The organism is Streptomyces sp. Alt3, assembly GCF_030719215.1.
GTDB classification, from domain to species: Bacteria; Actinomycetota; Actinomycetes; order Streptomycetales; family Streptomycetaceae; genus Streptomyces; species Streptomyces glycanivorans.
Genome location: NZ_CP120983.1, coordinates 7835593 through 7893263, shown reverse-complemented (window position 1 = coordinate 7893263; position 57671 = coordinate 7835593). Strand labels below are relative to the sequence as shown.

General features: G+C 72.1%; 48 protein-coding genes and 1 pseudogene (1 of these 49 running past the window's edge). 27 read left to right on the top strand and 22 right to left on the bottom strand.

The features are described 5' to 3' along the window. The 8 genes from P8A20_RS34900 to P8A20_RS34865 all read right to left on the bottom strand — a co-directional run. A protein-coding gene (locus tag P8A20_RS34900; protein ID WP_147960626.1) for a phosphoketolase family protein crosses the window boundary here: on the bottom strand, window positions 1-1717 show its 5' portion. 671 nt of this gene lie to the left of the window's left edge; only the first 1717 of its 2388 coding nucleotides appear in the window; it begins with the start codon at window positions 1715-1717; its stop codon lies beyond the left edge, outside the window. 36 nt (window positions 1718-1753) lie between these two features. Continuing rightward, a complete protein-coding gene (locus tag P8A20_RS34895; protein WP_306104939.1) occupies window positions 1754-3160 on the bottom strand; it encodes an NADP-dependent succinic semialdehyde dehydrogenase in 1407 nt (468 codons plus the stop codon). Window positions 3161-3309: 149 nt separating this feature from the next. Further along, on the bottom strand, window positions 3310-3825 hold the full coding sequence (locus tag P8A20_RS34890) for an ATP-binding protein (protein ID WP_147960628.1): 516 nt from the start codon (window positions 3823-3825) through the stop codon (window positions 3310-3312). A 153-nt stretch (window positions 3826-3978) separates the two neighbouring features. Beyond that, entirely contained in the window at window positions 3979-6075 is a 2097-nt protein-coding gene (locus P8A20_RS34885; RefSeq protein WP_147960629.1) for a xanthine dehydrogenase family protein molybdopterin-binding subunit, read from the bottom strand. Window positions 6076-6117: 42 nt separating this feature from the next. Further along, on the bottom strand, window positions 6118-7113 hold the full coding sequence (locus tag P8A20_RS34880) for an FAD binding domain-containing protein (protein ID WP_147960630.1): 996 nt from the start codon (window positions 7111-7113) through the stop codon (window positions 6118-6120). Next, complete coding sequence (locus tag P8A20_RS34875; protein WP_147960631.1) at window positions 7110-7682, bottom strand: 2Fe-2S iron-sulfur cluster-binding protein; 573 nt, start codon at window positions 7680-7682, stop codon at window positions 7110-7112. The genes P8A20_RS34880 and P8A20_RS34875 overlap by 4 nt, the downstream gene beginning before the upstream one ends. Before the next feature lie 34 nt (window positions 7683-7716). Then, a complete protein-coding gene (locus P8A20_RS34870; RefSeq protein ID WP_147960632.1) occupies window positions 7717-8112 on the bottom strand; it encodes a hypothetical protein in 396 nt (131 codons plus the stop codon). A gap of 304 nt (window positions 8113-8416) precedes the next feature. Next, window positions 8417-9382 (bottom strand): LLM class F420-dependent oxidoreductase, encoded by a 966-nt coding sequence (locus P8A20_RS34865; protein WP_147960633.1) that lies wholly within the window; start codon window positions 9380-9382, stop codon window positions 8417-8419. Between the two features lie 88 nt (window positions 9383-9470). Between P8A20_RS34865 and P8A20_RS34860 the strand changes: the two genes are divergently transcribed. From P8A20_RS34860 to P8A20_RS34850, 3 genes are all read left to right on the top strand, one after another. Beyond that, entirely contained in the window at window positions 9471-9809 is a 339-nt protein-coding gene (locus P8A20_RS34860) for a DUF6479 family protein (protein ID WP_147960634.1), read from the top strand. Between the two features lie 122 nt (window positions 9810-9931). Further along, window positions 9932-10846 (top strand): cation diffusion facilitator family transporter, encoded by a 915-nt coding sequence (locus tag P8A20_RS34855; protein WP_147960635.1) that lies wholly within the window; start codon window positions 9932-9934, stop codon window positions 10844-10846. Between the two features lie 104 nt (window positions 10847-10950). Further along, window positions 10951-11778: a VOC family protein gene (locus P8A20_RS34850; RefSeq protein WP_306104938.1), complete on the top strand. Its 828-nt coding sequence runs from the start codon at window positions 10951-10953 to the stop codon at window positions 11776-11778. Between the two features lie 7 nt (window positions 11779-11785). Here the strand turns inward: P8A20_RS34850 and P8A20_RS34845 are convergent, their stop codons facing one another. Next, a complete protein-coding gene (locus P8A20_RS34845) occupies window positions 11786-12325 on the bottom strand; it encodes a DUF6328 family protein (RefSeq protein WP_371606695.1) in 540 nt (179 codons plus the stop codon). Between the two features lie 357 nt (window positions 12326-12682). Here P8A20_RS34845 and P8A20_RS34840 point away from each other — a divergent pair, with 357 nt between their 5' ends. After that, on the top strand, window positions 12683-13069 hold the full coding sequence (locus tag P8A20_RS34840; protein ID WP_147960638.1) for a VOC family protein: 387 nt from the start codon (window positions 12683-12685) through the stop codon (window positions 13067-13069). Window positions 13070-13130: 61 nt separating this feature from the next. Here P8A20_RS34840 and P8A20_RS34835 read toward each other — a convergent pair whose 3' ends face one another. After that, window positions 13131-13613 carry a GNAT family N-acetyltransferase gene (locus P8A20_RS34835; RefSeq protein WP_147960639.1) on the bottom strand — a complete coding sequence of 161 codons (483 nt, stop codon included), beginning with the start codon at window positions 13611-13613 and terminating at the stop codon, window positions 13131-13133. Between the two features lie 432 nt (window positions 13614-14045). Here P8A20_RS34835 and P8A20_RS34830 point away from each other — a divergent pair, with 432 nt between their 5' ends. Both P8A20_RS34830 and P8A20_RS34825 read left to right on the top strand, forming a co-directional pair. Then, window positions 14046-14645 carry a hypothetical protein gene (locus tag P8A20_RS34830; protein ID WP_306104937.1) on the top strand — a complete coding sequence of 200 codons (600 nt, stop codon included), beginning with the start codon at window positions 14046-14048 and terminating at the stop codon, window positions 14643-14645. Then, complete coding sequence (locus P8A20_RS34825) at window positions 14642-15181, top strand: hypothetical protein (RefSeq protein ID WP_147960641.1); 540 nt, start codon at window positions 14642-14644, stop codon at window positions 15179-15181. Before P8A20_RS34830 ends, P8A20_RS34825 begins: the two co-directional genes overlap by 4 nt. A gap of 78 nt (window positions 15182-15259) precedes the next feature. On the opposite strand, the gene P8A20_RS34820 is transcribed toward P8A20_RS34825, so the two are convergent. Continuing rightward, window positions 15260-16057 carry a tyrosine-protein phosphatase gene (locus P8A20_RS34820; protein WP_306104936.1) on the bottom strand — a complete coding sequence of 266 codons (798 nt, stop codon included), beginning with the start codon at window positions 16055-16057 and terminating at the stop codon, window positions 15260-15262. A gap of 110 nt (window positions 16058-16167) precedes the next feature. Then, window positions 16168-16662: an SHOCT domain-containing protein gene (locus P8A20_RS34815; RefSeq protein ID WP_147960643.1), complete on the bottom strand. Its 495-nt coding sequence runs from the start codon at window positions 16660-16662 to the stop codon at window positions 16168-16170. Window positions 16663-17106: 444 nt separating this feature from the next. Between P8A20_RS34815 and P8A20_RS34810 the strand changes: the two genes are divergently transcribed. From P8A20_RS34810 to rho, 5 genes are all read left to right on the top strand, one after another. Further along, window positions 17107-19491, top strand: a complete 2385-nt coding sequence (locus P8A20_RS34810) for an ATP-binding cassette domain-containing protein (RefSeq protein WP_147960677.1) — start codon at window positions 17107-17109, stop codon at window positions 19489-19491. Between the two features lie 166 nt (window positions 19492-19657). Continuing rightward, on the top strand, window positions 19658-21514 hold the full coding sequence (gene mutA, locus P8A20_RS34805; protein WP_306104935.1) for a methylmalonyl-CoA mutase small subunit: 1857 nt from the start codon (window positions 19658-19660) through the stop codon (window positions 21512-21514). After that, a complete protein-coding gene (scpA, locus tag P8A20_RS34800; RefSeq protein ID WP_147960645.1) occupies window positions 21514-23748 on the top strand; it encodes a methylmalonyl-CoA mutase in 2235 nt (744 codons plus the stop codon). Before mutA ends, scpA begins: the two co-directional genes overlap by 1 nt. Window positions 23749-23759: 11 nt before the next feature. After that, window positions 23760-24749: a methylmalonyl Co-A mutase-associated GTPase MeaB gene (meaB, locus tag P8A20_RS34795; RefSeq protein ID WP_147960646.1), complete on the top strand. Its 990-nt coding sequence runs from the start codon at window positions 23760-23762 to the stop codon at window positions 24747-24749. A gap of 319 nt (window positions 24750-25068) precedes the next feature. Continuing rightward, window positions 25069-26208, top strand: a complete 1140-nt coding sequence (gene rho, locus P8A20_RS34790; protein WP_147960647.1) for a transcription termination factor Rho — start codon at window positions 25069-25071, stop codon at window positions 26206-26208. 72 nt (window positions 26209-26280) lie between these two features. On the opposite strand, the gene pgm is transcribed toward rho, so the two are convergent. Further along, window positions 26281-27927, bottom strand: a complete 1647-nt coding sequence (pgm, locus tag P8A20_RS34785) for a phosphoglucomutase (alpha-D-glucose-1,6-bisphosphate-dependent) (RefSeq protein ID WP_306104934.1) — start codon at window positions 27925-27927, stop codon at window positions 26281-26283. A 588-nt stretch (window positions 27928-28515) separates the two neighbouring features. Between pgm and P8A20_RS34780 the strand changes: the two genes are divergently transcribed. The 9 genes and pseudogenes from P8A20_RS34780 to P8A20_RS34740 all read left to right on the top strand — a co-directional run bounded on the left by P8A20_RS34780 (window position 28516) and on the right by P8A20_RS34740 (window position 38298). After that, window positions 28516-29691 (top strand): glycosyltransferase family 4 protein, encoded by a 1176-nt coding sequence (locus P8A20_RS34780; protein WP_147961899.1) that lies wholly within the window; start codon window positions 28516-28518, stop codon window positions 29689-29691. Beyond that, window positions 29688-31166, top strand: coding sequence for a sugar transferase (locus P8A20_RS34775; RefSeq protein WP_147961898.1), 1479 nt, complete (start codon window positions 29688-29690; stop codon window positions 31164-31166). Before P8A20_RS34780 ends, P8A20_RS34775 begins: the two co-directional genes overlap by 4 nt. 3 nt (window positions 31167-31169) lie before the next feature. Continuing rightward, window positions 31170-32531, top strand: coding sequence for an O-antigen ligase family protein (locus P8A20_RS34770; protein WP_147961897.1), 1362 nt, complete (start codon window positions 31170-31172; stop codon window positions 32529-32531). Further along, a complete protein-coding gene (locus tag P8A20_RS34765; protein ID WP_147961896.1) occupies window positions 32528-34144 on the top strand; it encodes a lipid II flippase MurJ in 1617 nt (538 codons plus the stop codon). The genes P8A20_RS34770 and P8A20_RS34765 overlap by 4 nt, the downstream gene beginning before the upstream one ends. Continuing rightward, entirely contained in the window at window positions 34134-34904 is a 771-nt protein-coding gene (locus P8A20_RS34760) for a polysaccharide deacetylase family protein (protein ID WP_147961895.1), read from the top strand. The genes P8A20_RS34765 and P8A20_RS34760 overlap by 11 nt, the downstream gene beginning before the upstream one ends. Continuing rightward, window positions 34901-36053, top strand: a pseudogene (locus tag P8A20_RS34755) (glycosyltransferase). The gene P8A20_RS34760 and the pseudogene P8A20_RS34755 overlap by 4 nt, the downstream one beginning before the upstream one ends. Continuing rightward, window positions 36050-36718 (top strand): YveK family protein, encoded by a 669-nt coding sequence (locus P8A20_RS34750; RefSeq protein ID WP_147961893.1) that lies wholly within the window; start codon window positions 36050-36052, stop codon window positions 36716-36718. Before P8A20_RS34755 ends, P8A20_RS34750 begins: the two are co-directional and overlap by 4 nt. A 17-nt stretch (window positions 36719-36735) precedes the next feature. Next, window positions 36736-37902, top strand: coding sequence for a GNAT family N-acetyltransferase (locus tag P8A20_RS34745; protein WP_306105235.1), 1167 nt, complete (start codon window positions 36736-36738; stop codon window positions 37900-37902). 111 nt (window positions 37903-38013) lie between these two features. Then, complete coding sequence (locus tag P8A20_RS34740) at window positions 38014-38298, top strand: chaplin (RefSeq protein ID WP_109881445.1); 285 nt, start codon at window positions 38014-38016, stop codon at window positions 38296-38298. Window positions 38299-38386: 88 nt separating this feature from the next. Here P8A20_RS34740 and P8A20_RS34735 read toward each other — a convergent pair whose 3' ends face one another. Then, window positions 38387-39247 (bottom strand): tyrosinase family protein, encoded by an 861-nt coding sequence (locus P8A20_RS34735; RefSeq protein WP_147961892.1) that lies wholly within the window; start codon window positions 39245-39247, stop codon window positions 38387-38389. Between the two features lie 19 nt (window positions 39248-39266). Then, window positions 39267-39731, bottom strand: coding sequence for a tyrosinase family oxidase copper chaperone (locus P8A20_RS34730; RefSeq protein WP_306104933.1), 465 nt, complete (start codon window positions 39729-39731; stop codon window positions 39267-39269). A 194-nt stretch (window positions 39732-39925) separates the two neighbouring features. Here P8A20_RS34730 and P8A20_RS34725 point away from each other — a divergent pair, with 194 nt between their 5' ends. Together P8A20_RS34725 and P8A20_RS34720 are read left to right on the top strand one after the other, a co-directional pair. Beyond that, window positions 39926-41215 (top strand): cytochrome P450, encoded by a 1290-nt coding sequence (locus P8A20_RS34725; RefSeq protein WP_306104932.1) that lies wholly within the window; start codon window positions 39926-39928, stop codon window positions 41213-41215. 111 nt (window positions 41216-41326) lie between these two features. Next, window positions 41327-42523, top strand: a complete 1197-nt coding sequence (locus P8A20_RS34720) for a glycoside hydrolase family 26 protein (RefSeq protein ID WP_147961889.1) — start codon at window positions 41327-41329, stop codon at window positions 42521-42523. A 170-nt stretch (window positions 42524-42693) separates the two neighbouring features. Here the strand turns inward: P8A20_RS34720 and P8A20_RS34715 are convergent, their stop codons facing one another. Next, entirely contained in the window at window positions 42694-44097 is a 1404-nt protein-coding gene (locus tag P8A20_RS34715) for a hypothetical protein (RefSeq protein WP_371934428.1), read from the bottom strand. A gap of 158 nt (window positions 44098-44255) precedes the next feature. Here P8A20_RS34715 and P8A20_RS34710 point away from each other — a divergent pair, with 158 nt between their 5' ends. Beyond that, a complete protein-coding gene (locus tag P8A20_RS34710; RefSeq protein ID WP_147961888.1) occupies window positions 44256-45527 on the top strand; it encodes a molybdopterin-dependent oxidoreductase in 1272 nt (423 codons plus the stop codon). Window positions 45528-45834: 307 nt separating this feature from the next. On the opposite strand, the gene P8A20_RS34705 is transcribed toward P8A20_RS34710, so the two are convergent. The 4 genes from P8A20_RS34705 to P8A20_RS34690 form a co-directional block, all read right to left on the bottom strand. After that, the gene (locus P8A20_RS34705; RefSeq protein ID WP_147961886.1) at window positions 45835-46620 is read right to left on the bottom strand and encodes a class I SAM-dependent methyltransferase; all 786 of its coding nucleotides are present in this window, start codon (window positions 46618-46620) and stop codon (window positions 45835-45837) included. Next, entirely contained in the window at window positions 46617-47285 is a 669-nt protein-coding gene (locus P8A20_RS34700; protein WP_147961885.1) for a TIGR04282 family arsenosugar biosynthesis glycosyltransferase, read from the bottom strand. The genes P8A20_RS34705 and P8A20_RS34700 overlap by 4 nt, the downstream gene beginning before the upstream one ends. Beyond that, entirely contained in the window at window positions 47282-48013 is a 732-nt protein-coding gene (locus tag P8A20_RS34695) for a glycosyltransferase family 2 protein (RefSeq protein ID WP_147961884.1), read from the bottom strand. The genes P8A20_RS34700 and P8A20_RS34695 overlap by 4 nt, the downstream gene beginning before the upstream one ends. 151 nt (window positions 48014-48164) lie before the next feature. Beyond that, window positions 48165-49223 (bottom strand): NAD-dependent epimerase/dehydratase family protein, encoded by a 1059-nt coding sequence (locus tag P8A20_RS34690; RefSeq protein WP_306104931.1) that lies wholly within the window; start codon window positions 49221-49223, stop codon window positions 48165-48167. A gap of 239 nt (window positions 49224-49462) precedes the next feature. Here P8A20_RS34690 and dhaK point away from each other — a divergent pair, with 239 nt between their 5' ends. From dhaK to P8A20_RS34675, 3 genes are read left to right on the top strand one after another with little or no spacing between them, the layout of a single operon-like run. Then, window positions 49463-50455 (top strand): dihydroxyacetone kinase subunit DhaK, encoded by a 993-nt coding sequence (dhaK, locus tag P8A20_RS34685; RefSeq protein WP_306104930.1) that lies wholly within the window; start codon window positions 49463-49465, stop codon window positions 50453-50455. Window positions 50456-50490: 35 nt separating this feature from the next. Next, the gene (dhaL, locus tag P8A20_RS34680) at window positions 50491-51108 is read left to right on the top strand and encodes a dihydroxyacetone kinase subunit DhaL (protein ID WP_147961882.1); all 618 of its coding nucleotides are present in this window, start codon (window positions 50491-50493) and stop codon (window positions 51106-51108) included. After that, on the top strand, window positions 51105-51515 hold the full coding sequence (locus tag P8A20_RS34675) for a PTS-dependent dihydroxyacetone kinase phosphotransferase subunit DhaM (protein WP_147961881.1): 411 nt from the start codon (window positions 51105-51107) through the stop codon (window positions 51513-51515). The genes dhaL and P8A20_RS34675 overlap by 4 nt, the downstream gene beginning before the upstream one ends. Window positions 51516-51591: 76 nt before the next feature. Here P8A20_RS34675 and P8A20_RS34670 read toward each other — a convergent pair whose 3' ends face one another. Next, window positions 51592-55083, bottom strand: coding sequence for a phosphodiester glycosidase family protein (locus P8A20_RS34670; protein ID WP_306104929.1), 3492 nt, complete (start codon window positions 55081-55083; stop codon window positions 51592-51594). A gap of 182 nt (window positions 55084-55265) precedes the next feature. Between P8A20_RS34670 and P8A20_RS34665 the strand changes: the two genes are divergently transcribed. Beyond that, on the top strand, window positions 55266-55775 hold the full coding sequence (locus P8A20_RS34665; RefSeq protein ID WP_147961386.1) for an NUDIX hydrolase: 510 nt from the start codon (window positions 55266-55268) through the stop codon (window positions 55773-55775). Here P8A20_RS34665 and abc-f read toward each other — a convergent pair. Further along, complete coding sequence (abc-f, locus tag P8A20_RS34660; RefSeq protein ID WP_306104928.1) at window positions 55739-57430, bottom strand: ribosomal protection-like ABC-F family protein; 1692 nt, start codon at window positions 57428-57430, stop codon at window positions 55739-55741. The genes P8A20_RS34665 and abc-f overlap by 37 nt on opposite strands. Between the last annotated feature and the right edge of the window lie 241 nt (window positions 57431-57671).

Sequence of the window (57671 nt, the reverse complement as noted above, 5' to 3'; positions counted from 1 at the left end):
TGGACAGCAGCGTGTTGGCGTCCGGCGGCAGATAGACCCGGACGACCTCGGGACTCTTGTTGAGGATGTGGTCGACGAAGCCGGGGTCCTGGTGCGAGAAGCCGTTGTGGTCCTGACGCCAGACGTGCGAGGTGAGCAGGTAGTTCAGCGAGGCGACGGGCGCCCGCCAGTGCAGCCGCCGCGAGGTGCGGAGCCACTTGATGTGCTGGTTGACCATCGAGTCGACGATGTGGGCGAAGGCTTCGTACGAGGAGAACAGACCGTGCCGTCCGGTGAGGAGGTAGCCCTCCAGCCAGCCCTGGCACAGGTGTTCCGACAGGACTTCCATCACCCGGCCGTCGCGGGCCAGATGCTCGTCGGTCGGAAGGACCTCCGCCTGCCAGGCCTTTCCGGTGGCCCCGTAGAGCGCGCCCAGGCGGTTGGACTCGGTCTCGTCGGGTCCCACCACCCGGAAGTTCCTGCGGTCGGCGGTCGCCGCCATGACGTCCTCGAGCAGCCCGCCCAGGATCCGGGTGGGCTCGTGCAGGACGGTCCCCGGCCTGTCGACCCGCACCGCGTGCTTCTCCAGCGGCGGCAGCGGAAGGTCACGCAGGAGCAGCCCGCCGTTGGCGTACGGCGTCGAGCCGAGCCGGGCGGCTCCCTCGGGAACGCACTCCAGGACCTGGGCCGTGGGCCTGCCCTCGGAGTCGAAGAGTTCCTCGGGCCGGTAGGAGCGCATCCACTCCTCGAGCTGACGCAGGTGGTCCGGGTTGTCCCGGACCCCGGGCAGCGGGACCTGGTGGGCCCGCCAGGTGTTCTCGACGGGGAGCCCGTCCACCTCCTCGGGGCCGGTCCAGCCCTTGGGGGTGCGCAGCACGATCATGGGCCAGCGGGGACGGACGGACACGCCCTCGTCACGGGCCGCGCGCTGGTAGGCGTCGATGCGGTCCACGGCGAGGTCCATGGCGGCGGCCAGCGCGCGGTGGACCACGGCCGGCTCGTCCCCCTCGACGTACACGGGGTCGTGGCCGTACCCGCGCAGGAGCGCGTCGAGCTCTTCCTCGGGCAGCCGGGCCAGCACCGTCGGGTTCGCGATCTTGTACCCGTTGAGATGCAGGACGGGCAGGACCGCGCCGTCGTGCACGGGGTCCAGGAACTTGTTGGAGTGCCAGGACGCGGCCAACGGCCCGGTCTCCGCCTCTCCGTCCCCGACCACGCAGGCCACCAGCAGCTCGGGGTGGTCGAAGGCGGCGCCGTAGGCGTGGGTCAGCGCGTACCCCAGTTCGCCGCCCTCGTGGATGGACCCCGGGGTCTCGGGGGCGACGTGGCTGGGAACGCCACCGGGGAAGGAGAACTGCTTGAACAGCGCTCCCATCCCGGGCCGGTCGCGGCTGACATCGGGGTACGTCTCGGAGTAGCTGCCCTCCAGCCAGGAGTTGGCGAGGACGGCGGGGCCGCCGTGGCCGGGCCCCCAGACGCACATCGCCCGGCGGTCACGTGTCCGGACGATCCGGTTGAGATGGGTGTGGACCAGGTTCAGTCCGGGTGAGGTGCCCCAGTGGCCGAGCAGCCGCGGCTTGATGTGCTCCGGGGCCAGCGGCTCCTCCAGGAGGGGGTTGGCCATCAGATAGATCTGGCCGACCGCCAGGTAGTTGGCGGCACGCCAGTGCGCGTCGAGTGCCGCGATCTCGGTGTCGGACGGGGCGGACGCCCCGGACGGCGTTCGGGCGTCGGTCATGAAGCGTCTCCCTGGGGCAGTCGCGTGGGGGCGGATCTAGCGGGCGTCCGAACCGGGCCCGTACCAGACGGTGGTGGCGTTGCAGAACTCGCGGATGCCGTGACCGGCCAGCTCCCGGCCGTACCCGGAGCGCTTCACCCCGCCGAACGGCAGCGCCGGGTGGGAGGCGGTCATGCCGTTGAAGAAGACCCCGCCGGCCTCCACGTCGCGCACACAGCGCTCCATCTCCCCCTCGTCCCGCGTCCAGACGTTGGAACTGAGCCCGAACGGGGTGTCGTTGGAGAGTTCCACGGCCTCGTCGAGGTCCGCGACCCGGTAGAGCGTCGCCACCGGTCCGAAGGTCTCCTCGCGGTGGATGCGCATGGCCGGGGTGATCCCGGTGAGGACCGTGGGCTCGTAGAACCAGCCACGGTCGAGGCCGTCGGGGCGCCGGCCCCCGCACAGTGCGGTCGCACCCTTGCCGAGGGCGTCGTGGACGAGTTCCTCCAGATCCGTACGGCCCTGCTCGCTGGAGAGCGGCCCCACGTCGGTGGACTCCTCCAGCGGGTCCCCGACGGTCAGGGCGCGCATCCCCGCGGTGAAGCGCTCGGCGAAGGCGTCGTAGACGTCCGCGTGGACGATGAATCGTTTGGCGGCGATGCAGGACTGCCCGTTGTTCTGAACGCGGGCGGTCACCGCCGTGTCGGCGGCCTTCTCGACGTCCGCGGACGGCAGGACGACGAAGGGGTCGCTGCCGCCCAGTTCCAGTACGGTCTTCTTCACCTCGTCGCCGGCGACGGAGGCGACGGCCCGGCCGGCCGGTTCGCTGCCGGTGAGGGTGGCGGCGGCGACCCTCGGGTCGCGCAGGACCGCCTCGACGGCGCCCGAGCCGATGAGCAGTGTCTGGAAGCAGCCTTCGGGGAAGCCCGCCCTGGTGAACAGGTCCTCGATGTAGAGGGCGGTCTGCGGCACGTTCGACGCGTGCTTGAGCAGGCCGGTGTTTCCGGCCATGAGCGCGGGAGCGGCGAAGCGCATGACCTGCCAGAGCGGGAAGTTCCAGGGCATGACGGCGAGCACCACGCCCAGCGGCCGGTAGCGCACCCGCGCACGGACGGCACCGGAGTCCTTGACATCGGTGTCGTCGGGGTGTTCGTCGGCCAGCAGTCGTTCGGCGTTGGCCGCGTACCAGCGCATGGCCTTGGCGCACTTGGCGGCTTCCGCACGGGCGGCCTTGACCGGCTTGCCCATCTCGGTCGTCATGGTGCGGGCGATGTCCTGCTGGTCCTCGTCGAGGAGATCGGCGGCCCGGTTCAGCAGCCGGGCGCGCTCGGCGAAGTCCGTGGTGCGGTAGCGGCGGAAGGCGCTGTGGGCCGCGGCGAGCCGGCGCTCGGTCCCCTGCTCGTCCAGAGCGTCGAATGTCCTGAGCGTCTTGCCGTTCGCGGGATTGACCGTCGCGATGGGCATGGCTGTGCCTCCTTGCGTTGTTCTTCGACCGTCACGCGCCACCCCGCGGCGCGCAACGCGACCCCTCACGCACACGTACCCGGCCGGTGCGGATCATGCGTGCCGCAGGCACACCGTCCGCACCGGCCGGGCCGGCACCGGGCTGTCCGTCACACGAGTTCGGCCACCGGATCGCCACCGGCGACAGGACCGCTCCCGGCGACGGGGCCGCTCTCGGCGACCGGGCCGTCGAGGAACGAACGGCCGCCGGGCAGGGGCGTCGGCGGGAGCAGCCCGGTGGTGCACGGGCTCTCCGCGTAGCGCGTGAACCACACGACCTTGCCGTCGGTGGTCCGGCAGGTGCCCCAGCTGTCGCTCAGGGCCATGACGCGGCTCAGGCCGCCGCCACCACCGTCCAGCAGCCGGGGCATCCGGGAATCCTCGTCGGCCACGGACACCGTCAGATGCCGGCCGGTCCAGCGGAGCTCGAGGACGCAGCGGCTGCCGTCGCCGACGTGTCGCTGGACGTTCGTCAGGAGTTCCTCCGCCGCCCGGCACACCGGCCGGACGTGCAGTTCGAGGTTCCAGTGACGAAGGTGTGCGGCGACTATGCGCCGCAACTGGGAAATGCGCTCTGCCGACACCTGCAGTTCGACCGGGTAGTGCCGGTCGAGTGGAACGGTCATCGTTGAGGCTCCTCACCACGAGGCTCACGTGCTTCACCCCGTTCGACCCGACGACCCCCGAACACGAAGCGTGAGCATTAATCACTTCTCGGTCACTCATCAGGGTGACCCCGGGGGGCGGGTCGCGCAACCGAGGAGGCCTGGCGGCGGGTGTCACGGAAGGTAGGGCAGCAGTTTGTCCGGGGTGAGCGGGAGTTCGCGCAGCCGGGCGCCGGTGGCGTGCCGCACGGCGTTCCCGATCGCGGCCGCGGTGCCGACGATGCCGATCTCACCGATGCCTTTGCTGCCCATGGGGTTGAGGTGCGGGTCGTCCTCGTCGATCCAGTGCGCCTGGATGTCGGGGACGTCCGCGCAGGACGGCACGTGGTAGGAGGCCAGGTCGCTCTCGGTGAAGTCGCCGAAGGCCGGGTCCATGGTGCTGCCCTCGGTGAGGGCCATGCCGAGGCCCATGACCATGCCGCCGATGAACTGGGAGCGCGCCGTACGGGAGTTGAGGATCCGTCCGGCGGCGTACACACCGAGGAGGCGGCGCACCCGCACCTCACCGGTGAGGGAGTCGACCGCCACCTCGGCGAAGTGGGCGCCGAAGGCGTGCCGTGCGTACGGGGACTCCTGGGCCGTCTCCTCGCCGGTGTCGGCGGTGACGGCGACGCCGTCCGGCGGCAGCGGGCCGGTGTGCTCGGCGAGCCGTCGTACCAGGGCGGTGGCGGCCTTGTGCACCGCGGAGCCCCAGGAGGCGGTGCCCGAGGAGCCGCCCGCGACGGACGCGGTGGGCAGATCACTGCTGCCGATGTCGACCTGGACGTTCTCCGGGTCCGTGCCCAGGACCGAGGCGGCGATCTGCGCCAGGACGGTGCGGGCGCCGGTGCCGATGTCGGTGGCGTTGACCCGGACACGGTACGAACCGTCCGGGGCCGCCTGTGCGGACGCCGCCGCCTTCGAGACGAGGACGGGGTACGTCGCCGAGGCGACCCCGGTGCCGAGCAGCCAGGGCCCGTCCTCGCGTACGGCGGGCCGCGGGTCCCGGTCGTTCCAGCCGAAGCGTCCGGCTCCCTCCGTCAGACAGGCCGCGAGGTTGCGGCTGCTGAAGGGGCGTCCGCTGTCGGGTTCGGCCGGCGGTTCGTTGCGCAGCCTCAGTTCGACCGGATCGATCCCGAGGGCGCAGGCGAGTTCGTCCATGGCCGATTCCAGCGCGTACATGCCCGAGGCCTCCCCCGGTGCGCGCATCCAGGACGGACTGGGCACGTCGAGTGCCGCCACCCGGTGTTCCGTACGGCTGTGGGGTGAGGCGTACATGACGCGGGCGGGAACGGCGGCCTGTTCGACGAACTCCTTGATCCGCGAGGTCTGCGTGGCGATCTCGTGGGAGACGCTGGACAGGACACCGTCACGGTCCGCTCCCAGGCGCACCCGCTGCAGGGTCGGTGCGCGGTGACCGACGATCGCCGCCATGTACCGCCGGGGCAGTGCGAGCTGGACCGTGCGGCCGGTGTGCCGTGCGGCCATCGCGGCGAGGACGGACTGCGGGCGCGGGGTGCCCTTGGAGCCGAAGCCGCCGCCGACGTGTTCGGAGACCACGGTGATCCGGTCCCGGTCGAGTCCCAGGGCCGTGGCGAGGCTGTTGCGCACGGCGGTCGATCCCTGGCTGGAGTCGTGGACGGTCAGGTGTCCGTCGGCCCACCGGGCGGTGGAGGCGTGCGGTTCCATGGGGTGGTTGTGCAGCCCGTGCAGTGTGTAGGTCGCGTCGATCCGCACGGGCGCGGCCTCGAACGCGCGCATGGCGTCGCCGCGTTCACGCAGGCCCGGGTGGCCGCCGTTCGCCTCCTCGGGGGTGTACAGGCCGGGGTGGTCCCCGGTGAGGATGACGTCGTGTCCGGTGGTCGTGTACTCGACGTACACGGCCGACGCGCCGGCCCGGGCGGATTCCAGGCTCTCCGCCAGCACGAGGGCGACCGGCCAGCCCCGGTGCGGTACCCGGTCGCCCTGGAGCACGGCGAGGATCGGGTCGTCGGTCTCCTCGAGCCTCGGCGCGTTGTCGTGGGTCAGGACGGTGTGCACCCCGGGCACGGCGAGCGCGTCGGCGGTACGGATCGCGGTCACACGGCCGGTGGGGACGGTGGCGGGCACGATCCAGCCGTACAGACAGTCCGGCGAAGTGTGCTCGGCGGCGTAGCGGGCGGTGCCGGTGACCTTGTCCCGGCCCTCGCGGCGGACTACGGGCGCGCCCAGCACCTGGGTGGAGTCGCTCATGGCGGAAGTCCTCGGTTCGTCGGGGGTGTGCGGTCCGGCGGATCAGGCGGGTACGGCCCGGGAGGTGAGTTCGACGAGGGCGCCGACGGCCATCCGGCGCGCGAGGCCGACCTTGAAGGCGTTGTCGCGCAGGGGCCTGGCAGCGTCGAGCTCCGCGTCCACCGCACGGGCGAAGGCGTCCCCGGTCGTCGGGACACCGCGCAGCAGGTCCTCGGCGACCCGGGCACGCCACGGCCGGTGCGCGAGCCCTCCGAAGGCGAGCGAGACACGGTCCACACGGCCGTCGCGCACGCTCAGGACGGCTGCGACGGAGGCCAGGGCGAAGGCGTACGAGGCACGGTCCCGGGCTTTGCGGTAGAGGGAGACGGAGCCGTCGGGGGGCGGAGGCAGCACCACTTCGGTGATCAGTTCGCCCGGCCGGATCACCGTGTCCTGGTCGGGGTTGTCGCCGGGCAGCCGGTGGAAGTCGGTCACGGGCACCGTCCGCTCACCCTCGGGTCCGTGCAGCTGGACGGTGGCGTCCAGGGCCGCGAGGGCGACCGCCATGTCCGAGGGGTTCGTGGCGACACAGTCCTGCGAGTGGCCCAGCACCGCGAGATCGCGGTGCGCCCCCTCGCGGGCGGGGCAGCCGGATCCGGGGACGCGCTTGTTGCAGGGCTTGGAGACGTCCTGGAAGTACGGACAGCGGGTGCGCTGGAGCAGGTTGCCGCCGGTGGTGGCGGTGTTCCGGAGCTGCCCGGACGCACCGGCCAGCAGGGCCTGCGAGAGGGCGGGGTAACCACTGCGTACATCGGGGTGGGCGGCGAGGTCGCTGTTGCGTACGGTCGCGCCGATCCGGAGACCGCCGTCGTCGGTCCTGGTCATCCGGTCCAGCGGCAGCCGGCTCACGTCGACGAGCAGGCCGGGCGACTCCACACCGAGTTTCATCAGGTCGACGAGGTTGGTACCGCCGCCGAGGAAGCGCGCGCCTGGATGTCCGGCGCCGGCACGGACGGCCTCGGCCACGGAGGTGGGGCGCAGGTAGCCGAAGGGTTTCACGGGGCCACGTCCTCGATCGCGTCGACGATGTGCGGGTAGGCGCCGCACCGGCAGAGGTTGCCGCTCATCCGCTCGCGGATCTCGTCCGCGTCGAGCGGGACCGGGCCTCCGGCGGCGAGCGCCGCCGGGGACGTCGCATGGGAGGGGAAGCCGTCCTGGACCTCACCGAGCATGCCCGCCGCGGAGCAGATCTGGCCGGGGGTGCAGTAGCCGCACTGGAGCGCGTCCCTCTCCAGGAAGGCCGACTGCAGCGGGTGCAGCCGGTCCCCCTCGGCGAGTCCCTCGACGGTGGTGATGTGGGCGCCCTCCTGGGCGACGGCCAGCAGCAGGCAGCTGTTCGCGCGCCGGCCGTCGACGAGTACGGTGCAGGCACCGCACTGGCCGTGGTCGCAGCCCTTCTTGGCTCCGGTGAGACCCAGGTGCTCCCTCAGCGCGTCCAGCACGGTGGTGCGGTGGTCGAGCGTCAGGTTCCGGGCCGTTCCGTTGACGTACAGGGTGAAGGTGGAGCGGTCGTCGAGAGGCGGCGTCTGCGCCGCCCCCGCGTCGACGGTCCCCTGGGTGACATCCATGTGCGCGTGCCTTCCGGGTTCGGTGGTGGGGTCGTCAGGCCGGACGGTGGCTCTCCAGCCGCAGGCGGATCTCCTGCTCCTGGTCGCCCGCCGCCGTTCCGACGAGCCGGACGGTGAAGGCGTCGGACAGGTGTTTCCGGAGGCGGTCGACGGCCCAGTAGCCCCCCTGTGCCTCGACCATCACCGGCACGGAGAGCTGGGCGGGCGCGGCACCGGCCTTCGCCTCGGAGACGTCGACGGTCGCCGTCCACACGGTGGGGCGTGTGTCCGACTCGTCCTCGGGGGTGTCGCTCGCCGGGCGGTCGGAGACGAACGAGCGGCGCAGGACGTCGAACACGGTGCGTGCGTCCTCCTTGGGACAGCCGGTGACCGCCACCACGACGTCACCGCTCTCCTGGTGTTCCTGTGCTGCTTCCTGCGTGCTGTTCACCCTGCATTCCTTTCACTGGGAGCGCTGTGCGCGCTGTTCGGCGGCCTCTCGCCGCCTCCGGTGAGACCACGGCGCGACCTCTACCCAAAGGATCACCACTGGTCAGCTGCCGGCACACGGGCCTGCGGCCGGGCGGACTGCCTGCTCCCATCGCGTTCCCTCCACCGGGTCCGGGGACTCACTCCAGGCTCACCCCACCGCCGCGTGTCGGCGACACGAGCCGCCGTCGGGGCGGCAGGGCCGTGGACGATCGCGTACCCGGCGAGCGACGGGGAAACGTGGGACCGGCCGCCCGCCCGGCGCTCTACAGCTCGCGCAGTGCGGGCAGGAGGGTGCTCCGGGCCCAGTCGATGAAGGGCCGTTGGTGGGCGCCTCCGATCTGGACGAGGGCGACCTCGGTGAATCCCGCGTCGCGGTAGGGACGTACCGCTTCGACGAAGGCGTCGACGTCCGAGCCGCACGGGATCGATCCGGCGATGTCGTCCTTGCGGACGAACGCGGTCGCCTGGTCGAACGCGGAGGGCCCCGGCAGCTCCGAATTGACCTTCCAGCCGCCGAGCGACCAGCGGAACTGGTCGTGGGCGCGGGCGATCGCGGCGTCGCGGTCGGTGTCGTAGCAGACAGGCACCTGCCCCACGCGGGGCTTCCCCGTCCCACCGTGCCGGTCGAACGCGTTCAGCAGGTCTCCCTTCGGTTCGGTCGCGATGACCAGATCGCCCAGGGTGCCCGCGAGTTCGCAGGACCGTTCACCGGAGACCGCGATGCCGATGGGAACCCGCTGCTCGGGCAGGTCCCAGAGCTTCGCGTTCTCCACGTCGAAATGGGTGCCGTGGTGGGTGACGTAACCGCCGTCGAAGAGCGCGCGGATGATGTGCACGGCCTCCTCGAGCATCTCCAGGCGGACGTTCGGCGCGGGCCACCCCGCACCGACGACGTGTTCGTTGAGGCTCTCCCCCGAGCCGAGGCCGAGCCGGAACCTGCCCTCCGCGAGCAGTTGGAGCGTGGCCGCCTTCTGCGCGACCACGGCCGGGTGGTAGCGGGTGGTCGGGCAGGTCACGTACGTCATGAGCGGAATCCTGGAGGTGGCCTGCGCGGCGGCACCCAGGACGGACCAGGCGTAGGGCGCGTGTCCCTGGGAAGCCAACCAGGGGGAGTAGTGGTCCGAGGTGACCGAGAAGTCGAAACCGGCTTCCTCCGCCGCGACCACGTCCCCGACGAGCTCTCGGGGTCCTGCTTGCTCGGTCATCATCGTGTAGCCGATTTGCACCATACGAAACACATTTACCGTGACATCGCCATAAAACATGAATTCATGTCAATGGCTGTCTGTGATCGATTCCCCGGGGTATGCGCCATGCATGGACGTTACGAACCGAGCATGGGAACCGCTCGCCGGCACGGTGGCCGCCGGCGGGCCGGGCGCAGTGGGCGTGGTCATCGGCATCATCGGCCTGTTCGTGGTGGTCGTGCTGATCGGGGGCTTCTGGTTCGGGATGAGGCGCCGCGACAAGGAGTCGCGTCCACCCCGCCCCGACGAGCAGCCGCCGCGTCCGGACCACCGGACGGAGATCCGGGAGAGCGGACAGCACAGCTCGGACAGGTTTCCCGAGAACGGCCGCGCTCTCTCGCCGTACGAGCTCAGCGACCGCGGTAACGAGGTGATCCCGCCGCCGGAGGACGAGCACCGGCGTGACTGAACCACGCGCGCGCCGGCAGACAGACGGACCGGAGTCCGGGCCCCTCACCGAGCGGGCCCGGACTTGTCCGTGGCAGCGCCACCTTTCACCTTCGATCGGAGGAACATGAAACCGGGGGGCATATGAAGCGGCCGGAGTCGGACCGCAAGACCCGCGTGACCGTCCTGGTCGCGCTCGGCGCCAACCTCGTCATCGCCGCGGCCAAGGGGGTGGGGGGCCTTCTCTCGGGTTCGCCCGCCCTCCTGTCCGAAGCCGCCCACTCCGTGGCGGACAGCGTGAACGAGGTCTTCCTGCTGGCCGCGCTCCGGCGCAGCCGCCGTCCGCCCGACGCCCGTCACCCCTTCGGCTACGGCAAGGAGCGCTACTTCTGGTCGTTGCTCGCGGCCGTCGGGATCTTCGTCGTCGGTGGCTGCTTCTCGTTCTTCCAGGGTTTCGAGGCACTCGGCAGCCACGAGCGGCAGTCGCACGAGGGCTACACGGTGGGACTGATCGTCCTCGGCGTCGCCCTGCTGGCGGAGGGCGCCTCGCTGGTCCGCGCACTGCTGCAGCTCCGCGGCGAGAAGGGCGCCGCCCGCGACCCCGCGTTGCGGACGGTGATCGCCGAGGACAGCACGGCCGTGCTGGGTGTGCTGCTGGCCATGGCGGGAATGGTGCTGCACATGGTGACCGGGGATGTCGTGTGGGAGGCGTCGGCCTCTCTGGGGATCGGCCTGCTGCTGGTCTACGTCGCCTTCCGGCTCGGCAAGGACGCCCGCGACCGGCTGATCGGGGAATCCGCCGATCCCGAGCTGCGCCGGGGGGTCGAGGAGCTCCTCACCTCACAGGACGAGATCGACAACGTGGCGGCGCTGTTCACCATGGGCCTCGGCCTCGACTCGGTGCTGGTGGCGGCCAGGATCGATCTGGCACCCGGTATCGACAGCGAGGAGGTCGAGCGGGTCGCAGTCCGGATCAAACGGTCGATAGCGGGGTCCTGGCCGGAGGCCGAGCACGTCTTCCTCGACATCACGAACGCGCCTCCCCGGGGCGGGGTGTGATCGCCGCCGCCGCGTGTTGCGGGAGTCGCCGGGGCGCATGAGGCTGGTCCTGGCCGCGCGGCACGGAAGAAAGTCGTGCCGCAGTACCGATAGGGCAGTGGACCATGACTCCTGGCGATCCGCGGACCGTGCCGGAACCCGCAGTGCTGAGCGGTGCGAGCGCCCCGTGCTGGGTCCATCTGGTGACCCGCGACCTCGGGGACGCGCAGCTCTTCTACGGCGCCGTTCTCGGCTGGACGTTCCGCCTCGGACCGCTGGGCAGGGACTTCGTGATGGCGCGCTCCGAGGGAGTGCCGGTGGCGGGCATCGGCGCGGTCGCGTCCGCCTATCAGGTGGCCGTGGCCTGGATGCCGTACTTCTCGGTCAGGGACGCCGATGTCGTCGCCGCTCGTATCCGTGAACGCAGCGGCACCGTGGCGGTGGGACCACTGACGGTGGGACAGGGCCGCGCGGTGCTGGCCGCCGACCGGGACGGCGCCTCCTTCGGCGTCTGGGAGTGGACGGGGCGCGCCGCCACCCTGGCGCCGTCCGGGAACCGGGCACACGCCTGGCTCCGGCTGCGTACCAGGGACGCCTTCGACGCCGCGATCTTCTACGGCGAGGTCCTCGGCTGGGAGAGCGGGGAGCCCGGGGGCTGCGACATCGCCTACGTGAGGGAAGAGGTCCTCGTACGCTGCAACGGACGACCGCTGGCCCGGATCAGCTCCGGCGCCGTGGAGGCCGCTCCGGACCCGCAGGTGCGCCCGCACTGGCAGGTGCAGTTCCCGGTGGCGGACGTGGACGCGACGGTCCTCGCCGCCGAGCGGAACGGCGGCACCCTCATGGAGCGGCGCGCGGTGCAGCACGGCAGCGAGGCGACCCTGCGGGACCCGGACGGCGGGCTCTTCACCGTGACGGACGTACGCAGCCCTGCCGACGTCCACGACGGCTGAGCCGAGGTCAGGAACGCGGGCCGGGGTCCTGCGAATCCTCCGTGTCCGGCGCCTCTCCCCCGTCGGCCGGCTCCCGGCGTCCGCCACGGGCGATGGCCCACAGCGGGAACACGAACCAGCAGACCAGGAACCACAGGGCCATTCCGCCCACCAGCCAGAGTGCGGTCACGTTGTGCAGCGCCACCCGCAGGATGAGCAGCAGCGTGCTGCACATCGTGCAGAAGAGCAGACCGAGCCCCAGTTTCGTCAGTCGCGAGGCCCAGATCACCGTCTGCGGCTTCATCCGGCGTCCGGTGAGAAGCCGGTGGTACGACACCGGCCCTATCAGCGCGGCCGCTGTGGCCGATCCCAGCATCACGGTCACCACGTAGATGTTCCGGTCGACGGTGGACAGATCCGCGAAGCGGGGCTGGAAGACGACCGCGAGCAGGAAGCCGAACAGGATCTGGACGCCGGTCTGCGCGACCCGGAGTTCCTGGAGCAGGTCGCCCCACTGCCGGTCCGCCCGTTCCTCCTCGGTCTCCCGCCGTCCACTGCGCGAGTTCATTCCGGCCATGTCTCCGTCGGCCCTGTCTCTGCCGGCCCCGTCACTGCCCGCCGGTGTCCGCCCCATGGCTGCCTCCCCACCTCGTCGAGGTGGTACTGGTTCCCCGCGGATCCGCGGTGAATCCTGGGCCCCGCGTGGCCGGCAGCCGCGGGACAGCGAGCCCGCCGGTACTTTTCATGGTGGCAGGCGCCGGGAAAAGCACCACACCGGGCGGGCCGGAAGTCGACGCCGGCCAAGGGCCAAACCTCGACGCACCGTGACAACTCGCTTAAGATCGTCATACGGCATCGCGCGTCGGTCACCGGCTGGGTGAGGCGTGGAGGTAGCCCGTGAGATGCCCGTTGGAGGCATTCCACAGTGTCTGTCGAGTTGAATCACACCATCATTCACAGCCTGGACAACCGCGAGTCCGCGGAGTTCCTGGCGCACCTTCTGGATCTGACCGTCGGTACCGAATGGGGACCCTTCATCCCGGTCGTCCTCGCGAACGGCGTCACGCTGGACTTCGCGACCGTGCCCACCGAATCGATCACGGTGCAGCACTACGCGTTCCTCATCTCGGAGGCGGAGTTCGACACGGCCTTCGGCCGCATCGAGGAGCAGGGGATCGAGTACTACGCGGATCCCCACCGCAAGCATCCCGGCGAGATCAACCACAACGACGGCGGACGCGGGGTGTACTTCCCGGATCCCAGCGGTCACGGCATGGAGCTCATCACCCGTCCTTACGGCGGCTGGTCGTAGCGGTTGCTGCCCCGGCACGGACGGCCCGGCCGCGATCAGGATCGCGGCCGGGCCGTCCGGCTCAGGGGCCGCCGTCGACAGTGAGCAGCAGTTCGGGCCGGTCCCACATCACCGCGGGCGGACGGGCCTCGACGGTGCCGGTGCGCTCGGCGCCCACGCTGAGGTAGAACCCTTCGGCCGGAGGGTGCGCGACCACACGCACGGCGGTCAGACCGGCGCGGCGCGCCTGTCCGAGCAGATGGCCGACGAGAAGCCTCCCGATGCCCCGCCCCTGGGCCTCGTCGGCGACGAACATCAGGTCGAGTTCCGGCGGGGACAGCACCAACGCGTAGAAGCCGATCACCCGGCCTTCGTCGTCCACGGCCACATGGACCTCGTGCGCCTCGATGTAGTCGGGACCGACCTTGTATCCCTGGACCATGGGAGCGTAGGGGCCCTCGTAGGCGCCCGACGTGGTGACCAGACGGGTGAGCCGCTTGGCGTCGCGCGCGACGGCCCTTCTGACCCGGACCCCGCCGCGCCGGTCCGTCATGCTCGATCTCATCGGTCGAGTATCACGCATCCGGGGAGCCGGGCACGCACGGTCCTCACCGCCCGCGCCTCCCGGCGTTCCGCTCCCCCACGATCGCGTCGAGGTCGAACGCCCGGAGGTTCGGCGCGGGCGCTGCGCCGGGCGCGACAGCGTCTCGCGGATCTGCCGGTCCACCCAGGTCCCGAGGCCGACCCCCGCGGGTCTTCGCTCGGTCACCACACGTCCCTCTCACAACTCGTGACGGGCCGCACGGCCTTCGGCGGAGCACGTTCGGTCCGGCCATTTCCAGGATGCCGGGAACATTCCCTGCATGAACGGCGTGGAGGCGGTTACACGCCTGGTGCACGCAGCCCGGCCATACACCGAACCGGGCCCGGACCGGAAGGGGTTGACGAGAGTGAAACAGCACGACGCACCGACCGCGAGCCGACGGGGGCGTCGGCCATGACGACCGTGGTGATCATCGTTGCCGTGGTCCTGGTGGCAGCGCTCGCCTTCTTCCTCGTCCGCGGACGAGGCACCGGCGGACGTGGGCTGCAGCGCCGCTTCGGACCGGAGTACAACCGGACGGTCGCCCGTCACGACGGCGACACCAAGGCGGCCGAGCATGAGCTCTCCGAACGCGTGAAGGCACACGGCTCCCTCTCCGAGCGGCCCCTGCGACCGGAGGCCCGCGAGGCGTACAGCCGCCGCTGGGCCGAGGTGCAGGAACGGTTCATCGACTCCCCCAGGGACGCGATCGTCGAAGCGGACGCGCTGCTCGCCGAGCTGGCGCGCGACCGGGGCTTCCCGGACGGCGACAGCTTCCAGGAGCAGACGGACGCCCTCTCGGTCCATCACGCCGAGCAGGTCGACGGCTACCGCAGGGTGCACACCGCCGTGCGTGGCCAGGGCGGCACCGAGGAGATGCGGAAGGCCCTGATCGAGTCGCGGGCCCTCTTCGACGTACTCCTCGCGGACTCACCGGACGAATCGGCCCGGACGGACCGGCACGACGAGCCGGCCCGCGCGGACCGGCACCAGGCGAAAGGCAGTGCAGCATGACCGACCACACCGAGCGCACGACGAAGCACGTCCTCGACACCGGGTCCCGTCAGGGCGCCCCCGCGACGGGCACCCCCGAACGGGCACCCGTGACCACACCGGGCAGGACCCCGGAGACGGCGGCCGCCGACGCGCCGGGAGACAGAAAGGGCCTGGACCAGAAGCTGGGCGGCCCTGACGGCCTCGGCGTTCCGCCCGCCCCACGAACGGCCCCCACCGCCGCGCACACCGAGCGGACCGGCCGCCAGGAGGCCGTCGGCACCGGCTCGCCCCTGGTTCCCCGAGGCGACCAGGACAAGCTGTCGCAGCGCATGCAGCACGCGGTGACCGACTTCGTCGAGAGCCCTCGACGTGCGGTCGAGGAGGCGGAGAGCACGTTCGACCAGATCGTCGCCGGCCTGACCGAGGCCCTGACCGAGCGCAAGCGCGTCCTGCGCGCGAGCTGGCAGGAGCAGGACACCGAAGCCCAGACGGAGGAGCTCCGTGTGGCACTTCAGCACTACCGCGATCTCAGCGAACAGCTGCTGAAGATCTGAGCGCCGCACCGCAGCACACGGGCCCGGTGCCACGTCCTTCGACGTGGCACCGGGCCCGTCCGCGTCCCGGGCCGGCCGTCAGGCGGGGACGGCCAGGTCGGCGCGCAGCCGCTCGGCCACCGCCGGGGGAAGGCGCAGCGCCTTGGCGAGGTAGCCGTCGAGCCCGCCCCAGCGCTCGTCCATCGCGTCGAGGGCAGCCTCGAGATAGCGGGGCCGGGCCTCGATGACCGCGGACGCGATGTCCGGGTCCCCGCCCTCGTCGAGGAATCGGCGTACCGCGGGTCCGAAGGCGGTGCGCACCGCACGGTTCACCGCGAGGAACTCCGCCCGGACCGCCTCACGCGACGCACCCGCCATCATGAGCAGCAGGGCCGCGGCCCAGCCCGTCCGGTCCTTGCCGGTCGCACAGTGGAACAGCAGCGGCCTCGCCCGAGGATCGGAGGCGGTGTCGAGGAAGGCGCGGTAGGCGGCCGCGGCTCCCGGGGAGAGGACCATCTTCCGGTACGTCTGCGCGAAGAGATCCTCCGCCCTGCCCCCGCCGAGCAGAGCGGCTGCTCCGACCGGGTCACCGAGCAGCGCCTTGAGGCGGGCGGGTGTGACCCCGGGATCGTCGCCGAGCACGTCGGCGACGAAGAGCCTCGCACCCGCCGGGAGACGGTCCGGTGCCCATCGGCGCTCGTCCGCGGTCCGCAGGTCGACGACGGTCCGGATGCCGAGGGCGGCGACCGCCATGTCGTGTTCGGCGTCGAAGTCGCTCAGCTGTCCGGAGCGCAGGAGGATTCCCTGGCGCAGTCGGCGATCGCGCCCCAGGGCGATTCCGCCCAGATCGCGCAGATTGACAATGGTCGTGGCGGGGACGGCCCGGGCGGTCTGCACGATGAACTGCCTCTTTCCCGACAGACTGCAGGTCGGAATCAACGTCGCACGGCGTGCGCATATCGACAAAGGGAACGTGAGGTGCGGGGCACCGGCCGGCGCGGGGGGGATCAGTCGGCGAGAATCCTCGTCTTCTGCGCCGAGAATTCCTCGTCGGTGAGGACGCCCCGCTGCTTCAGGTCTGCGAGCCTCTCCAGCAGCGTGATGACATCGTCCCCGCCGTCCGCAGGAACCCTCTCGTGTGCCAGGAGCCGGCCGCCCGCCGCTTCGACCACCCGGGTGAGGGGCACCGACCAGAGGTCCTCCCACACGATCAGCGCGGCAGCACTCTCCTCGGGTAGGCCTTCGAGCGCACCGAGCTCGGTGATCCGGGGCAGCCCGGGCGGCCGGTCGTCCGGCGGATCGAAGGGGACGAGCCCCTGCGGGTCCATCTCCCCTCTCTCCACGTGCTCGACGGCGCCGCCTGCGGCTCTGCGGGCAAAGGCCAGATCGAGGATGCGGACCGCCTCGGACGCGACGGCCTCGGCCAGCACAGGCGCGATCGCGTCGGCGAAGCGGCCGCCGGGAAAGGTGACGACGAGGTACTCCACGGGTCCCACGGCCACGATGCGTCCTTCCCCTGAGGTTCTGGATCGACAGCAGCATAACTTCGGGCAATCAGTGACGCACTGTGAGAACCACTGACAGAAGGGATACAGGCGTGACCGCCGCACGCCCGCACCGGGCCGGCCACCGGGACCTGCGACCGGTCAGGAATCAAGAAGCGACAGCCTCCCGCCGCCCGTAGCGTCGACCGCATGGAGACCGAGCTTTCACCGCGTTCACCCGCCGCGGCCGACCACGGCGAGGCGCCGGCCCTCCTCCGCGACGTCCTCCGCACGGAGGTGCGCGAAGCCCCCTACGGCACCGGGCAGCGCCGCGGCCCCGCCCGGCCCGCACCTGATTCCGTCCCGGACGACACAGCAGTTCTGATAGACAACGACCGTTGCCGCCACAGCACCGGCGACGCCGACGGCAGCCGCCGCGTAACAGATGGGGAATCGACGAGCATGGCCACGAGGACGGACACGCGGGCGCCCGCGCCGCAGGCTTCCGACAGCCACGACCTGATCCGCGTGCACGGCGCACGCGTGAACAATCTCAAGGACGTCAGTGTCGAGATCCCGAAGCGCCGGCTGACCGTGTTCACGGGGGTCTCCGGCTCCGGCAAGAGTTCTCTGGTGTTCAGCACGATCGCCGCCGAGTCGCAGCGAATGATCAACGAGACGTACAGCGCCTTCGTCCAAGGCTTCATGCCGACGCTGGCACGGCCCGAGGTCGACGTGCTCGAGGGGCTGACGACGGCGATCATCGTCGACCAGCAGCGGCTGGGAGCCGACCCGCGCTCCACGGTCGGCACCGTCACCGACGCCAACGCGATGCTGCGCATCCTCTTCTCCCGTCTGGGCGACCCGCACATCGGACCCCCCGGCGCCTACGCGTTCAACGTGCCGTCGGTCAGGGCGAGCGGAGCGATCACCGTCGAGCGCGGCAACAAGAAGACGGTGAAGGCCACCTTCAACCGCACGGGCGGCATGTGCCCGCGCTGCGAGGGCCGGGGCGCGGTCTCCGACATCGACCTCACCCAGCTCTACGACGACTCCAAGTCCCTCGCCGAGGGCGCGTTCACCATCCCGGGCTGGAAGTCGGACAGCCAGTGGACCGTGCAGGTCTACGCCCAGTCGGGTTTCGTCGACCCGGACAAGCCGATCCGCCGGTACACCAAGAAGGAGCTCCAGGACTTCCTGTACGGGGAGCCGGTGAAGGTGAAGGTCAACGGGGTCAACCTCACCTACGAGGGGCTGATCCCCAAGATCCAGAAGTCCTTCCTCTCCAAGGACAAGGAGGCGATGCAGCCGCACATCCGGGCGTTCGTGGAGCGGGCGGTCACCTTCACCACCTGTCCCGGGTGCGAGGGGACCCGGCTCAGCGAGGGTGCCCGGTCATCGAAGATCGGGCGGATCAGCATCGCCGACGCCTGCGCGATGCAGATCAGCGATCTGGCCACCTGGGTCCGGGGTCTGGACGAGCCGTCCGTGGCGCCGCTGCTCACCGCGCTGGGCAGGACACTCGACTCCTTCGTGGAGATCGGCCTCGGCTACCTCTCGCTCGACCGGCCGTCGGGCACGCTGTCGGGCGGCGAGGCGCAGCGCGTCAAGATGATCCGCCACCTCGGTTCCTCGCTCACCGACGTCACCTATGTCTTCGACGAGCCGACCATCGGCCTGCACCCCCATGACATCCAGCGGATGAACGGCCTGCTGCTGCGGCTGCGCGACAAGGGCAACACGGTGCTGGTCGTCGAGCACAAGCCGGAGACGATCGTGATCGCCGACCATGTCGTCGACCTCGGCCCCGGCGCGGGTACGGCGGGCGGCACCGTCTGCTTCGAGGGCACGGTCGAGGGGCTGCGGGCCGGGGACACCGTCACCGGCCGCCATTTCGACGACCGGGCCGCCGTCAAGGAGACCGTGCGCGAACCCACCGGTGTGCTTGAGATCCGCGGCGCGAGCACGCACAACCTGCGCGACGTGGACGTCGACGTGCCGCTCGGGGTGCTGACCGTCGTCACCGGCGTGGCCGGTTCCGGCAAGAGCTCGCTCGTGCACGGGTCGATCCCTCCCGGCGAGAACGTCGTGTCGGTCGACCAGGGCGCGATCCGCGGCTCGCGGCGCAGCAATCCGGCGACGTACACGGGACTGCTCGACCCGATCCGCAAGGCGTTCGCGAAGGCCAACGACGTCAAGCCCGCCCTGTTCAGCGCCAACTCCGAGGGCGCGTGCCCCGGTTGCAACGGGGCAGGCGTCGTCTACTCGGATCTGGCGATGATGGCCGGTGTCGCGTCGACCTGCGACGAGTGCGAGGGCAAGCGGTTCCAGCCCGCCGTACTGGAGTACCGCTTCGCCGGTCGCGACATCAGCGAGGTGCTCGGGATGTCGGTGACCGAGGCCGAGGAGTTCTTCGGCGCCGGCGAGGCGCGTAACCCTGCCGCGCACCGCATCCTCGGCCGGCTCTCCGACGTGGGGCTCGGCTACCTCAGCCTCGGCCAGCCGCTCACCACGCTGTCCGGCGGCGAGCGTCAGCGGCTGAAGCTGGCCACCCACATGGCGGAGAAGGGTGGCGTCTACGTCCTTGACGAACCGACCGCCGGCCTCCACCTCGCCGATGTCCAGCAGTTGCTCGGCCTGCTCGACCGTCTCGTCGACTCCGGCAAGTCGGTCGTCGTCGTCGAGCACCATCAGGCGGTCATGGCACACGCGGACTGGATCATCGACCTCGGGCCCGGAGCCGGTCACGACGGAGGCCGGATCGTCTTCGAGGGCACGCCTGCCGACCTCGTCGCCGGCCGTTCCACCCTCACCGGCGAGCACCTCGCGGCCTACGTCGGCGCCTGAGCGAGGGCTGCCCGGCGCCCGCCCCCTGCGGGGCGCCGGGCTCCGCCTCCCCGGTCATGGTCCGAGGACAAGGCCGCCCACCCGGGAAATCCGGCACATTTCGGAGAGTGCAAGGTCACAGCCAGTTGCCCTGCTGCACTTCAGAGTGCTGACCTAGCATCTGAGCATGACGGTCCTGCCTGCTGACGGGTTTTCTCCGGCCGCCGAGTTCACCGACCCTTCCCACGATCAGTGGCAGAGCCTCGTCGAAGGCGTACTGCGCAGGTCGGGCAAGGACGTCGGGGGCGCGGCAGCCGAGGAAGCACTGTCCACCTCGATCGAGGACGGACTCACGGTCCGCCCTCTGTACACCTCCGCCGACGCGTCACCGGACCCCGGTCTTCCCGGCTTCGCCCCCTTCACCCGGGGCAGCAGGGCCACCGGGAACACCACGGACGGCTGGGACGTCCGCCAGCGTCACGAACTGGCCGATCCCGTACGCCTGAACGAGGCCCTGCTCGGCGACCTGGAGAACGGTGTCACGTCGCTCTGGCTGGCCGTCGGCGGGCCCGGCGGTGTTCCGGTCTCCGGCCTCGCCAGGGCACTGGAGGGTGTCCATCTCGACCTGGCTCCCCTGGTGCTCGACGCGGGTGCCGATCCCGGCCCCGCCGTGCGGGAGTTGCTGGGTCTGTACGAGACCCGAGGGCTCGCGAAGGAGGCCGCGCGCGGCAGCCTCGGGGTGGATCCGCTCGGGCAGGCCGCCCGTACGGGGGCGGAGCCGGACCTGGGCACCGCGGTCCACTGGGCGCTCCTGTGCTCCCGCGAGTACCCCGGGCTGCGCGCCCTGGCCGTGGACGCGCTGCCGTACCACGAGGCGGGTGGCTCGGCCGCCGAGGAGCTGGGGCTGTCGCTGGCCACGGGTGTCGCCTATCTGCGGGAGCTGACGGCGGCGGGTCTCTCCGTCGAGGAGGCGTGCGCCCAGCTGGAGTTCCGGTACGCGGCGACGGCCGACCAGTTCCTGACGATCGCCAAGCTGCGCGCGGCCCGGCGGCTGTGGGCCCGTGTCGCCGAGGTCTGCGGGGCTCCGGACGCCGGTGCGCAGCGCCAGCACGCCGTGACGTCGTCGGTGATGATGACGCGCCGTGATCCCTGGGTGAACATGCTGCGGACGACCCTGGCCTGTCTGGGCGCGGGCGTCGGCGGAGCCGAGTCGGTCACCGTGCTGCCGTTCGATCATGTGCTGGGCCTGCCGGACGCGTTCGCCCGGCGGATCGCCCGCAACACCTCGACGATCCTGATGGAGGAGTCCCACCTGGCCCGGGTGACGGACCCGGCGGGCGGGTCCTGGTACGTCGAGCGGCTGACCGACGAACTCGCCTCGTCCGCCTGGGCGTTCTTCCAGGAGGTGGAGCGGGCCGGTGGTCAGGCCACCGCGCTCAGGTCGGGCATGGTCCGGGAGCGGCTCGCGGCCACCTGGGCGGCCCGGAGCAGGGACCTGGCGCGACGGAAGGAACCGGTCACCGGGGTCAGCGAGTTCCCGGCGCTCGACGAGCGGCCGGTGGAGCGCGAGGCCGCACCGGTGGGGCCGTCCCGCGGCGGACTGCCCACGGTCCGGCGTGACGAGGCGTTCGAGACGCTGCGGGCCAGGTCGGACGCGCATCTCGCGGCCACGGGAAGCCGACCGAAGGTGTTCCTCGCCGCTCTCGGGCCCGCCTCGGTGCACACCGCCCGTGCCTCCTTCGCCGCGAACCTCTTCCTGTCCGGCGGCATCGAGCCCGTCCACGAGCCGGGCTCCGTGGACGCGTCGACCGCAGCCGCGGCCTTCGCCGCCAGCGGCGCGGGCATCGCCTGCCTGTGCTCGACCGAGGCCTTGTACGCCGAACAGGCCGATGAGGTCACCGCGGCCCTGAGGGCGGCCGGTGCACAGCAGCTCTTGCTGGCGGGGCGCCCCGCCGAGTACGCGGGCGCCGACGTCCATGTCTTCGCCGGATGCGACGTGGTCGCCGTTCTCTCCTCCGAACTCGACCGCATGGGAGTGGCGTGATGCAGACCCCCGAGACGACCGGGACCGACGTGCCCGTGGTGCCTGACTTCTCCGACGTCTCCCTGGCAGGAGGTACTCCCGAGGAGGCCTCCGAGGACCGGTGGCGCACCGCGGTCAAGGAGTCGGCCGGCCGGTCCGAGGACGAGCTGCTCTGGGAGACTCCGGAGGGCATCGAGGTCAAGCCGCTGTACACCGGCAGGGATCTGGAGGGGCTCGACTCCCTCGGGACGTACCCCGGCATCGCGCCGTATCTGCGCGGTCCGTACCCGACGATGTACGTCAACCAGCCCTGGACGATCCGTCAGTACGCCGGATTCTCCACGGCCGAGGAGTCCAACGCCTTCTACCGGCGGAACCTCGCGGCCGGGCAGAAGGGGCTGTCGATCGCGTTCGACCTGCCCACCCACCGCGGCTACGACAGCGACCACCCCCGGGTGACGGGTGACGTCGGCATGGCGGGTGTGGCGATCGACTCGATCTACGACATGCGCCAGCTCTTCGACGGCATCCCGCTGGACAGGATGTCGGTGTCGATGACGATGAACGGCGCGGTGCTGCCGGTCCTCGCGCTCTACATCGTGGCCGCCGAGGAACAGGGTGTGGCACCGGAGAAGCTCGCGGGGACCATTCAGAACGACATCCTCAAGGAGTTCATGGTCCGCAACACCTACATCTATCCGCCCGCCCCCTCGATGCGGATCATCTCCGACATCTTCGCGTTCACCTCGCAGAAGATGCCGCGGTACAACTCGATCTCGATCTCCGGCTACCACATCCAGGAGGCCGGCGCGACGGCCGACCTGGAGCTGGCGTACACCCTGGCCGACGGGGTGGAGTACCTGCGGGCCGGGCAGGCCGCGGGCCTGGACGTGGACGCGTTCGCCCCGCGCCTCTCGTTCTTCTGGGCGATCGGCATGAACTTCTTCATGGAGATCGCGAAGCTGCGGGCGGCGCGCCTGCTGTGGGCGAAGCTGGTCAAGGAGTTCGGCCCGAAGAACTCCAAGTCCCTCTCACTGCGCACCCATTCGCAGACGTCCGGCTGGTCGCTGACCGCGCAGGACGTGTTCAACAACGTGACGCGCACCTGTGTCGAGGCGATGGCGGCGACCCAGGGACACACCCAGTCGCTGCACACCAACGCGCTGGACGAGGCGCTCGCCCTCCCGACGGACTTCTCGGCGCGGATCGCCCGCAACACCCAGCTGCTGCTCCAGCAGGAGTCCGGCACCTGCCGGGTCATCGACCCCTGGGGCGGCAGTGCGTACGTCGAGAAGCTGACGCACGATCTGGCGCGGCGGGCCTGGCAGCACATCGAGGAGGTCGAGGCGGCCGGCGGGATGGCCGAGGCCATCGACGCGGGCATCCCGAAGCTCCGGATCGAGGAGGCCGCGGCCCGTACGCAGGCGCGGATCGACGCCGGGCGCCAGCCCGTCATCGGCGTGAACAAGTACCGGGTGGAGAACGACGAGAAGATCGACGTGCTCAAGGTGGACAACACCTCGGTGCGCGCCCAGCAGATCGAGAAGCTGCGCCGGCTGCGCGAGGAGCGCGACGAGACGGCCTGCCAGGACGCACTGGCCGCCCTCACCGCGGCAGCGGAGCGGGACCCGGGGCCGGGCCTGGAGGGCAACCTCCTGGCGCTGGCGGTCGACGCCGCCCGGGCGATGGCCACGGTCGGGGAGATCTCGGCCGCGCTGGAGAAGGTGTACGGCAGGCACGCGGGCCAGATCCGTACGATCTCCGGGGTGTACCGCAAAGAGGCAGGAGAGTCCCCGTCCGTGGACCGCACACGCGCTCTGGTCGACGACTTCGAGGAGGCGGAGGGGCGGCGTCCGCGCATCCTCGTCGCCAAGATGGGCCAGGACGGGCACGACCGCGGCCAGAAGGTGATCGCGACGGCCTTCGCCGACCTGGGTTTCGACGTCGACGTCGGCCCGCTGTTCCAGACGCCGGGTGAGGTCGCCCGGCAGGCGGTCGAGGCGGACGTGCACATCGTGGGCGTCTCGTCGCTGGCCGCCGGTCACCTCACGCTCGTGCCGGCACTGCGTGAGGAACTGGCCGCGGAGGGCCGGGAGGACATCATGATCGTGGTGGGAGGGGTGATCCCGCCGGCGGACGTCGACGCGCTGCACGAGGCGGGTGCCGCCGCGGTGTTCCCGCCCGGCACGGTGATCCCGGACGCCGCCCACGACCTGGTCACGCGGCTCGGTGCCGCGCTCGGCCACGAGCTGTGAGCCGCTGACGGATGGCGCGGAACATCGACATCGACGCGTACACCAAGGGCGTGCTCGACGGGAAGCGGGCGTTCGTGGCCCGCGCGATCACCCTCGTCGAGTCGACGCGTCCCGACCACCGGGCGCAGGCGCAGCGGTTGCTGAGCGAGCTGCTGCCGCATTCGGGGCGCGCCCGGCGCATCGGGATCAGCGGGGTTCCGGGGGTGGGGAAGTCCACCTTCATCGACGCCCTCGGCACCCTGCTCACGGGGCTCGGGCACCGGGTCGCGGTGCTGGCCGTGGACCCGTCGTCCAGTCGTACGGGCGGTTCGATCCTGGGTGACAAGACCCGGATGGAGCGGCTGGCCGTGGACACGAGGGCGTTCGTACGCCCCTCCCCCACCGCGGGGACCCTCGGCGGGGTGGCCAAGGCGACCCGGGAGTCCGTCGTGGTCATGGAGGCGGCCGGCTACGACGTGGTGCTGGTGGAGACGGTCGGCGTGGGGCAGTCGGAGACGGCGGTCGCCAACATGGTCGACACCTTCCTGCTGCTCACTCTGGCCCGTACCGGCGACCAGTTGCAGGGCATCAAGAAGGGTGTCCTGGAGCTGGCCGACGCCATCGCGGTCAACAAGGCCGACGGCCCGCACGAACGCGACGCCCGCGCGGCGGCGCGTGAACTGGCGGGAGCGCTGAGGCTGATGCATCCGGTGGACGCGGCCTGGACTCCCCCGGTGCTGACGTGCAGCGCCAGGGAGTCGACCGGGCTGGACGCCCTGTGGGAGCGGCTGGAGCAGCACCGCACGCTCCTCGAGTCCACCGGGCGGCTGGCGGCCAAGCGCCGCGAGCAGCAGGTGGACTGGACCTGGGCGATGGTCCGCGACGAGCTGCTGGACGGCCTGCGCAGCCATCCGGCGGTGCGCACCCTGACTCCGGAGCTCGAACAGAGCGTCCGCGCAGGCGAGTTGACGGCCACGCTGGCCGCCGAGCAGATCCTGCGGGCATTCCGCGGCGAGAGCTGAGGGCGCACCGGGCGGGGGTGGTTCGCCGCTCCCCGCCCGGTCCCCGGTCCCCGGAGAACACGCACCGCGCTCGGTGACGACCTCCTTTCTCCCCCTGCCCTTCATCGCGTGGTATGGTCTGGTCAGCACACGTGAACGCCCTGATGGGGCGCCGGTGCTTCTCTTCCGCTGTTGCGCCCGTCCTTCGACGACCGGCGATCAGCTTCTCGCACCACCTCTTCCGTCCGGTCCGGGCCTCTCGTGCCCGTCGCACGAGGCGTGATCACGCCGCCTCGCCTTCGCCGGACCCCTCACACGCCATGTCCGCGAAAGGACCACCATGACCAGCACACTCGAACGCCCCGTGACCCCACAGGATCAGCCCGTCCGCACCGTCGGTGTCCTCGACACCGCGGCCGGCGGACACGGCGTGCTGCGCGTCGACGGGGCCTGCCCCTCCTCCCGCGACGTCCAGGTGACGCCCGCGCTGATCCGGCGGTACGGCCTGCGCAGAGGCGACCTCGTCGAAGGGACCTGTGAGCGCCCTCGCGCCCTGTCCGGGGTCGATGCCGTCAACGGCCGCCCCTCGCACACGCTCCGGGGCCGGCCGCACTTCCGTGATCTCACTCCCCTGCACCCCCGGGAGCGGCTGCGCCTGGAGCGCCCGGAGGGCGGTCCGGCCCCGCGGATCATCGACCTCGTGTCACCGGTGGGGAAGGGCCAGCGCGGGCTGATCGTCGCACCGCCGAAGACCGGGAAGACCGTACTGCTGCAGCAGATCGCCGCATCGGTCGCCGTGAACCACCCCGAGTGCCATCTGATGGTGGTGCTTTTGGACGAGCGCCCCGAAGAGGTGACGGACATGCGCCGTTCCGTGCGGGGAGAGGTGTACTCCTCCACGTTCGACCGGCCTCCCAAGGAGCACGTCGCGCTCGCGGATCTCGCCGTGGAACGCGCCAAACGGCTGGTCGAGCAGGGCCAGGACGTCGTCATCCTGCTCGACTCCCTGACCCGGCTGTGCCGCGCGCACAACAACAGCGCAGGCGCCGGCGGACGTACGCTGAGCGGCGGCGTGGACGCGGCGGCGCTCATGGGCCCCAAGAAGCTGTTCGGGGCGGCCCGGCTCGCCGAGGAGGGCGGTTCGCTCACCATCCTGGCGACCGCACTCGTGGACACCGGTTCACGCGCCGACGACTACTTCTTCGAGGAGCTCAAGAGCACCGGCAACATGGAGCTCCGTCTCGACCGGGCGCTGGCCGACCGGCGCGTCTTCCCCGCGGTCGACATCACGCCGTCCGGCACCCGCCGCGAGGAACTCCTGCTGCCGCCGGCCGAACTGGCCGCCGTGCGCGGCCTGCGGCGCGCCCTGCGCACGAGGGACGCCCAGGCCACGCTGGAGACGTTGCTGGACAGGATCCGCAGGACTCCCGACAACGCCGCCTTCCTCCAGCAGGTCAGGCACACCGTGCCCGACGCCTGAGCGGCAGGCCGGCCCGCTTTCCGCGTCCGGGGGTGCCGGACGCGGAAGGCGGACTCCAGCGCGCCCTGATACTCAGCCCGTGGCACCCAGGGCGTCGGAGACCAGGGCGCGGGCCTCGTCCTGGACCTCTGCCAGGTGCTCGGCCCCCTGGAAGCTCTCCGCGTACACCTTGTAGACGTCCTCCGTGCCCGACGGGCGCGCGGCGAACCACGCGCTGTCGGTGCAGACCTTGAGTCCTCCGAGGGCCGCGCCGTTGCCGGGCGCCTCCGTGAGGACGGCCGTGATCGGTTCGCCGGCCAGCGTGTCGGCCGTGACCTGCTCGGGGGAGAGCCGGGCCAGCACCGCCTTCTCCTCACGGGTCGCCGGGGCGTCGACCCGGGCATAGGCGGGATCCCCGAACCTGGCGGTGAGTTCACCGTAGTGCTGCGAGGGGGTGGAGCCGGTGACGGCGGTGATCTCGGAGGCGAGCAGGGCGAGCAGGATTCCGTCCTTGTCGGTGGTCCACACCCGGCCGTCTCGGCGCAGGAAGGACGCGCCCGCGGACTCCTCGCCGCCGAATCCCAGCGTGCCGCCGAAGAGACCGTCGACAAACCACTTGAAGCCCACCGGGACCTCGACCAACTGCCGTCCCAGATCGGCGGCGACGCGGTCGATCATGGAGGAGGAGACCAGGGTCTTGCCGATGCCGGCAGCGGCGGGCCATCCCTCGCGGTGCGCGTAGAGGTAGCGGATCGCGACGGCGAGGTAGTGGTTGGGGTTCATCAGTCCGCCGTCGGGCGTGACGATGCCGTGCCGGTCGGCGTCGGCGTCGTTGCCGGTGGCGATGGTGTAGGCGTCGCGGCGCTCGATCAAGGAGGCCATGGCGTACGGCGAGGAGCAGTCCATGCGGATCTTGCCGTCCCAGTCCAGCGTCATGAAACGCCAGGTGGGGTCGGCGAGCGGGTTGACCACGGTGAGGTCGAGCCGGTGGCGTTCGGCGATGCGCCCCCAGTAGGCGACCGAGGCGCCGCCCAGCGGGTCGGCACCGATCCGGATCCCGGCATCACGGACGGCGTCCAGGTCGAGGACCGCGGGGAGGTCGTCGACGTAACCGGTCAGGAAGTCATGCCGTCCGGTGGTGTCCGCGGCGAGCGCCCGGGCGTAAGGGATCCTCCGGACCTCCTTCAGCCCGCCCTCGATCAGGGCGTTGGCCCGGTCCTGGATCCAGGAGGTGGCGTCCGATCCGGCCGGACCGCCGTGCGGCGGGTTGTACTTGAACCCGCCGTCGGCGGGCGGGTTGTGGGAGGGCGTGACGACGATGCCGTCGGCAAGACCGGCCGAGCGGTCACGGTTGTACGTCAGGATCGCGTGCGAGACGGCCGGGGTGGGGGTGTAGCCGTCGTCACTGTCGATCAGGACGGTGGCGCCGTTGGCCGCCAGGACCTCCACAGCCGTGATCCGGGCGGGCTCGGACAGTGCGTGGGTGTCGGCACCGAGGAACAGCGGTCCGTCGGTGCCCTGCCGCTCCCGGTAGTCACAGATCGCCTGGGTCGTGGCGGCGATGTGGTCCTCGTTGAAGGCTGCCGCGAGCGCCGATCCACGGTGCCCCGAGGTTCCGAAGGCCACGCGCTGACCGGGCTCGGCCGGGTCGGGACGGACCGTGTAGTAGGCCGTCACCAGCCGTGCCACATCGACCAGGTCGCCGGGCTGCGCCGGCTGACCGGCCCGTTCGTGAACCATCGTTTCTCCTCTGTACTCATCGGCCGTTCGCGGACCGCCACGGGGCGGACGATCATCACGAGTTCTACCCGATACTGCCCCTTCGGCCGCACGTGCGGGTACACCGCCCGGTCGGCAGCGGGTCCGGTGCACTGCGGACACCACGGCCCTGTCGGCGTGTTCGGCCGGTTCGCACGGAACGTTCGCGGACGGCAAAGGCGCCGGGGAATGCCGCCGGGACGACCGGAACACCCCGGGCCTGGAATTCGGTCGCTCAACTCGTCGACAAATGCGGCGCATTTACCGTTCGGCGTATCCGCGGCCCTGGGGATGCACAGAGACATACAGCCCGGCCATCATGCGACACCGCTGCGGACAATGGGAAACATTGCAGACTGACACGCCGCACGGTTCGAGGAACCGGTGGTCGGCGGCCTGTCCCGCGTCAATCCATGTGGACACGAGCGTGAATCTGCGTGTTTTCCCACGCACGGTCTGCAACAGTGCATTTCGGTTTTCCGTTCTACTCATCTGATCTCCGCCGCCAAACTCCTTGCCGCCGGTGTTCACCCGAACCGGCTCTTCGGGGCATGTGAAAGAGAGCCATGTGTGCTGCAGAAGAGTTGCACCGACAGAAGTCGGCTGACAGTCCTTCACCTGGTCCAGCCGGTGGAGGGCGGCGTCGCACGGGTCGTGACCGACCTGGTCGCGGCGCAGGTACGGGCAGGGCTCCGTCCCGTCGTCGCCTGCCCTCCGGACGGGCCGCTGGCCACCGGGGCGTCCACCGCCGGAGCCCGGGTGTGCGCCTGGCCGGCTGAGCGGGCCCCGGGCCCGGGGCTGGGACGGGAGGTCGCCACCGCGCACCGGCTGATCCGTGCCTGCGCTCCCGACGTGATCCACGCGCACAGCGCCAAGGCGGGGCTCGCCGGACGTCTGGCCGTACGCGGCCGGGTTCCGACGGTCTTCCAGCCGCACGCCTGGTCGTTCGAGGCTCTGGAGGGCGGGGCCGCCCGACTGGCCGCGGGGTGGGAGCGGTTCGGGGCACGGTGGAGCGACCGCATCCTCTGTGTCAGCGAGTCCGAGCGCGGGGCCGGACAACGCGCCGGCATCACGGCAAGCTGGTCGGTGATCCACAACGGCGTCGATCTCGGCCGCTTCCGCCCCGGCGGTGAGGACGCGGGCGCAGCGGCCCGGGCCTCCCTTCGTCTCCTCGACGGCCTTCCGGCAGACGTGCCGCTCGCCGTGTGTGTGGGACGCCTGAGCCGGCAGAAGGGCCAGGACGTACTGCTGCGGGCCTGGCGGACGGCGGCGCCGACCGGGGCACGGCTGGTCCTGGTCGGCGACGGACCGTACGGGGACGAACTGCGGCGCACCGCACCGCCCGGCGTGCTGTTCGCGGGCGCCACCGCGGATGTGCGGCCCTGGATCCACGCGGCGGACCTCCTGGTCCTCCCCTCCCGCTGGGAAGGGATGGCACTGGCCCCCCTCGAAGCCATGGCCTGCGGCACCCCCGTCCTGCTGACCGACGTCGACGGGGCCAGGGAGAGCCTGCCTCCCGGGCACCTGCCCCACTGTCTCGTGCCGCCCGACGACCCACCCGCGCTCGCGGCGGCGCTGACCGCTCTGCTGGGCGACCCGGCGCTCCGGGCGGAGCTGGGCCGCACGGCGCAGCTGCGCACCCGGTCGGTCTTCGACGTGTCGAGGACCGCGGGCGCGGTCCTGAATCTCTACGAGGAACTTGTCGGCCAGTCCCACTCCACGACGAGGAAGCGCACCGAGCGATGACGACGGAGAGTGCACCTGTCCCCCGGGCCGCCCAGGCGACCGCCGTACGGCGTGCGGCGACCGCGATCCGGCCACCGCGCAGCGGCGGTAAGGACACCACGGCCCCACGGCCCACCGCACGCGTCACCCGGCGGCGCGCCCCGGCGGCGCTCATGGCCGCCGACGCGCTCGCGCTCGGCGTGTCCGCAGCCCTGGTCGCGCCGGGGGTGTGGCCGCCGGCCGTCGTCCTCGTACAGGCTGCCGTCCAGGCGCTCCTGCACGCCTACCGGGGTCTCTACCGGCCGCGGTTCTCCCCGTCCGCCCTGGCCGAACTGCCCGCGCTGGCGTGGCTGGCCGTCGTGCAGTGGTACGTCGTCGCCGAGGCGGTGACCCTGTACGACCCGCGCCAGGCCGCGGGTTGGGCGGCGCTCGGCTGTGCGGCCGGTCTCCAGACCATGGTGGGCTGCGGTGCCCGCGCCGTGGTCCACAGGTCCCGGCTCTGGTCGGCCGCGCGCAGCCCCAGGTCGGCCCTGGTGGTCGGCGAGGGTCCGGTCGCCGACCGGGTCGTCGCAGTGCTGCAGGAACACCGGCGGTACGGGATGCGTCCGGTCGGCCGGGTGGCCGGCTCCGGCACGGGGGCGGAAAAGCCCCCAGGACAGGTACCGCTGCCCGTCCTCGCGTCGGTGCAGGACGCGGGCCGGGCGGTCGTGCAGAACTCCGTGCGGCATGCCGTCTTCACGGTTGCGCCCGAGGCGGTGCCCGACGGGGCGGAGCTCCTCGCCCTGTTCACGCGGCACGGCTGCCAGGTGTGGCTGATCACCGATCAGGGCGCGGTCACGCGGGGCCGGACGACGGGCAGACCGGACCATGTGTGGGGTTTCGCGGCGCAGTCGCTGTCCGCCGGACCTCACCGGCCGGTGGCGCACCGGGTGAAGCGGGTCATGGACGCGGTGCTGGCCGCGCTCGCCCTGGTCGTGGTGTCACCGGTGCTGGCCGCCTGCGCGCTCGCCGTCCGCGTGTCCGACGGCCCAGGTGTCATCTTCCACCAGGAGCGGATCGGCGAGCACGGGCGGCCGTTCGTCCTGCTGAAGTTCCGGACCCTGCGACCCGCCGACGCACATGAGTCGGCCACCCGGTGGAACGTGTCGGAGGACCGGCGCATGAGCCGCGTGGGCAGGATGCTGCGCAGGACCTCGCTCGACGAGCTGCCGCAGCTGTGGAACGTCGTGCGGGGCGACATGAGCCTGGTCGGGCCGCGCCCCGAACGCCCCTATTTCGTCCAGCAGTTCAGCCGCATGCACCCCGGGTACCGGGCCCGGCACCGGATGCCCGTCGGCATCACGGGACTGGCGCAGGTGCACGGGCTGCGCGGCGACACCTCGATCGAGGACCGCGCCCGCTTCGACAACCGGTACATCGAGACATGGTCGCTGTGGCAGGACCTGTGCGTACTGGCGCGCACGGCCGGCTCGGTGTTCCGGCTCGGAGGCAGCTGAACCGTGGCACTCACCGTAACCGCGGCGCCCGCCGTTCCCGCCGTCAGGGAGGAGGCACCCACGCGCGGGTGGACCCACCGGTGGCAGGTACTGCCGCTGATCGCGACGGTCCTGTTCGTGGCCCTGCCGGGCGACGGCGCGGGGGCCGGGACCGTGTTCGGCGTACCTGCGGCGGATCTCCTCTCGGGTGTGGCCGTCCTCGTCTGTGCGGGCCTTCTGCTCCACCGGCGGCGTCGTCCGCTCTCCCCGGCCGCGGCGGTGGTGCTGGGCCTGCCGGCCGTGGGCCTCGCCCTGGCCACGGTCACCGCCGCTGACCCGGTGGCGGCGCTGCCCGGGTTCGTGCGGTACCTGCAGATCTTCGTGCTGGTGCCGGCCGCCGTGCTGTTGCTGGTCAGGGACGCTCAGGGGTTCCGGACCGTCGCGGGCACGCTCGTCCTGCTCGCGGTCGTCGAGGGGGCGACGGGTGTCCACCAGTACGTCACCGGCTCCGGCGCCTCGTACATGGGCGAGGACATCCGCGCGGTCGGCACGTTCGGCCCCGGCGACGTGATGGGGATGGCCACGGTGGTCGGCTACGGCCTGGTGGCGGCCACCGCGTACGCGCTCCGGGCGCCCGCCGGCACGCCTCGCCGGCTGAGGCCGTGGGCTCCGGTGACCGCCGCTCTGCTGGTGGTCCCGCTCACCCTGTCCTTCAGCCGGGGGGCGTGGATCGCGACAGCGGCGGGGGCCCTCGCCGTGATCGCGCTGACCGGGCTCCGGCAGGCCGTCCGCGCGCTGGCCGTGCTGGGCGCCGCCGGAGTCGTCCTGGTCGGTGGTTTCGGCGTCGGGTCCGAGATGATCTCGCAGCGGCTGACCAGCATCACCGAGGTGACCAGCGCACCCGACCGGTCGGTCAACGACCGCTACACCATGTGGGCCGCCGCGGCGGACATGTGGCGCGAGCACCCCGCCACGGGTGTCGGTCTGAAGGGCTTCCCGGCACACCGGGACGGGCACGCCTCGATCGGTCTCTCCGCCGGGAGCGACACGGCGGGGGCCGGCCAGGAGTTCCGCAAGCAGCCCCTGCTCTCCCCCCACAACATGTATCTGCTGGTGCTCAGCGAGCAGGGAATCATCGGCTTCACCGCGCTGGTGGGCTCCTGGGCGGCTCTCCTGGCCGGCGGGGTCCGCAGGCTGATGCTCGCCCGGGCCAGGGGGGCCGCGGCCGTCGACTGCGGTCTCGCCGCCGTCGGACTGATGACCTGGCAGACGGTCGACTTCCTGTACGCGGACATCGGCGGCCCCTCCACCGTGCTGACGGGCATCGTGCTGGGCCTCGCCGCGTGGTGGGCGCTCGACAGGCCGGAGAGGACGGCCGGCCCGTGAGCGGGACCACCACGGACCCGGCCCCGGGGACGACGGCCGACAAGCTGTCCACGCCCGGGGCGCGGACGCGGCCGGGGCGTCTCCTCGCCCGGGCGGCGGGCGGCGCGGCGGGACTGACCGTGGTCGCCGCCCTGCTGGGGCTCGTCCGGGACCAGGCGATCGCCCGGCTCTTCGGCGCCAGTCATGCCAGCGACGCCTTCCTGATCGCGTGGACGGTCCCGGAGATGGCCGCCACGCTGCTGATCGAGGACGGCATGGCGCTGCTGCTCGTCCCGGCGTTCAGCCTGGCGCTGACCCGGCGGGCCGCCGGCGGCCATACGCAGGACCCGGTCCGCGCACTCGTGGCCGACACCCTCCCCAGGCTGTTCGCCGCGCTCGCGTGCGCGGGCGGACTGCTGGTCTGGGGCGCGCCCTGGGCCGTCGGCGTCCTGGCACCGGGACTGGACGATCCCCGGCTCGCGGTGGACTGCACACGGCTGACGGCGGTCACGGTGCTCACCTTCGGGATCACGGGGTACTTCAGCGCCGCACTGCGGGCGCACGGCAGGTTCCTGGCGCCGGCCGGTGTCTACATCGCGTACAACATCGGCATCATCGGCATGACCCTGGCCCTGCACACCGTATGGGGGGTGCGCGCCGCCGCGGCGGGTGTCGCCGTCGGGAGCCTGCTGATGATCCTCACCCTGCTTCCCGCGTTCGTCCGGCTGATGCCCGGCCGGGGCGGAAGGCGGTCGGTCAGGGGGGAAGGCTCGGCACTTCTCGGCGCGACGGTCCTGGCCCCGGTGATCCTGTTCGTGGTGAGCCGTCAGTCTCAGGTCTTCGTCGAGCGGTTCCTCGCCTCGTCCCTGCCGGACGGGGCCATCTCACATCTCAACTACGCGCAGAAGGTCGCGCAGCTGCCGATGGTGCTGTCCATGATGATCTGCACGGTGACCTTCCCCGTCGTCGCGCGGGCCATGGCGGCCGGGGACCGGGAAGGGGCCAGGCGGCGGGTCGAACGTGACCTCGCCCTGGCCGGCACCGTGGTGCTGCTGGGCACGGCGGCGGTCCTCGGCTGTGCGCCCCGGATCGTCGAAGTCCTCTTCCAACGGGGTGCCTTCGACGCCGCGGACACCGCCGCCACGGCGGGTGTGATGCGGGTCTACGCACTCGGTCTGCTCGGCCACACCCTGGTCGGCGCGCTGTGCCGGCCGTTCTTCTCGGCGGGTCGGCCCACCTGGTACCCGCTCGGCGCGATGGGCGCCGGTCTCCTGGTCACCACAGTCGCCGGTCTGCTCCTGACCGGCCCGTTCGGCGTCGAAGGCATCGCGGCCGCCAACGCCGTCGGCATCAGCACGGCCGCCCTGCTGATGCTGCTGGGACTGGGCACGCGAGCGGTCGCCGTGCGGCCCCGGGCGGTCGCGCTCTCCCTCGCACGCCCGGTGGCCGCCGCGGCGGTCGCGGCGGCGGCGGGCCGGCTGGCCACGGACCTGGTGCCGGGGCCGGTTTCCGGGCTGGCGGCCGGCTGCCTCCTCGTACCCCTGGCGTTCCTGCTCACCGGACTCGCGCTCCGGGCCCCCGAAGCAGTCCATCTGCTGGCACTCATCCGACAGAGGTTCCCCCATGGCCGCTGACACCTCGCCACCCCGTGCCCGTACGCTGCCGGTCCGGTCCCGGCCGTGGATCCTGACCTACCACTCGGTGAGCGATCCGGCGGACGACCCGTACGGCATCACCGTCTCCGCGGACCGCCTCGACGAGCAGCTGACCTGGCTGCGCCGCCGGGGCCTGACCGGCGTGGGAACCGCGACGCTGCTGCGCGCGCGAGCCGCCGGTGAGCGCGGGCTGGTCGGGCTCACGTTCGACGACGGGTACGCGGACTTCCTCGACGAGGCGCTTCCGGTGCTGCTCGCCCACGGCTGCACCGCGACGGTGTTCGTCCTGCCAGGGAGGCCCGGCGGCTCTAACGTCTGGGACCCCCTCGGCCCGCGCAGGCCGCTCCTGACCGAGGAGGGCGTCCGTACCGTCGCCGCCGCGGGGATGGAGATCGGCTCGCACGGGCTGCTCCACCGGGATCTGACGGAGCTGTCCGACGACGAGCTGCGCCGGGAGACCCACGGCAGCCGGGAGGAACTCCGCCGCGTCACCGGCCGGGCGCCTTCCGGTTTCTGCTATCCGTACGGCTTCGCCGACCGGCGGGTGGCCGAGTCCGTGCGTGAGGCGGGATACGCCTACGGCTGCGCCCTGGCTCCCGGCGCCCTGGCGGGACCGCTCGCCCTGCCCCGCACACATGTCAGCCACGCCGACCGGGGCGCGCGTCTGCGGGCCAAGGAGGTACGGCACCGGCTGCGGTACCGCTCGGCCGGGAACGCGGGCCCGGGTGAGGCCGCGTGAAGGCGCTGCACGTCATCACCGGGCTCGGCGCCGGCGGGGCCGAACAGCAGTTGCGGCTGCTGCTGCGGCATCTGCCGGTGCGCTGCGACGTCGTGACGCTCACCAACCCCGGAGCGGTCGCGGAAGGGCTGCGGGCCGACGGCGTACACGTCCGGAACCTGGGGATGAGGGGCAACCGGGACCTCGGCGCCGTGCCCCGGCTGGCGCGGCTCATCCGGCGCGGCTCCTACGATCTCGTGCACACGCACCTCTACCGGGCCTGTGTCTACGGCCGGATCGCGGCGCGCCTGGCCGGCACCACCGTCGTGGCGACGGAGCACTCGCTGGGCCGCGCGGAGATCGAGGGACGGCCGCTGACCCGCGGCACCCGTGAGCTCTATCTGCGCACCGAGCGGCTGGGGGCGGCGACGGTCGCCGTCTCCGACACCGTCGCGGGCAGGCTGCGCGACTGGGGTGTGCCTGGCCGCCCGGATCCACACCGTGCCCAACGGCGTCGATGCCGCGGCCTTCCGTTTCGACGCCGGTCTGCGGCGGTCCACACGTGCCCTGCTGGGGCTGCCCGGCACGGCCTTCGTGGTGGGGGGCGTGGGCCGACTGGTCCCAGGCAAGCGTTTCGACGTGCTGATCCGCGCCGTCGCCGCAGTCCCGGACGCCTGGCTCGTCCTGGCCGGGGACGGCCCGGAGGCCGCGCCGCTGCGGGCTCTCGCCACCAGGCTCGGGATGACCGGACGTGTCAGGTTCCTCGGCGAGTGCGGCGGCGTGGGCACCGCTCCCGGCATCCCGGCGGTGCTCAGCGCCGTCGACCTGTTCGTCTCGGCGTCCCGCGAGGAGTCCTTCGGACTTGCCGTGGTCGAGGCCCTGGCCGCCGGGCTGCCCGTGGTGCACGGGGTCTGCCCCGCCGTCGAGGACCTCCCGGCGGGCCGGGTGCCCGGTACGACCCGCGTCGGAGCAGCCTCCGGCGCGACCGATCCCACGGCCGAACTGACGGCCGCCCTGCGCCACCACGTGGAGGGCGGCGCGCGCAGGCTGCCGCCGCCCGCGGCCGTGGACCACTACGACATCCGGCTCAGCAGCCGGCGCCTCATGGACGTCTACGCACAGTCCGTCGGCACCGCCACAGTCCCCCCGACCGAGAGAGCACATCCATGACCGACTCGCCCGAGCAGCAGCCGACCGTCACCGGACGGCTGCGCAGGCTCCGCCCCGCATTCACACAGACCGGTTGGTGGCCCCTGCCGGCCTGCGTCCTGCTCGGAGCCACCTGCGGATTCTCCTACGGTGTGCTCGCCCAGCCCGAGTACGCCGCCACCAGCTACGCCATGGTCACCGCGGGCAAGGACACCGACCCGGCCGCCGCACTGGGTTACGCGCAGTCCTACGGCCGGCTGGCAACCAGCGACGCCACGCTCGCCTACGCCAAGGGAGCGGCCGGGGAGCCCGTTCGCGAACTGCGCACCCATGTGCGGTCCGAGACCTCCCCGGACTCGCCCATGATCGCGGTGACCGGCACGTCTGCCGACCGGGACCGTGCGGCGGACATCGCCAACGCGGTGACCGAGGCCGTGGTCGTCAGCAGCGGGCACGTCGCGAAGGACACGGGGGTGAAGCTGATCAAGTTCTCGCACGCCGTGCCTCCGGCCGATCCGGTGTCCCCCTCCGCGCCGCTCGGTACGGCCGTCGGCGCCAGTGCGGGCGGGCTGGTCGGCGGACTGGTCCTGCTCGTACGCCCCCGAAATGGACGACGCGGTGTCACCGCGCAGGTGCCCGGGCCCGCCCAGGGCGGCACGGCCGGCGAACGGGAGCTCGTGCGATGAACGATGCCCCTCGTGCGATGAAGGACGACCGCCGTGGACGGCTGACCGTCACCCTCTGCCGGGACCTGGCGGACTTCGCGGACCTCGCGGCGGAGTGGGACGCGCTGCACCGCCGCTGCCCCACCGCCACCCCTTTCCAGAGCCACGCGTGGCTCCATTCGTGGTGGCTCTCCTACGGAGTCCCCGGCCGGCTCCGGGTCGTGCTTGCGCGCCGGGACGGTCGTCTGATCGGGGCGGCTCCCCTGATGCTCGTCCACCGCCCGATGCCTCTGCTGGTGCCGATGGGCGGTGCGATCTCCGACTTCTTCGACATCCTGGTGGACGGCGAGGACACCCGGACCGCGGTCACCGCGCTGGAGCGGGGGCTCCACCGGGCCGCCTCGCACACCGTCGTGGACCTGCGGGAAGTTCGTCCCGACGCCTCGGCGCACCTGCTGTTCGATGCGTGGTCGGGCGCGCGGAGCAGCCGCACGGACTCGACGTGCATGGAGCTGCCCGCGGAGCCGATCGACGCCCTCATCGGAAGGATGACCGGTTCCCGGGCCCAGCGGGCCCGCGCCAAGCTGCGCAGGATCGACACGCTGGGCATCGAGTGCCGTACGGCGCCGGTCCAGCAGGTCGCGGGCGCGATCGGCACCCTGCTCTCCCTGCACGAACTGCAGTGGCTGGGCAGAGGCGTCAACCCGGAGCACCTGCGGCCGCGCTTCTGCTCGCACCTGGTGCGCTCCACCCGCCGGATGGTGCGCGACGGAGAGGCCTCGGTCAGGGAGTTCGTGCTCGACGGGGAGGTGGTGGCCGCCGACCTGTCCTACCGTTCGGCACGGCTGACCGGAGGCTATCTGTACGGTGTCCATCCCCGGCTCAGGGAGAGGAAGGTCGATGTCTCCACGATGCTGCTGCGCGAGATCGCGCGGGAGGCCGGAGGCCTGGACCGCGGTGTGCTGAGTCTGCTGCGCGGCTCGGAGCAGTACAAGAACCACTGGGGTCCTGTGCCGGTCGTCAACCGGCGTCTGCTGCTGGCCCGTTCCGGCCTGGCGCCGCTGCTGCGGCTGCGTGAGACGCAGCTGACCGTGCGGGACCGGGGAGCCGAGGCGGTGAAGTCCCGCGTTCCCGCCGCACGGGAGTGGCGCGGCCGGCTGAGCGAACTCCCGGCGACCGGAATGGCGTTCATCGGACGGACTTGAGCCGAGATGATGAGTTTTCCTCCGATCCGTTACCGTCTGTCGACTTCCGCGTTGTCAGAGCATGCCGGCCGCACTCCAGGTGGCCGGTTTCGACCCTCTCAAGGAGAACTGATGTCGCGTATCTCGAAGGTGGCCGCCGTCATGGCAGGTACCGGTGCCCTGATCGCCGGCGGCGCCGGCATGGCTACCGCCGACTCCGGCGCGGAGGCCGTCGCGGCCCACTCCCCCGGTGTCCTTTCGGGCAACGCCGTCCAGGTGCCCGTGCACATCCCGGTCAACGTCTGCGGTAACACGGTGAACGTGATCGCCCTGCTGAACCCGGCGTTCGGCAACACCTGCGCCAACGTCTCGGACCACCACGAGGCCAAGGCGGACGAGTACGGCTACGGCCACTGATCTCCCCCGGGGCAACCGTCGGGCCTCCTCCCTCCGCTTCCTGGCGGGGGAGGGGGCCCGGTTCCGTTCCGGGGGCGGCCCGCGTCGTTCAGACGTACCGGTAGAGCCGGGTGTGGTCCATGAGCTGGGAGGGGGCCACGTCCCAGGGCGGCATCGGCCGGTCGAGCGGGAAGATCCGGTCCCGCTGCGGGTCGTCGGCCGGGAGCGTGCGGGCCGGCAGGTACCGGGAGCGGGGGTGCGCCTTCTGCCAGCGGGTCCAGAGCAGGTCGATGAAGGCGTGATGCAGCCAGAAGACCGGGTCGTCGGGGGACGCGGCGCCGGCCATCGATCCTCCGATCCAGCGGTGCACCTTGTTGTGGTTGGCGACACCCCTGCCGCCTCTGATGCCCCAGCCCTCGATCCTGTTGCGGAAGCCGGTGGTGCTGACGCTGTTCCAGGGCGCGGTGTCGTACACCGGGTCGCCCAGGGCGCGGTCCACCTCCGCCGCACCGGGCAGGGTGACGGGTGCGGAGGGGCGGCCGAAGTTGCGTCGCAGGAAGTGGTCGTCGGTGACCTTGGCACGGATGCGCCAGTTCCCCTGCCGGTAGGCGAACGGCCCGGTCATGACCTGCCGGTCGCCGGGCCTGCCGTTGCCGCCCAGGAAGTCCTCCGCCCAGAGGGAGGACTTCGCCGTGTTGTCTCGCGTCCAGTCCCAGTACGGGATCGACACCCGGCGATCGACCGACCGCAGCGCCTCCTCGAACTCCAGGAGGTACTGACGGTGCCAGGGGAAGAAGGACGGGGTCATGTGGGCGGGACGTGGGCGGCTCTCGCCGTCGGTGACGTAGTACTGCCGGTGCAGGGTGACGAAGTCGTCGTAACGGCCCGAGCGTTTGAGCTCCAGGATCGCGTCGACCAGGCGTTTCTTCTCGGTGCGCGTCAGGTCGCGCTGATTCTTTCGGCTGTGCACCCGTGCTCGTCCTTAGGTCTCAGATGGTGTGCGGGGAGACGGATGACAACTGGGCGGTGCCGAGTTCGTCGACCGCCGCGCGGGCCGTCTCGAGAAGTGTCGGGAACGACTCGTAGTGGTTGACGGTGCTGAGGTAGCTACCGTCGGCACGCCGCATCACGTGCAGCGTCCTCCCGTCGATGCTGACGTCGACGGCGGGAGCCGCGACGGACTCCCCGTTGCGCGGCTGCGCTCCGGCCGGCACGACGGCGGTGGCCGTGCCCCGGATCGTGCGGCCCCTGTACAGCTCGGAGAACCGCTCGGGCCCCACGGCGTCGCGGTCCTGGCCCGGGTCTCCCGGATCCTGGCCCCTGAGGAGGACCGGGGCGAGCGCACCGCCGGTGCCGGCGAGCACGGTCGCCGTGAAGACGGCGCGCAGCACCGCGCGCCGGGCCGGCCTCGGGGTGCCCGCCGGCCCCTCGTCGGGGCCGCTGGTCGGATTCATGGTGGGTGTACCTCCCTCTCGTCAGCTCCTGCGAGACATCTCGCTCCAGTGGGCAACGAGACGGGGCGCGAACGGTTCTCTCATGCGCCGGACATCGCGCGACCGTGGGAATTCCTCACGCCCGTCCGGCCGTGTCGGCCGCCGGGCGCCGCCGGGCGGGCAACCATGGCCGTCCGAACTCCCGGAGGTTGTGCATGAACGCGCCGACGCAGGTGCCCACCGACCGCGCGCGAGGGACAGCGGGAGCCGATCTGGCCGATCCGGCTTTCTGGCGGCTCCCGCGGACGGAACGGCTGTCGGCGTTCGCACGGCTGAGGGAACTCGACGCGCCGGTCCGCTTCACGCCTCGTACGGGATCGCGCACGCCGTTCCGCGTGTTGGTGAGGCACGCAGACGTGCGGGCGGCAAGCCGTCAGCCGCAGGTCTTCGCCAGTGCCCCCGGGGTCACCGTCCCGGAACCGGCCCCCTGGGCCAAGGCGGTGTTCGGCAACTCCATGGTGAACATGGACGGCGCCGAGCACGCCGGGCTTCGCAGGACCATCTCGCGCGCCTTCACGCCCAGGCTGCTGGCCGCAGCCGAGGAGAACATCGAGGCCGTCGCCCGGCGGCTGGTGGACGAGGCGATCGCCGAGGGCCCGGGCGACTTCATGCGCTCGGCCCCCTCACGCATGCCGTTCGAGGTCATCTGCGACCTGATGGGCATTCCTGCGCGCCACCGGTCCGCCATCGCTGCGCGGATCGACCACGCGTCGGAGTACGTCGGGGTCCAACGGCGTGGCCGCGCCCGGCTCCGCGTTCCGGGGCGGGGTCTGCGCTCCCTGGCCCGTATGCAGCTGGAGATGGCGGGCATCGCCCGTGACCGGCGCCGGGCCCCGGCCGACGACGTGATCTCGGCGCTCGTCCGGGCGGACGTCGACGGGCAGGCCCTGTCCTCGCGTCAGCTCGGCGCGTTCTTCTCGCTGCTCCTCGTCGCCGGTGTGGAGACCACCCGGAACGCGATCGCGCACGGGCTGGTCCTGCTGAGCGCCCACCCGGACCAGCGGACCCTCCTGGAGTCCGACTTCGACCGTTACGCCGACGGCGCGGTCGACGAGATCGTCCGTCACTCGACGCCGATCATCCAGTTCCGCCGGACCGTGGCCGCCGAATGCGCACTCGGCGGCCACACCTTTCTTCCCGGGGAGAAGGTCGTGCTCCTCTACGCGTCCGCCAACCGGGACGCGGCCGTGTTCGAGAATCCCGATCAATTCGACATCACCCGGTCCCCCAATCCGCACCTCGGATACGGCGGAGGAGGTCCCCATCATTGTCTGGGGGCACATCTGGCGAAGCTGGAGATGAAAGCCCTCTTCCGCGAAATGCTCACACGTCCGGGAGGGGTACGGACTTCGGGCGGGCCTGTCCTGGTCGACTCGAATTTCGACAACCGCGTCGGCGCCCTCCCTTTCACGTTCCTGCGGAGTCACCCGAACGGCCCGCGATGAGGCAGCGTGTGTCGCGAATGGTCTATTGACGGGCGGTACCGCAGCCCATTGTTGAATCCTTCTCCTTAGGGTCGACAGCGTCGGAGTCAGGCCGCAGTCCTAGGAGGATCCGTGCCCGTACAGCGCCGTCTCACCAAGTTCGGCATCGGGGCGACCGCGCTCTGCCTCCTCGTCGGCGGCGCGGTCCTCGCCGACCACGACGCCTCGGACCCCCGGAGCGGCAGGAGCGACGCCCAGGGAGCGCCGGAGCCCGGTGGGACGACTGCCGTCGGCGCCTATCTGGACTACGGGCCGCAGGGCGTGCAGCGGATGGCGGAGCTGTCGCGCTGGCTGGGCGGTACGGAGCTGAGGGTCGGGCACACCTATCTGCCGGGCGACCTGTGGGAGAACATCGAGGGCCGTCCCGGCTTCCTCGCCTCCTGGGCGGCCTGGCGGAAGGCCGCCGAGGACCGGATGCTCGTCCTCAACACACCGATGCTGGAACGGAACGAGGATCGTGTCTCCGACGAGGAGGTACGGGGCCTGCTCCGGGCCGGTGCCCAGGGGCAGTTCGACGAGCACTTCCGCCGGCTGGCCGAGCGTCTGGTCCGGCTGGGGATCCCGGACACGGTGATCGTCCTCGGGTGGGAGATGAACGGCACGACGTACACGCACCGTTGCGGGCCCGATCCGGTCGCGTGGAAGGCGTACTGGAACCGCATCGTCACCGCGATGCGGTCCGTCTCCGGCCAGGAGTTCCGGTTCGACTTCGCACCGAGCCGTGGACTGGACGCGGTGCCCTGGACGGAGTGCTACCCGGGCGACGACGTCGTGGACATCATCGGCATGGACTCGTACGACCAGCCTCCGGCTCGGACCTTCGACGAGCAGGTGAGCGAACCGTACGGCCTGCAGAAGCAGGTCGACTTCGCCGCCGAGCACGGCAAGCCGATCTCCTTCCCCGAGTGGGGGCTGTTCCGCAACGGCGACAACCCCGAGTACATGCGCCGCATGCTGGAGTGGATGGACCTGCACAAGCCGGTCTACCAGACGATCACGGACTACTGCCCGCACGGGGTGTGGCAGTGCGCCGACAACCCCGAGTCCTCGAAGGTGTTCCGCGAGATGCTGAGCGGGCTGCCGGACGCCACCGAGCCCTCGGCGCCCGCTGCCGAACCGAGCGCGACACCGACGACGCCCGTGCCCGACGAGCCCGCCCCGACGGTGCCCACCCCGGACGTGAACGACCCCGAATGGTGCCTCACCGTCCCGCTGGACGACTGGTTCGGCCAGTGGCTGACCGACCGCGAGTTCTGTGTGCGCGACTGAGAGCCGGCTGGTGGTGCCCGCCGCGCGTTCCCGGCGCCGTGGCTGCCGCCACGGCGGGCGGCGGCCAGTCGCCGGCCGGGCCGGGCCCCGGGGCCGCGAGACCTTCGGCGCCCGGCCCGCCCGAACTGCCGTTCCGGTGGGCTGACGCCGGCCGGGCGGGGGTGTTCCTCTCACCAGCCGGTCCACAGCAGATGGTTGACCAGCAGGGCGACAGCGGCCTGGGCCGCCAGCCAGCGACGCCGGTCGATGCCCGGGAGCAGCGCGGCGGCAGGCATCAGCCAGAGGACGAAGGGCTGCCAGATGCGCTCGGTCTCCGCCTTGCTCATCCCGGACAGATCGGCGACGGCGACGGCCAGCAGGGCGGCGAGGCTCAGGAACGCCAGCCGTTGAGCCCCGGTAGCGGTGCCGGAGAGCAGCCCGCGCGCCCCGGAGGGGGCGGACGCCACCGCGCGCCGCAGTCCCGCCACGGTGGCGAGTCCGGCTGCCAGTGTGGCGCAGGCGAGGTTCCCCCAGACCCAGTAGGAGAAGGGGCGGACTCCGCCCGCGCCCTGGTAGTAGCGCTCCACCAGCAGGTGGTAGGCCTCCCACCAGTTGAATCCCGCCAGGGTGAAGGCCACCGGCGCGGCCAGCGCGCCGAGCAGGAAGGGACCGAGGGGGCGCACGGTGCGGGTGAGGGCCAGTACGGCGGCCGGCAGGACCACGATGAGCGTCAGACCGTAGCTGAGATAGCAGGTGAACCCGAACAGGAGCCCGGAGGCGAGTGCGGCCGCCGCCGGGAACCTGACCGTACGGGTCGCCGCGAGTGCCAGCAGCGCCACGGACCAGGCCGCCACAGCGGTGAAGTAGCCGTCCGCCGATGTCCCCGCCCATACGGCGAAGGGGGCCAGGACCAGGAACGGGGCCGCACGCCGAGCGAGGTGTTCGCCCGTCAGGGCACGCAGGGCGACCAGCACGGCGGCGGCGGCGGAACCGCCGAGCACGATGCACCACATGCCCGCCCAGGCGCCGCCTCCGAGCCCGATCCGGTCCAGGCCGACGAAGGTGAGGGTGGCGCCCGGCGGGTGACCCGCGACATGTGCGGGCCAGTTGCCGGGCGGGCCGATCACGATGTGGTCGGTGAAGCCGCGCAGCGCGGCACCGATGTCGTCGAAGCGGTCGATCACCCGCAGGTACTCGTGCTTGGTGGTCAGCCGGCGCGCCACGCCCCGGTACCAGCCCTCGATGAGTGCGAGCGACAGGATCCAGGCCACCGAACCGGCCCAGCAGGTGAGGAGCAGCCCGCGCCAGGGAAGCGCGGCCGCGAGGCGTGGCCCGTACGCCACGACCGCGACCGCGACCCCCAGGGCGAGCGGGGTGCCGGGACCCACGTGCGGGTCCCAGGAGGCGAGCAGGGGCGGCCAGTGGACCTGCAGGCTGCCGTCGCCCTCCTGGATCACCCATCCGACCACCGCGGCCACGGCGACCAGCAGGGCCCCCGCCACGGCCGATGCCAGGTCCCGTCGGCGACCGGCGGGGCGGTCGGGAACGAGGGGTTCGAAGGTGCGGAGGCGGTCGCCGCGCTGCTCGGTCGTCACCCGGGCACGCTACGCATCCACGGTGCCCGACGGGCGCTGCGACGCCCCCGCGTCACACGACCGTCAGATCGATCGGCGGGGCCGTCCGGGCGCCGGCTCGGACTTTCGTCAGGAGTCGCTACCCTCTCGGAGCGGTGTCCCCCGCATAACGTCGGCGCATGGGCGACAGACGTCAGCGAACCGGTGCACACCTCCCTCTTCCCCCTTTTCCCCTCCCCACCGGACCCGCCTTCTGGCGCAGTCCGGTGCGCGGGGTCCGGTTCACCGCCGTGCTCGGCGTGGTGCTGCTGGCCGGTATCACCCTGCTGTTCGTGACCGGTCTCCTCTCCTACGCGGCGTACAACCCGGACCTCGCCATGGTGAACGACAAGACACCGGCGAAGGGTCTGCTCGGCTTCTACCTCTTCGACTGGCCCACAGGGCCCCACTGGCTGTACCGGCTGACCCAGGGGGTGCACGTCACCCTGGGCATCGTGCTCGTGCCCGTCCTGCTGGCCAAGCTGTGGTCGGTGGTCCCGAAGCTGTTCGCCCTGCCTCCCGCACGGTCGGCCGGACACGCCCTGGAGCGTCTGTCGGTGCTGCTGCTGGTGGGTGGCGCCCTCTTCCAGTTCGTCACCGGTCTGCTCAACATCCAGTTGGAGTACCTGTTCCCCGGGTCCTTCTACCCGCTGCACTTCTACGGGGCCTGGGTCTTCTTCGCCGCGTTCCTGGCCCATACGTTCCTCAAGCTGCCGCGTGCGCTGCGCGTCCTGCGCCGCGGGCTTCCCGCGGCGCAGGACGAACTGGCCTCCCCGGCCCCCGCCGCTCCGACCCTCTCCCGGCGCGGTGCCCTGACGGTGGTGGGGGCGGGCTCGCTGCTCCTCCTGGTCACGTCGGCCGGACGGAGCTTCGACGACGGGCTGCGGAAGACCGCGCTGCTGACCCCACGCGGCGGCGCCGAACCGGGGACGGGGCCCAACGGGTTCCAGATCAACAAGACCGCCGCCGAGGTGGGCATCATCCCGGCGGAGACCGGGGCGGACTGGCGGCTCACGATCGTCGGGCCGGCCGGGGAGACGCGGCTGTCCCGGGCGCAGTTGCTTTCCATGCGGCAGCACAGCGCGGCGCTGCCGATCGCCTGCGTGGAGGGCTGGTCGACATCCGACCAGTGGTGGCGTGGGGTCCGTCTGCGTGATCTCGCCGTGCTCGCGGGCTTCCCGGACGGAGCGCCGGGAGTGCTGGTGGAGTCCCTCCAGCGGAGCGGGCCCTTCAGGTCGGTGGCTCTCAGGGATAACCAGGTGCGGGACCCGGATTCGCTCCTGGCGCTGGGAGTCAACGGTGAGGACCTCTCACCCGACCACGGGTTTCCGGCACGCGTCATCGTGCCGGCCGCCCCCGGCGTGATGAACACCAAATGGGTGAGCCGTCTGACGTTCGGAGAGCCGCGATGAGGGTCCTGCGCCGCTGGTACGGGGAGGGACCGCTGCATCTGCTCCTGATGGTCTCCTCCTTCGCCCTCGCGGGATACGCCGGTGTACGGCTGCTCGACGGGGAGACCCTCTTGATCCTGGTGTGGTTCGTGGGCGCCGCCCTGGTGCACGACCTGGTGCTGGTGCCGCTGTACTCGGCCGCGGACCGGGCCCTGCGGGTCCCCTTCCCGCGCCGCCCCGGCCTGGTGAACTTCGTGCGGGTGCCCCTCCTCCTGTCCGGACTGCTCCTGTTGATGTGGTTCCCCCTGATCACCCGTCACGCCGAGCGCTACGAGCCGGCGAGCGGGATGTCCCCCGACAGGTTCCTGGGCAACTGGCTGCTCATCACCGCGGCGCTGTTCGCCGTGTCGGCGTCCTGGCTCGTCGTGCGGACCGTCCGGGCGCGCCGCAGGGCGAGGAACGGACGGCCGTCGGCCTCCCACTGACCGACGGGCTTCCAGCTCTGCGACCGCGCGTGCAGGAGCAGGGCGGACACGCCGACCCGGGCCCAGGGGAAATGAGGGGCGGTACCGGCCTGCTCACGGCCGTCGTCGAGGCGCACCCGGACCCGCTCGTCCACGTCGTGCGGCGCGGCCTCCGTGATGAGCAGGCCGCCCGGGGCCAGCACGGTGGCGATCCGCCGGAGCAGCACGCGGGGGTCACCGCCGATCCCGATGTTGCCGTCGACGAGCAGGGCGGTTCCCCAGCGGCCTTCGCCCGGGAGCGGCTCGAACACGCTGCGCCGGAGTGCCGCGCCGCCGGTCCGCCGGGTGCGTCCGACGGCGGCTTCGCTGACGTCGATGCCCAGGGCCCGGTGTCCGCGCGCGGCCAGGGCGGCGACCAGGCGCCCGGGCCCGCAGCCGATGTCGATGACCGGTCCCTCGCAACGGCGCAGGGCCGACAGGTCGGCGGCGTCGGCGGCGGCGCACCAGCGTTCGACGTCCAGCGGCAGCAGCCATCCGTCCATGCCCCGGAGGAAGAGGGGACCACGGCCCCGGCTCAGGGCCCGCCCGTACGGATCGGCTGCCCAGCTGGCCGCCGCGCCCGGGCCGGCCGGGGGCAGTACGGTGCTCACCGGACCACCACCCGGTCCAGGCGGTCCAGGCGGTCGAGCGTCTCGGCGAACGATCCGTGCGGCGCTGCGTCGGCGACGTACCGCGCGTCCTCGGCCGTGTCCACGTCGCGCAGGGGCGGCAGGTTCCGCACCGTGAGCCCCGCGTCCGTCAGACGGGCCCGCTGGATCTCGCCCGTGCCGGGGCGGGACATCGGTACGCCACGTACGAGGCCGGGGTCGGGTACGGCGAGGCCGAGGGCCCAGAAGCCTCCGTCCTCGGCGGGTCCGAACCAGGCGTCGCAGCCGTCCCAGGCGTCCTCGGCCAGCGCCGGCGCCAGCAGGGCGGGCGTGATCTGGGGGGTGTCCATCCCGATGAGGAGGGCGGGACCCGAACAGGTGCCGAAGGCCGCCGCGATGCGTTCGTCGAGGGTTCCCGCGCACTGCGGCAGGACGTCGAAGCCCGGTGGTGTCCAGGCACCGGGGTGTCCGTCGAGGACCAGGACGCGCCGCCGTGCGGGCAGGGTGAGGACGGTCCGCAACGTGTCCTCCAGGGCCGCGGTGGCCAGCTCCGCCGCCTCACCGGGGCTGAAGGGCGGTGTGAGCCGGGTCTTGACCCGGCCCGGAACCGGCTCCTTGGCGATGACCAGCAATGTCGTCGCTCCCTGACACGGTGCGGGCGCACTCATCGGGTCGCCTCCGCCCTGATGCTCCGGGGCGTCCGGAACTCCGGCTGCCGCAGCACCGCGCGCATGTCCCGCACCGCGTGCCACGTCCCCCGCCAGGTGCCCGTGACCTTGGACCTGCCCGTCCGGGGCAGGTAGGGCACGTCCGTCTCCGCGACGCGGAGTCCGGCGTCCGAGGCGCGCACCACCATCTCCAGGGGGTAGCCGCTGCGACGGTCCGTCAGGTCGAGTGCCAGCAGCGCCTCCCGGCGCACGGCTCTCATCGGGCCGAGGTCGTGCAGCCGCAGGCCGGTACGGCGGCGCATCATCCTGGACAGGGCGAAGTTCCCCGCCCTGGCGTGCGGGGGCCATGCGCCCTGGGTGGTGGGCCGTCGCCGGCCGAGGAGCAGGTCACACTGCCCCTCGGCGACGCGACGGACGAACCCGGTGAGCAGCGCGGGGTCCAGGGAGCCGTCGCAGTCGCAGAAACACACGTACTCGGCCTCGGCGGCGAGCAGTCCGGCGTGGCAGGCGGAGCCGAAGCCGCGGCGCGGTTCGTGCACGACGGTCGCACCGAGCGAACGGGCGATCTCCGCCGAACCGTCGGTGGAGCCGTTGTCGACGACGATGGCACGCCACCCGTCGGGGACGCGGGACAGTACTCGGGGCAGGGCCTCGGCCTCGTCGAGGCAGGGCAGAACGATGTCGGCTCGGACGGGAGCTGCGGGATCAGCCTGTGCGTAGTCGGTCACGCCGGCCACCCTACGGAGACAAATCTGTCATTTCGGGCTCCGGCACCGTTTCGCCGGAAGGTGGCGGGGACGGCGTGTCGCACGGACGCGTTGCAGGCGCGGAGCGAGGGCTCCCGGCAGCTCCGCGGCGCGGGGAGGGCGACCCGGGGGGCTACCCGGCGCCGCGCAGGGGTTCGGTGGCGAATTCCCTCATACCGGTGCCGAAGTCGGCCGCCGGCTTCCAGCCGAGCTCCTCGCGGAGGCGCCGGGAGTCCGCCGTCACGTGCCGGACGTCCCCCAGCCGGTACTCACCGGTCACCACGGGCGCCGGACCTCCGTGCGCCGAGGACAGGGCCCAGGCCATCTCGCCGATGGTGTGGGGGACGCCGCTGCCGGTGTTGTAGGCGTCGAACGATCCGGGTCCGCGCTCGCCAAGAGCCGCGAGCGCCGTCACGTTGGCCGTGGCGACGTCACGGACGTGGACGAAGTCGCGGCGCTGACCGCCGTCCTCGAACACCCGGGGCGCCTCGCCACGGGCCAGAGCCGAACGGAAGAAGGACGCCACACCGGCGTACGGCGTGTCGCGCGGCATCCCCGGCCCGTAGACGTTGTGGTAGCGCAGCGCCACGGCCCGGCCGCCCGTCGCGCGGGTCCAGGCCGCGGCAAGGTGTTCCTGGGCGAGCTTGGTCGAGGCGTACACGTTGCGCGGATCGACGGGGGCCTCCTCGGTGACGAGGCCGGGCACCAGTTCCGCGCGGCAGGAAGGGCACCGGGGTTCGAAACGTCCGGCGTCCAGGTCGGCCACCGACCGGGGGCCTGGGCGGACCCGGCCGTGCCGGGGGCAGTCGTAACGCCCCTCCCCGTAGACCACCATGGAACCGGCGAGCACCAGGTCCCGGATTCCGGCCGCCGCCATCTCCGCCAGCAGCACCGCCGTGCCGAAGTCGTTGCACCCGACGTACTGCGGCGCGTCCGCGAAGTCCCTGCCAAGACCCACCATGGCCGCCTGGTGGCACACGGCGTCGATCCCGTTCAGCACCCCGGCGACAGCCTCACGGTCCCGTACGTCCGCGACGACCGTACGGACACCGGGCAGCCGCGGAGGCACGGCGGTTGGGTGAGCGGACGGCAGCAGTGCGTCGAGGACCACCGGTTCGTGCCCGTCGGCGGCGAGTGTCCGGACGATCTGCGATCCGATGAACCCGGCTCCGCCGGTGACCAGTACGCGCATGGCGGCCACGCTAGGACCGGCCGGGACCCGATACGGGGCGCGGCACGCCCACCGTCACCCGACCGTAAGAAGGTCCGGGGCCGTCCGGCGGCGCGTGAGCAGTTCCGACACGCGTCTCTCCGACGCGTCGCTTCCGGATCACCCGCGTCTCTTCGATACTGGGTGCCGTATGCAGGACCGGACTCACACCGACGGGCGGTCCGGCCACAGGCCGGCCGTTGCTCCCTCAGGAGGAACCCTTGCGCATGCTCATCAACGTGCCGGAGACCGTCGTCGCGGACGGTCTCCGCGGACTGGCCGCCGCCCACCCGGACCTCGTCGTGGACGTGGACAACCGGGTCGTCGTCCGGCGTGACGCCCCGGTCGCCGGGAAGGTGGGTCTCGTGTCCGGGGGCGGGTCGGGGCACGAGCCGCTGCACGCGGGGTTCGTCGGGCCCGGGATGCTGTCCGCGGCGTGCCCCGGGGAGGTCTTCACCTCGCCGGTGCCCGACCAGATGGTGCGGGCGGCCGCCGCTGTCGACAGCGGCGCGGGCGTGCTGTTCGTCGTGAAGAACTACACCGGCGACGTGCTCAACTTCGACATGGCCGCCGAGCTCGCAGAGGACGAGGGGGTCCAGGTCGCCAGGGTCCTGGTCGACGACGACGTGGCGGTGTCGGACAGCACGTTCACGGCGGGCCGGCGTGGCACGGGGGCGACCCTGTTCGTCGAGAAGATCGCCGGTGCGCTCGCCGACGAGGGTGCTCCTCTGGAGCGGGTGGAGGCCATGGCCCGGCGCGTGAACGAGTCCGCGCGGAGCTTCGGGGTGGCTCTCAGCTCCGTCACCACCCCGGCCAAGGGGACACCGACGTTCGACCTGCCGTCGGGCGAGCTGGAGCTGGGTATCGGGATCCACGGCGAGCCCGGCCGCGAGCGCCGCCCGATGATGACGTCCGGGGAGATCGCCGACATCGCGGTCCACGCGGTGCTGGAGGACCTGCGCCCGGTCGGCCCCGTGCTGGTACTGGTCAACGGAATGGGCGCGACGCCGCTGCTGGAGCTCTACGGGTTCAACGCCGAGGTGCAGCGGGTCCTGTCGGAGCGGGGCGTGACGGTGGCTCGTACGCTGGTGGGCAACTACGTGACGTCGCTCGACATGGCGGGCTGCTCGGTGACGCTCTGCCAGGTGGACGAGGAGATGGTGCGGCTCTGGGACGCGCCGGTACAGACGCCCGCGTTGCGCTGGGGCCGGTGAACGGACTTTCCACCGTACGAGGAACAGGAGATCTTGTGCTCGACACCGATTTCTTCCGTCGCTGGATGGCCGCCACCGCGGCCGCCGTCGACCGTGAGGCGGACCGGCTGACCGAGCTCGACGCCGCGATCGGGGACGCCGACCACGGGAGCAACATGCGGCGCGGCTTCGCCGCCGTGAACGACGTACTCGGGAAGGAGGCCCCCCGGACGCCGGGGACGGTGCTGACACTGGCCGGCCGCCACCTGATCTCGACGGTCGGCGGAGCGTCCGGGCCGTTGTACGGGACCCTGCTGCGCCGCACCGGAAAGGCGCTGGGCGACGCGACGGAGGTGACCCCGGATCAGCTGGCCGACGCCCTCGGGGCCGGTGTCGCCGCGGTGACGCAGCTCGGTGGCGCGCAGGCCGGGGACAAGACGATGCTCGACGCGCTGCTCCCGGCCGTCGAGGTGCTGGGCACCTCGTTCGAGGCCGCCCGGGACGCGGCGCTGGCAGGTGCGCTGGGGACCGTGCCCCTGCGGGCACGCAAGGGCAGGGCGAGTTATCTCGGCGAGCGCAGCATCGGGCATCAGGACCCGGGGGCCGCTTCGTCGGCGCTGCTCGTCGGGGCGCTCGCCGAGGCCGCCGGGCCGACCGAGGGGGGCGGCGAGTGAGCGAGGACAAGAAGGTCGGGATCGTGCTGGTCTCCCACAGCGGGCCGGTCGCGGAGGCCGTGGTCGAGCTGGCCAGGGGGCTGGCGGCCGGTGGCGCGACGGCGCCGATGGCGGCGGCGGGGGGAACCTCCGCCGGCGGCCTGGGGACGAGCGCGGAGCTGGTCTCCGAGGCGGCCGCGAGGGTCGACATGGGGGCAGGCGTGGCTCTGCTCGTGGACCTCGGGAGCGCGGTGCTCACGGTGAAGTCCATGCTGGCGGAGGGCGACGAACTGCCGGACGGTGCGCGGCTGGTGGACGCACCGTTCGTGGAGGGCGCGATCTCCGCTCTGGTGACGGCGTCGGCGGGGGGCGATCTGGACGCCGTGGAGGCCGCGGCGACGGACGCGTACGGCTACCGGAAGACCTGAGCGGTACCGCCCGGACACCGCGCGGCTCCCGGACCGGGTCCGGGGGCCGCGCGCCCGCATGCTCGATGACGGCGTGTCAGGCGGACGGAGCCATCGCCCCGGCCGCGACCCTGATCTCCGTCCGCCGGGTGACCCCGTTGACCGTCACCGCGAGTGTGACGGTGCCCGGCCGCAGGGCCGTGAGTGTGCCCGTGGCGGGGTCCATCGTCGCGATGTGGCGCGGACGGGCGTCGCCGGGACCACCGACGTGCATGTTCGGGGAACCGGTCCAGTCGGCGCTCAGCGGAAAGGCCGCCGGTACGGTCCGCGTGCCCTGGGTGACCTGTGCGCCGACCGCCGCGCTCTCGCCCCTGACCAGCTGGGAGGGGGCGTCCAGTGTCAGCGCGTCCACGTGGGCACGGGTCTGGACCGAGACCCAGTCGGGGCCGCCCCGCCAGGGCTGCCTGCGCGCCGCCGCCTGTTCTCCGGGCGAGACGCGGTCGGCGCCGACCAGGGACCAGCCGGTGAATCCGCCCTCGTCCGCGGGGCCGGCCGGGGCCTTGCCGGAGTTCCCGTTGATCAGATACGGGACTCCGTCCACGCGTGAGGCGTCGAAGACCCCCACATGGCTGCCGACGAAGGCGGCGCCCTTGCCCGTCGCGCGCCGGAAGCCGGCGAGCCACTCTTCGACGAGAGCCGCCTCCTTGCGGTCGCTCAGCCGGCTCCCCTGCTGTGCGGTGGGATCGCGTGGGGGTACGTGCTCGATCAGCATCACGGAGCCGACGGACCGGTCCTTCGCCGCCATGTCCAACTGGGCGCGCAGTTCCTGGATCTGGGCGAAGCCGCCGCTGCGCAGGCTGAGACCCGATGTGTCGAGTGTGATGACGCGGGTTCCGTCGTGGTCGAACGTCCGCCGGGCCGGGCCGAACTCGGCGACGAAGTCGTCGATCCCGCCGCCCATCACCTCGTGGTTCCCCGGTACGTAGTACCAGGGCAGCGAGTCGCCCAGTTCCTCCTCGAGAATCTGCCGGGCGAAGGCGAGGTCGGCGGGCGATCCCTCGTCGACGAGGTCTCCGTTGACGACCAGGAAGTCGGGCCGGGCCGCCTTGATCTCGCGCAGGGTGCGGCGCGCCTGCCGGACGATGGCGCTGTCCGGGTCCCGCGCGACGAACTGCGCGTCCGACATGACCGCGAAGTGCCAGTCGCGGCCCTCGGTCACGGCGGCCGTTCCGATCAACGGGTCGGCGCTCTCCGCCTGTTCGGGCAGCTCGACGCTGGGCGGCACCTGGGCGGTCAGGCCGTCGACCACGATCTCGCCGGTGTACTGCCGGGCCGCGGCCGTCTCGGCGAGGTAGAAGCGGTACACGGACAGCGGGGCCGCCGCACCCGGCGGCACGGCGAAGGTGACCTGACGCCAGCCGGTCCAGGTGATGTAGGGCCCGCGCAGCAACTGGTCCGACCCAGCGGCGTCCTTCAGGTGCAGGGTCGGCCAGGCGCCGTTGCCGTCCCCCTTGATCCAGAGGGTGAACGTCTGCGGCTGCCCCGGCACGGCGACGGGCTGCGGCGGGGCCGCGTAGGCGGCGCGCGTGGCCGTCGAGCGGGTGAAGTCGTAGGTGAGACGCAGGCCGGTGCCGGAGTGTCCGTCCAGCGTCGCGGCGAGCGAACCGTCGGCGCGGGCCTGGCTGAACTTCCAGGATCCGGCGTCGTCGAAGTCCGCCACCGTGCGCTCCGTGAGGCCGACGCTCACGGCGAGGGTGGTGCTGACGCCGGCCACCGTGGCTGTGATCCGTCCCGCCCCGGCGCCGGTGAGGGACGTGACGGTGAAGGAGCCCCGGCCGTCGTCGGCGACGGCGAACCGTGTGCGGTCGTATTCGAGGGTGATGTCCGCCGGCTCGACGGGGGCGCTCGCGCCGTGGGCGTCGAGCCCCGTGATGCCGAAGGTGCCGGTGGCGCTCTCGTCCGCCAGGCCGACGCGCGTGGTGGTGGACCGGATTCGGGTCAGCCGGTCGAGCACGGTGAGCCGGATCCCCCCGTGGGCTCCGGCGCGTTCGGCCCGGACGTCGGTCGTGCCGCCGTGGCGAGCGGTGAACGTTCCCCGGGCGTCGACGCTGCCGACCGCCGGGCTGACGGCGCGCCAGCGCGGGGAGCCCGCTGCGGGGCCGTACGTCTCGTCGTGTCCGGCGGCGGTGAGCTGCCGGGTCAGGCCGGGGAAGACCCGCTCGGGGTGGCCGCCGGCGACGGGGTCGTCACCGGGCGCGGCCCCGGCCGGTGTCCGGGTGCCGACCCAGAACCCTTCGAGCCGCCCGCTGCCGTCGGGGGCCGTCAGGGCGAGACCGTTGGGGACCGTGCGCTCGCTGCCGTCGGACGGGCTGTTCTCGACCCGCAGCGTGTCACTGCCCGGTTCACGGGCGACAAGGGTCGAGGACCCTCCCCCGTCGAGGTTGAGGGCGCTGTACGAGCCGGCCCGGCGCATCATCTCGCCCAGCTCGGTGAGGGTGACGCCACCGCTGTCGGTCTGACGGCCGTCGACGGTGACGACCTGCATGGTCCGGCCGTCCTCGGAGAATCCGACCGCGGTGCGGGGCGCCGCGGTGTTGTTGCCCTCGCCGTCGTGGTTCTGCGCCGCCCCGTCTACGACGAGCAGTTCGCGGCCGCCGACGGCGGTACGCGGGACGGCTCCGCCGTCGGTGCGGGCCCGGTACGCGATCCCGACCGGGTCACCGGGTTCGAGGGCGGCCAGCAGGCCGGCCCCGGCCTCCCGGCCGACGAGGACCACCGTGTCGTCGGGCACGGGTCCTGATCCGGGGCCGTCCGACACGGAGACGACCTTTCCGTCGCGTACGGTCACTTCGGCGACAGACCGCGCGTCGTCGACGGTCGCTGCGCGGTCGGCTCCGCCCCAGGCCGGCGTGTAGGCACCCACGCCCTGGGCGGGTACGTTCGCGGCGTTGTACGCGGCCAGCGGGTGTGCGCCCGAAGGGAGGGTCAGCGTGCCCTCGAAATACAGCTCCAGGACGCGGCCCGCGTTCTGCGGCCCGATGCCCACCGCGCGGTTGACGCCAGGGGCCGGGGAGTGGACGACCCGCCCGTCCTTGATCCCCGGCCCCAGGGGCGCTCCGGTCCGGTTGATGTCGAAGAAGTCGGCGTTGATCGCGGCCACGGTGCGCCGGCCCTTGCCCGGGTCGTGTCCGGCGGCCAGTTCGGAGACCGTGTGCCGGTCGGCGACCTTGCCCGAGGAGAGGTAGTCGGCGCGCACCCCGCTGCCGTCCAGATCGACGGAGAGGGTGTCGACCCGCAGCCACTTGTCGGACTCGAGACGGTCGTACGAACTCAGCCGGACGCCGGGGGCGACGGGGCGGGTGGCGCGGGCGGTCTCGATGCCGTCGCCGTCCACGACGGATCTCGCCTCACCGGCAGGGCGGGTCGCGGCCGGCGGTGCGACGGGTCCGAGGATCTCGGCGGTGGTGTACGGGCGGGGGTCCGGCGTCGGGTCGGCGGACGCGGGAGCGACCGCTCCGGCCACCGTCGCCGCCGCGGTCGCCAACAGTACGAGCGACCGACGGATGCCGTGATGGGTGCCAAGGGCCACAGGTCCTCCTGGTGGGGAGCGGATCGCGCGCGGCAGGCGCCGTCGGCGGACAGCATGACCGGGCCGGGTGGGACGCACCAGAGGACAACGGGGACATCAGGAGGAACAGCGCGCGGCGAAGGGTGACTCCACCGGTCCCCGACAGCGGGACAGGAACGCTTCCTCGCGCCACACTTGACGACATGTCGACTGTCAGGCGCAGTGCGGGTCTCCTGCTCTTCCGGGTCGTTGCCGACGAGGACGGCCGGCCCGACGCGGAGGTGCTGATCGGCCATATGGGCGGGCCGTTCTGGGCCGGGCGCGAGGCGGCGGCGTGGTCGGTCCCCAAGGGCGAGTACGAGCCCGCCGAGGAGGAGCCTGCCGCCGCCGCACGCCGGGAGTTCCAGGAGGAGCTCGGGCTGCCCCTGCCCGACGGTGCCTGGGTTCCGCTGGGCGAGGCACGTCAGTCCGGCGGCAAGATCGTCACCGTATGGGCCGTGGAGGCCTGGCTGGACCCTGCCGGGGCGGTCCCGGGAACCTTCACCATGGAGTGGCCGAGGGGCTCCGGCGTGCTGCGGGAGTTCCCTGAGATGGACCGGTTCGCATGGTGCACGCCGGACGAGTCCCTCGAACGGCTGGTGGCGGGCCAGCGGGTCTTCGTCGAGCGGTTACGTGCCTACGTACGCGAGGGGCGCGCCCCTTCTGAGGCGTAGCTCTCCGTCACGGCGCGGCCGGCCCGGAGTCCGAGACGTTCGCCGGTGAAGCGGGCCCTGAAACTCCGGTCGTGCGAGACGACGACGACGGCTCCCTCGTACCGGTCGAGCGCTGCCTCCAGTTCCTCGACCAGGCCGAGCGCGATGTGGTTGGTCGGCTCGTCGAGGATGAGGAGGTCCGCCGGACGGGTCACCAGCCGTGCCAGGGCGAGTCTGCGCTGCTGCCCGACGGAGAGGGCCGCCACGGGCACTGACAGGTCGTCCGGGCGGAACAGGCCGAGGGCCAGCAGCTCGTCCTCGTACTCGTCGGGGAGACCGGGGCGGCCTGCGGCGAAGGTGGCGAGCAGCGTGCGGCGGGTGGGCCGGGCGGGGAGTTCCTGCGGGAGGTAGCCGATCCTGCCCCGCCGCCGGACCGTTCCCGCGTCGGGCGCGAGGTCACCGGCCAGAACGCGCAGGAGCGTGGTCTTCCCCGCCCCGTTGGGCCCGGTGACCAGGAGCCGCCGGCCGGGCTCGACCTTCAGGGAGGGCAGGTGAAGCCGTTCGCCGACGCGGACGGATTCCAGCTCGGCCAGGGGGACATGACCGCCCCGGCCGCCCGACGGGCCGCCGGCCTCGCCGGCGAGGGCCAGATCGGCCGTGAGGCGCAGTGGCCGGGGAGGCTCCGGAACGGGCGAGCGGCGCAGTTCCTCCAGGCGGGCCCTGGCGGACCGGACCTGGCCGGACAGCTTGGTCTCGTGCGACCGGCGGTGCTTGCCGAAGCCCTGCCGGGGGTCCTTCCCGGTACTCGCGAGGCGCTGCCCGGCGGCGCTCACCAGCTCCCCGGTCCGTGCCAGGTCGTCCAGCCACTCCTGGTGCTCCTGTGCCCACCGTCGGCGCGCGGCGGTCTTCGCGGCGCGGTAGCCGTCCCAGCCGTCGCCGTAGCGGAAGACGCTCCTCAGATCGCGGTCGACCTCCAGGATCACCGTGGTGGTGCGCTCCAGGAACGCCCGGTCGTGGGTGACGGCGACGAGGGTGCCCCGATGGGCGCGGAGATGGTCCTCCAGCCAGGTGACGGCGGCTGCGTCGAGGTGATTGGTCGGCTCGTCCAGGAGCAGCAGTTCGGGCGCCGCGGCCAGCACGCAGGCCAGGGCCAGCCGGGACTGCTCCCCGCCGGACAGGGTGCCGAGTCCGCGGTCGCGGGTGAGGTGGCCGAGACCGAGGCCGTGCAGCGCGGCGTCGGTCCTGGCGTCCGCCTGGTACCCGCCTCGTTCCTCGTACGCCGTCAGCAGGTCGCCGTACGCCGCGAGCCGCGCGTCGGTGGGTTCCTCGCCGGCCATGGCCTCCTCCGTCTCGCGGATCAGGCGTTCCAGGTCGCGGAGCCCGGCCAGGGCGGCGTCGACGGCGTCCTGGACCGTGCTGCGGGGGTCGAGTGCGAGGGTCTGGGCGAGGTGGCCGCTGCCGCCCGGGAAGCTGACGGTGACGTCGCCGCCGTCCGGGGCCTCGGTCCCGGCCATCAGCCGGAGCAGGGTGGACTTCCCGGAGCCGTTCTCGCCGATGACGCCCGCCTTCTCACCGGGGCGGACGGTGAGTGACACCTGATCGAGGACGGAACGGTCGCCGTACGCCTTGGAGACGTCGTGCATGGCCAGTTGGGCGCGGGTGCGCTGAGGAGACATGGGTGCGTTCCCTGAAGTGACGGGCCCTCGACGGCGCGCACGTCGGCGTCATGGACGCGGGCGCGCTGCGGGGCATGGGTGTCGGACGACGGAGAGGACTGCGGCACACGGGCATGCCCGGGGGTCACGCGGCGACGTTCGGCGTCGCGTGGCGGCGTCCTGGCCGCGTATCAGAGAAAGAAGTAGTACGAACCCATGGGAGCCAGTCTAACCACGCGGCAGGTGGTCGCAGGGAGAATAT

Coding starts and splice junctions, on each gene's coding strand:
- P8A20_RS34810 (WP_147960677.1), top strand. CDS start 17,107: ATGGCCACGAGGACGGACACGCGGGCGCCCGCGCCGCAGGCTTCCGAC.
- P8A20_RS34830 (WP_306104937.1), top strand. CDS start 14,046: ATGACGACCGTGGTGATCATCGTTGCCGTGGTCCTGGTGGCAGCGCTC.
- P8A20_RS34730 (WP_306104933.1), bottom strand. CDS start 39,731: ATGAATCCGACCAGCGGCCCCGACGAGGGGCCGGCGGGCACCCCGAGG.
- P8A20_RS34890 (WP_147960628.1), bottom strand. CDS start 3,825: ATGACCGTTCCACTCGACCGGCACTACCCGGTCGAACTGCAGGTGTCG.
- P8A20_RS34850 (WP_306104938.1), top strand. CDS start 10,951: ATGACTCCTGGCGATCCGCGGACCGTGCCGGAACCCGCAGTGCTGAGC.
- P8A20_RS34860 (WP_147960634.1), top strand. CDS start 9,471: ATGGACGTTACGAACCGAGCATGGGAACCGCTCGCCGGCACGGTGGCC.
- P8A20_RS34690 (WP_306104931.1), bottom strand. CDS start 49,223: ATGCGCGTACTGGTCACCGGCGGAGCCGGGTTCATCGGATCGCAGATC.
- P8A20_RS34825 (WP_147960641.1), top strand. CDS start 14,642: ATGACCGACCACACCGAGCGCACGACGAAGCACGTCCTCGACACCGGG.
- P8A20_RS34740 (WP_109881445.1), top strand. CDS start 38,014: ATGTCGCGTATCTCGAAGGTGGCCGCCGTCATGGCAGGTACCGGTGCC.
- pgm (WP_306104934.1), bottom strand. CDS start 27,927: ATGGTTCACGAACGGGCCGGTCAGCCGGCGCAGCCCGGCGACCTGGTC.
- abc-f (WP_306104928.1), bottom strand. CDS start 57,430: ATGTCTCCTCAGCGCACCCGCGCCCAACTGGCCATGCACGACGTCTCC.
- P8A20_RS34760 (WP_147961895.1), top strand. CDS start 34,134: ATGGCCGCTGACACCTCGCCACCCCGTGCCCGTACGCTGCCGGTCCGG.
- P8A20_RS34700 (WP_147961885.1), bottom strand. CDS start 47,285: ATGAGTGCGCCCGCACCGTGTCAGGGAGCGACGACATTGCTGGTCATC.
- P8A20_RS34875 (WP_147960631.1), bottom strand. CDS start 7,682: ATGGATGTCACCCAGGGGACCGTCGACGCGGGGGCGGCGCAGACGCCG.
- rho (WP_147960647.1), top strand. CDS start 25,069: ATGACCAGCACACTCGAACGCCCCGTGACCCCACAGGATCAGCCCGTC.
- P8A20_RS34710 (WP_147961888.1), top strand. CDS start 44,256: ATGGGCGACAGACGTCAGCGAACCGGTGCACACCTCCCTCTTCCCCCT.
- scpA (WP_147960645.1), top strand. CDS start 21,514: ATGCAGACCCCCGAGACGACCGGGACCGACGTGCCCGTGGTGCCTGAC.
- P8A20_RS34895 (WP_306104939.1), bottom strand. CDS start 3,160: ATGCCCATCGCGACGGTCAATCCCGCGAACGGCAAGACGCTCAGGACA.
- P8A20_RS34665 (WP_147961386.1), top strand. CDS start 55,266: ATGTCGACTGTCAGGCGCAGTGCGGGTCTCCTGCTCTTCCGGGTCGTT.
- mutA (WP_306104935.1), top strand. CDS start 19,658: ATGACGGTCCTGCCTGCTGACGGGTTTTCTCCGGCCGCCGAGTTCACC.
- P8A20_RS34855 (WP_147960635.1), top strand. CDS start 9,932: ATGAAGCGGCCGGAGTCGGACCGCAAGACCCGCGTGACCGTCCTGGTC.
- P8A20_RS34865 (WP_147960633.1), bottom strand. CDS start 9,382: ATGGTGCAAATCGGCTACACGATGATGACCGAGCAAGCAGGACCCCGA.
- P8A20_RS34745 (WP_306105235.1), top strand. CDS start 36,736: ATGAAGGACGACCGCCGTGGACGGCTGACCGTCACCCTCTGCCGGGAC.
- P8A20_RS34725 (WP_306104932.1), top strand. CDS start 39,926: ATGAACGCGCCGACGCAGGTGCCCACCGACCGCGCGCGAGGGACAGCG.
- meaB (WP_147960646.1), top strand. CDS start 23,760: ATGGCGCGGAACATCGACATCGACGCGTACACCAAGGGCGTGCTCGAC.
- P8A20_RS34775 (WP_147961898.1), top strand. CDS start 29,688: ATGACGACGGAGAGTGCACCTGTCCCCCGGGCCGCCCAGGCGACCGCC.
- P8A20_RS34750 (WP_147961893.1), top strand. CDS start 36,050: ATGACCGACTCGCCCGAGCAGCAGCCGACCGTCACCGGACGGCTGCGC.
- P8A20_RS34835 (WP_147960639.1), bottom strand. CDS start 13,613: ATGAGATCGAGCATGACGGACCGGCGCGGCGGGGTCCGGGTCAGAAGG.
- P8A20_RS34885 (WP_147960629.1), bottom strand. CDS start 6,075: ATGAGCGACTCCACCCAGGTGCTGGGCGCGCCCGTAGTCCGCCGCGAG.
- P8A20_RS34845 (WP_371606695.1), bottom strand. CDS start 12,325: ATGAACTCGCGCAGTGGACGGCGGGAGACCGAGGAGGAACGGGCGGAC.